Source organism: Gloeotrichia echinulata CP02 (assembly GCA_038087035.1).
GTDB classification, from domain to species: domain Bacteria; phylum Cyanobacteriota; class Cyanobacteriia; order Cyanobacteriales; family Nostocaceae; genus Gloeotrichia; species Gloeotrichia echinulata.
This window is the reverse complement of the sequence record CP051187.1, coordinates 2,290,343-2,348,013: the sequence shown is the minus strand read 5'-3', so window position 1 is coordinate 2,348,013 and position 57,671 is coordinate 2,290,343. Positions and strand designations below refer to the sequence as shown.

Genomic DNA, 57,671 nt, shown 5'->3' with positions numbered 1-57,671 from the left:
GCAGGGGAGGCAGGGGAGGCAGGGGAGGCAGGGGAAGCAGGGGAGGCAAAACTCTTCCCCTACCTCCATTTCTCCCCCTGCTCCAAGAGCTTGCCTCAACCAAGAAATTCCAAAACCTACGCAGTATTGCTACGCCCCCTGACGCTAACAGCACTCAGCACTAAGCATTCACAGCTGTTTTTGTCAATCTTCGATAAATCGTCCCCAAGGCTTCTGCATCGCCGACATTACCGGGAAACAACACCACTGGTAAATTGGGAAACAGGGGATGGTTCCAGGGAGTCAGAACCATCGAACAACCGGCTAAAATTTGACCCTGTAATCGGGCTGAAGTTAAGGAAAGACCAGTACTCAAGACATCGTTGGAAGTAATCCCACCCTTGCTGATTAAAAATCCGATATCAGATGGTAAACCCCGGACAATATCCATCAATAAACCTGATACCTTGGTGCCAAATTCCAACCGTGTGTTGACATCCTTAAAAGTCAGTTCCTGACGGCTGGTATAAACCACTGGTGTTTTACCAGCTGCGTATACTGCCCGGATATTTTCCAGGCTCTCGGTTAGCAGTGTAGCAGATGGATTTGCCGCTTCATCAAGTAATCGAGCAACATTGATTTCGATTCCCGCTGTTCCCTCGACTGTTAACAAGGCTTCTAACTGCTGGGTTGTCTTTTTCACATGGGAACCGACGATGACCGCGCCCGGTTTACCACCACGCACATACTCTGCCATATTTTCGGCGGCGATGGGTTGGGGCGGTAAGGCTGCTAAAGCTGTTAAAATACTGGCAGCAGAGCGAAACAAAAAGCGTTTACCAAGACTTGCGGCTGCTAGAACATCCACGGCAAAAGCGTTGAGGTCTGCTTGGGTTTCACCATCGACCACACCACAGTGATTTCCACTGAGTTTTAATAAGCGTTCCCGACTACCAGCGCGGATATCAGTCAGTAAAAACCTTTCTACCGCCTCGGCATTGATACGCCCTTTGGTCTTTTCTTCTACGTACTTGGGTAAATAACTATGATGGTAGGCGAAAACTGAATCAAGGGCAAATTCAGTTTCATGGACTGGGGTTGGTACACCATCAATAATCAAGTAATGAATGCTGTCACGAGTGATGCGTCCAGCCTCAAAAAAGGCGGGTATGAGAAAATGAGCATCAAAAGGCCCCAGTTCTGCAGCTATGACATCAGTTTCCACTGGGTAATGTCCCCGCAAAGTCGAATCAGAACGACTAACAACGAGAAAATCGTCAATGCCTGCAGATGCTAACGCCAATTTTAAATTCTGGCAAACTTCTTGAGTAACAGATGCAGCCGATTCTGGGGTGAGAGATCTGGTGTTAGTCAAGACAAAGACAATTGGGGAATCATCCTGTAACCCAGATTTTAAAGTATCCACATCCCAACGCATCAGCAGCAAACAGCTGTGGACTGTTTGCGAACCCGTAGGGTCATCATCGAGGACAATGATTTTTGGTTTTAGGGTCATTAAACTCAACGGGGCGACTGTAATTTGCTAATTTCTGCTTGCACATCGAGGGCAATCTGCAATGATTCATTAAGAAATTGAGCGTATTCGCCAGCCTGAATACTAAGTTGCAAGGCTTGCAGATTCGCTAAATTATTCACAAATAACTCTTGATTGTGAGCAAGCAATTTTTTATTATCCCGCAAAATCCGTTCAGTTTTCCCAGCGCGGACTAAATCTTCTCTCATCGAAATATTGGGTAGAAACCCCGTCCTATAAGGACGACTTGATCATCCCTTGCGGGATCTAGTTTTTGAGTGGAGATAATCCCAGGAACTAGAAAACCTGTTTAAGTCCCTTCGCCCAACGCAGCTAAGATGTCCTTTCTACAAGCAACCGAGCCAATCGGTTTTAAAGATAGTCCGAACTAGGGAAGTATTCGGAAGTTTGTACCAAGCTGAGTCTCAAAGGGCTATTCACTTCTTACGTTGGAATAATTGGCTATTCCAATCCCCGTTCTTTGAGGACGGGGTTAGTGAACAGATACTGCTTTGTGTGTTTCCAGATCTGGCTAGCTGATCATTATTCGGAGTAAGCCACGGCAAAGCTACAATAGTACCCTAAAGAGGGATTATGGCGACCTTATAATTATATGACTGCTGCTACAACTGTAAAAACTGACTACGAAGCGATTATTGGTCTAGAAACCCATTGTCAGCTCAATACCAACACCAAAATTTTCTCTACCAGCTCGACGGCATTTGGTGCTGACCCCAATACTAACATCGACCCGGTTTGTATGGGTTTACCTGGAGTATTACCTGTACTCAACCAAAAGGTGCTGGAGTACGCTGTCAAAGCAGGTTTGGCTCTGAATTGTCAAATCGCTCCATATAGCAAATTTGACCGCAAACAATATTTTTATCCTGATTTACCGAAAAATTACCAAATTTCTCAGTATGACTTGCCAATTGCTGAACATGGCTGGTTAGAAATTGAGTTGCTAGATGCAGAGGGGAACCCAGTTCGTAAGCGCATTGGTATCACCCGTCTACACATGGAAGAAGATGCCGGAAAATTAGTACATGCAGGAAGCGATCGCCTGTCCGGTTCTAGTTATTCTCTGGTAGACTATAATCGTGCGGGTGTGCCTTTGGTAGAAATTGTCTCAGAACCAGATCTGCGTTCTGGACAGGAAGCTGCTGAGTATGTCCAAGAATTACGCCGGATTGTCCGGTATTTGGGTGTTAGTGACGGCAATATGCAAGAAGGTTCTCTACGCTGCGATGTCAATATTTCTGTACGTCCACTGGGACAAAAGGAATTTGGCACTAAGGTAGAAATTAAAAACATGAACTCGTTCAACGCCATCCAACGGGCGATTGAATATGAGATTGAACGCCAAATCGCCGCGATAGAAGCAGGCGATCGCATTGTCCAAGAAACTCGCCTCTGGGAAGAAGGTTCTCAGCGTACAATTAGTATGCGGATTAAAGAAGGTTCTAGCGATTACCGTTACTTCCCTGAACCAGATTTAGCACCAATTGAAATTTCTCCGGAACAATTGGAAAATTGGCACAGCCAATTACCAGAATTACCGGCACAAAAACGCCATCGTTATGAAACTGAGTTGGGGCTTTCAGTTTATGATACGCGGGTCTTGACTGAAGATCTCACAGCGGCTGACTATTTTGAAGCGGCGATCGCCGCTGGCGCAAATCCCAAAGCCGCAGCTAACTGGATTACTCAAGATATTGCAGCATATCTCAATAAGCAAAAACTCAGCATCACCGAAATTGCTCTGACTCCTACCAATCTAGCTGATGTCATCACTCGCATTGAAAAGGGCACAATCAGCAACGCTCAAGCTAAACAAAAATTACCAGATTTGCTCACCGGTATTTCTCCTGAAAAAGCTTTTGCAGGTCAAGAACTGATCACCGATCCTAGTGTCCTAGAACCCATCGTTGATCAAGTCATAGCCGCAAACCCCAAAGAATTAGAAAAGTATCGCAACGGTAACACCAACCTCAAAGGCTTCTTTGTGGGACAAGTTCTCAAAAAGACCGATAAGCGTGCTGATCCCAAGTTGACTAATGAATTGGTGGAGAAAAAACTCAATACCTAGCTTTGATTTTGGCCTCATCAGAAAAATGGGTCCCAAACCCCGTCCTTCTAGGACGGCTTTACATGGTATAATCAGCACAGTCACTAGGACCTTAATTGGTGGGTGAAACTCCCAGTGGCGGGACGTTCTGGTTAAAAGGCTGTTACTCTACATGGGTAATTCGGTACTCTGTACTCCAGTCCCAGCCCCCACAAGCAAGGACAATTAAGTGAGTGAGTAACAAGCATACGATAAGTAGACCCAATGGGCAGTTTACGCACTGCTGGGAGGGAGTAGGCGCAATTGACACCGCGCATCGCACGACACCGGGATACGGGTAAACGGTTCTGGGAGTTGTGGTACGAGCAATGCCATTCCTGGTATCTCCTTTTAAAGAATCTCCTCGCCTAAAGGCAGGAGAGTGTCAATGTGAAGACAATAACTTCTGCCTAGTATTTTCCCGGTAGTTTCTTCACAAAAACTTTACAGAATAAACAAAGAGGGGTCTTACCCTTCAATCCAAAAGTGCTATACTGTGTTAAGTAGATGCACCCTGATGATCTGGAGATCTGCCCAAGTGGCTCTCCTTTTTTTTGTCTAAATTCAGATCTTGCAACTTTTCAATAAGGGTAGGCTAGGCAATTGTCGGGAAACACTATATTTTAATAATTTTTTATCTAAATTAGATTAGATGATGGGTATTGCTCCTCATGCGAAAAATGATATACTGTGTTAAGTAGATGCACCCTGATGATCTGGAGAGCAGCCCAAGCGGCTCTCCTTTTTTTTTTGGAAGGGAGAATTACGGAGATAAGTTTATAAATTTTCTGCTCAAATTGGATGAGGGGTATTGCACCCCATCCCAAAAGTGATATACTGTGTTAAGTAGATGCACCCTGATGATCTGGAGAGCAGCCCAAGCGGCTCTCCTTTTTTTTTGGAAGGGAGAATTACGGAGATAAGTTTATAAATTTTCTGCTCAAATTGGATGAGGGGTATTGCACCCCATCCCAAAAGTGATATACTGTGTTAAGTAGATGCACCCTGATGATCTGGAGAGCAGCCCAAGCGGCTCTCCTTTTTTTTTGGGAGGGAGAATTACGGAGATAAGTTTATAAATTTTCTGCTCAAATTGGATGAGGGGTATTGCACCCCATCCCAAAAATGATATACTGTGTTAAGTAGATGCACCCTGATGATCTGGAGAGCAGCCCAAGCGGCTCTCCTTTTTTTTTGGAAGGGAGAATTACGGAGATAAGTTTATAAATTTTCTGCTCAAATTAGATGAGGGGTATTGCACCCCATCACAAAAATGATATACTGTGTTAAGTAGATGCACCCTGATGATCTGGAGAGCAGCCCAAGCGGCTCTCCCTTTTTTTTTTGGGAGGGAGAATTACGGAGATAAGTTTATAAATTTTCTGCTCAAATTAGATGAGGGGTATTGCACCCCATCACAAAAATGATATACTGTGTTAAGTAGATGCACCCTGATGATCTGGAGAGCAGCCCAAGCGGCTCTCCCTTTTTTTTTGGGAGGGAGAATTACGGAGATAAGTTTATAAATTTTCTGCTCAAATTGGATGAGGGGTATTGCACCCCATCCCAAAAATGATATACTGTGTTAAGTAGATGCACCCTGATGATCTGGAGAGCAGCCCAAGCGGCTCTCCTTTTTTTTGTCCATTAGACAAGTAGTCATGAACAACTAACAACTTACCATTAAGTGGTGATCAAGACTTGATATAATCGCCAGTCGAGCCACTAATAAAGTTGTGGGGGAAAAAGAATGGTAGATTGGCAGGAAATTACTGGTGGAATCACGGCACCAAGGGGGTATCGTGCAGCTGGAATTACCGCAGGATTGAAACCTTCGGGATTGCCCGATTTAGCTTTGATATTGTCAGACGTAGAAGCGATCGCCGCAGGTGTGTTCACCAGCAGCCAAGTTAAAGCCGCCTGCGTAGACTATTGTCGTCAACGTTTGCAAGGCAAGCAGAGCGCTCGTGCTATACTTTGCAACGCTGGACAAGCAAACGCAGCCACAGGTAATCAGGGGGTGCGTGATGCCGAAGAAAGTGCTGAGTTATTAGCAAAAGAATTGAATATTGCGCCCGAATCGATTCTGCTGGCGTCTACTGGCGTGATTGGACAAAGAATCAAGATGGATGCCTTGCGTAATGGTATTCCTAAATTAGTAGCAGAACTATCAGAAACAGGCTCAGATGCAGCCGCAGGGGCAATTATCACCACAGACTTGGTGACAAAATCTATTGCCCTAGAGACAACTATAAACCAACGCCCAGTCAGAATTGGCGGTATTGCCAAAGGTTCCGGGATGATTCATCCCAACATGGCAACCATGCTAGCATTTGTCACCTGTGATGCAGCGGTTTCACCCACGCTTTGGCAACAAATGGTGAGTCGGGCGGCGGACAGAAGCTTTAATTCTATCACAGTTGATGGAGATACCAGCACCAACGACAGCTTAATCGCCCTCGCCAATGGACAATCCCGCACCCCAGCAATTATCGAACCAGGGACAGAAGCAGAAAAATTAGAGGCGATGTTAACAGCAGTATGCCAGCATTTAGCCAAGGCGATCGCTCGTGATGGGGAAGGTGCAACTTGTCTAATTGAAGTGCAAGTCACAGGTGCCCATGATGAAGACTCAGCGCGTCAAATTGCCAAAACCATTGCTGGTTCATCCTTAGTTAAGTCTGCAATCTTTGGGCGTGACCCCAACTGGGGACGCATCGCGGCCGCTGCTGGCCGTGCAGATGTACCCTTTGAGCAAGAAAATCTGCAAATTAAATTAGGGGATTTCTTACTCTTAGAAAATGGTCAACCGTTATCTTTTGATCGTGCAGCAGCGAGTGCTTATTTAAAACAAATTGCTGCTGAATCTTCTTTACCAAATAACACTCAACGGGTAGATAATCCTGTAATTATTGCGGTCAGCGTTGGTAACGGTCATGGTGCGGGTAAAGCTTGGGGTTGTGATTTGAGTTATGACTATGTGAAGATTAACGCCGAGTATACAACTTAAGAGGTTGTTTGAAAAGTTTTTGTAGTTTATGTAGTTTTTGTATGGTGGGCAATGCCCACCATAAGTATATTTGAAAAATCAAGGCGATAAGTTTCTAGGTAAAAATATTCTTAACTGAGCAATATTCAATTAGCGATCGCTGGGAATAAATTGCTGATACAACTTATCTTTTGGTGATTTAGGTATCTATCAAATGCGGTTCTTGCGTACTTAACGTGCTAAATTTTTAATTACAGTCGATAACTTTGTTTTAAAATCAAGGCTTACAGGCGCTTATAGCCAAAATTTTAATCATCAGACCTAAAAGGCAGTAAATAATGGCTGTCATCTTATCCCAGCAAGGATTTCAAGCTTATTTTTCAACATATTTAGCACGCTAAGTACGCAAGAACCACTTTGCGTTACCTCCGCGCCCCTCTGCGTTTAAACACACTCAAACCAAACTTTATTCTCTCAACCATTCTTCTCTAGAGACACCAGCTTGTCGCAGCAATCTTGATAACAAACCCACGCTAATATCACCCTCATGAGGATTAGGAATAATCACAGTCACATCCCCTCTTCGCATTTGCGGATGTCGCCCACCTGCATAAGGACCTTCAAAACCTAACTCATGCAAACGCTTGACTAAATCTTGCCAAGAAACAGGTGTTAATCTGGGCATTTTTATACAATCTGCATAATTTCATTTAAATTAATATCGTCAATCACGGGAATATGTAGCCCTAAATGCAAACGCAAGGCTAACCAATCGCTTAATGCTTCTCTTAACTCACGCCGACAGCCTTCTAATGTTTTATAATTTGCCCATACTCCCTGCAAACCAGGAATTTCACCCCAATAACTAGCCTCATCTTCGATAATTTCATAAACGGCTAATTCCATTGCTTTATCAATATAATTTGCCAGCATTTTCCTCATCATCTTTGCGTGTATTGATATAGCGGTTCTCAGTTGAGTGAGGTAAAAGAACCCCACCCCCCTCTTCGCTTGCGAGGAGCTTCCTCTGATATAGCTCACTAGACCGAGAAACGCTATATTGTAGAGTCTAGCGGCTGGTTTAATCAAAACCTTGTAGTTACAATAACAGAAAAACCTGAAGAAAATAAAGAGCGATCGCTTTAATTTCTCCGATTTATCCAATCTTCCCCACCAGCCAATTGCGCTAGATTATTATCCATAATCGCTGGTAATTCTTTTGGTGAATACGTATATGTTAAAGCCAGAAACCTGGTGGCTGTAATTACCAGATGCTGTCTATCTACCATTTCTGACAGTTGAGAGCGAGTATATTTTCCATTCAGAACTTCGAGACTTGCATCAGCTATAGCATCTTCAATCACTTCCTCTTCTATCAAAGTTTCCCATTCATCTTGATTGATGTAGTAAGATTTTTTATTGTCTTTGATATTCACTGCTTTAATTTCGCGGATAGCATTGCGAATAGAAGCCGCCCAAGAATTTGTTAATCGCTGTTCTATTTGGTTTTTAATTAAATGAATGAGCAGAATCCTTAAATAAGATTGAATATTCCGCAAATTCGCCTGTTTACTCATCCCTTCTAATTCATCTACAATCGCCAAAGCATCTGTATAACGTCCTTCCATGATGCTATTTCTCAGGTCGATTAATTCTTGTGTCATCTGTATTGCCTGCAAGACTTGAAGGTGCTAATCTAAATTTAACACTTGAAATCAGGACTAAAGAATGGTGCGTGACGCCACAAGACTTGTGACTACGTACAATATTTATCGAAGCATCACGCACCTTACGATTATTAAACGTTTTTCAACCCAACCTACGATTCTCGTTAACTGAAGCGTATTGGGTTATTGGGGATTAGCCAAGATATTTTCGATATCCGATAACTGCACCACACCAGATAAAATTTTACTGCTGATCACAAAGAAAGGTGTACCAGCAATACCTATTTTTGCAGCTAATTGGATATCTTTGCTAATAGCGGTATCAGCAAGATTGCGGTCGGTGTTAAATTTCTGCAAATCGAGATTTAAAGATTTTGCGGTAGCTATATACAAATCTTCACCCAGTTGTTTTTGATTGGTAAATAGCGCATCATGATATTGCCAAAATTTGCCTTGTAGATTTGCAGCCCAAGCAGCTTTGGCTGCTGGTAATGCTTCAGCATGAATTGAAACCAGGGGGAGATTTTTGTAGACCAATCTTAGCTGATTGGGATGCTTTGCTAGCAACTGCTTGAGAGTTGTATGTGCGTCAGCACAGTAGGGACATTGAAAATCGGAGAATTCCACTAGCAAAATTTTTGATTCAGCCGATCCGATACTAGGAGACTCACCAATCACCGCTTGAGGATTAGTTTTTAGATCTGCTAAAAAAGCCTGTCGTACTTGATTTAGTTTCTGTTGCTGTTTTTGTTGGTATCTCTGAACCGATTCGATAATAACTTCTGGGTGTTCGCGAAGAATTTGTAATACTTGGTGTTCTAGCTGAGGATTGATATCACTTGTAGCTTGTGCCGGGAATGACCAGCCTAAGACTAGACACAGTAAGCTGAATACTGCCAAGGATCGTAAATGCCGAAAGAATTGACGCATATCAAAATACTTGAAAAATCAACACTCTCTTAGATTACCTGAAACTGGTAATAGTAATATATACGACAAGCTGCTAGCCTACAGCTTTTGCTTTGTATAGCAGGGGACTGGGGACACAACGACCGCTCAGTGCATCGCTGGGGACTGGGTTACAAGTCTGATTGTGTCTAGGTTTTATCATCAGTTAATGTCCTAAGCACTTTGGCGGTTGCTATAGTACCCATTCCTTGATCTCAGTTCACCCTCATTTGAGCATAATTCCAACTTTGGACTTTCCGCTTATACGTCTTTAAACGTATCAGATTTTCTTTATAATAATTTATGTTTATCGTTTTAACATTTGAGATGTATTCGGTAAAATTACGCGGTTTAGTTTAGGAAAAGACGACAATTATTATATCTTTAATATTCAAATAAATTTAGGTATAAATGTTTATCAAATCACATTTTTTCGTAAACAATCAACTTAATCAAATCAATCAATAAGTAATTGCAACATACAAATTTTAAATATTTTGTTGGAGGCATAATACCAGTTTTATTTCTATCAGGACTTACGCACTTGGCTATTCGTGGAGATAGGCCTTGTGGGCATGGGGCGTTGGTTAATTTTTCGGTCCTGGCGCCTGTCGCCCCAATACTGCGTAGGTTTTGGAATTTCTTGGTTGAGGCAAGCTGTCTTGAGCAGGGGGAGAAATGGAGGCTGGCGTTGAGTTTTGCCTCCCCTGCTTCCCCTGCAAATCCTACGGAGTATTGCCTGTCGCCCCATGCCCAACCCAAACCCTTGATTTTTCATCACGAGTGCGTAACCCGGATTTCTCACCAGAATTCTCAAAGTCTGATAAAATCTAGATTCCGGTTTTTCACACAAATCAAAACATAATCTGTCAAAAGTGCCTGAAACATATCCTGGGCAAGGATTATGATGAGTGCGAGCCTGGGACTTGTGAGAAATGCGGGGTAAGTCTTATCCACGCGGAGCGTCCCGTAGGGCGGGAACAAAGAAATACAGATATCAGCGTGTGGTCTAAATACGTAAAAACTGCTGTAACTTGACACCAAGTGGGTAGGGGCGCAAGGCCTTGCGCCCCTACAGATTATCGATATGTTGACGGTGAGTGTGTTCAGGATAGCACAAGCAGGGGCGCAGGAACCGCGCCTCTACCTACAGCGGAGGTTTTGGATATGACGGTTAATTACCCAAATCTCACCTAAAATTCTCTCCAAAATGAAATTCAGGATTTTTTAATTTTTGCAATATTTTTGATGCTTACTGATTTCAAAATGAGGGATAATGATGATTGAAATACTTTTTTAGCCTTGATATTTTTAAATATCCCAAAAAAAGGGGGGATACCCCTCTTGGCGAAATAACCAGGAGGATATAGATATTCTCCTAATAACTAACAGCAATATATTAACTGTTGGTGTGGATATCATCGAGGCGATTTTTCAGGGGGCAATTATACCAAAGGAGGTTGAGATGAGTCGTCTTCTTTATGAAAGCTCAGTGTCATATCAAGGATATCTCATCATTCCATTTGTTTTTGGCAAAGCAGATAATTACGAAATATATTCGTATAAACTGCTGTCGGAAATTGGACATAAAAGCCAATTTCACAAAACCGAGAATCCAGCAAAAATCTATGGCAGTAGCATCAAGAATATCGTTGACATTGCCAAGGAACATATTGACCAACATTCAGAGTTGATCAATCAGGGAGATAGTTTTAAGTCTCGCTACATTTACCAGCATAATTTGATCATCATTTCTCAAGAGGATGGTAAATATTTTTATGACCATTATCCACCAGAATTATTGAATAATATTGCTGCGCCAAAATTATTCAACTCCGCATACGAATGCTTGAATTGGATCAAGCAGGGACTTGATGGACGACATACAAAGTCAAGAGTTAGATAAAAACCCCACCCCCAACCCCTAAGCGCAAGCGCTTAGGGGAGCAAAAACAGAGATGGGGTTGCAGTGTCAGCGCTTAAAATTGACGTGACCAACTACTAGGCCAGCGTTCAACTACAACTTTAGTTTGGGTAAAAAATTCGACTGCGTGATTGCTTTGACCGTGTAAATCACCAAAAAAGCTGTCTTTGGAGCCACTAAACGGAAAAAACGCCATCGGTGCAGCAACACCAATGTTAATACCAATATTACCAGCCTCCGCTTCATAGCGGAACTTACGCGCTGCAGCACCACTACTAGTAAATAAACAAGCCATATTACCATATTGACCTTGATTTACTAGAGCGATCGCCTGATCAATACTATCTAAATGTATTAAACTCAGCACTGGTCCAAAAATTTCCGTGCGGGCGATTTCACCTGCTGGATTAACATTTTGCAGAATCGTCGGGCGGATAAAATTCCCATTTTCATAACCAGTAATCTTTGGATTTCGTCCATCTACCAACAAATTTGCACCTTCATCTTTCCCTTGTTGAATTAACCCCTCAATTCGCGTTTTACTGCGAACATCAATCACGGGTCCCATTTCCACGCCTTGTTCTAAACCATTACCCACCACACGCTTTTTAGCAGTTGCGGCTATGGCTTCTGTAAAACTGTGTCTTGCTTCCCCCACCGTCACAGCGATAGACGCAGCTAAACAACGTTGTCCCGCACAACCAAAAGCACTATCAGCAGCAATTTTGGTAGTCATTTCTATATCTGCATCAGGTAAAACAATAATCGGATTTTTCGCGCCACCTTGACATTGTACCCGTTTACCATTTGCGGCTGCTCGACTATATATATATTTAGCTACTGGTGTAGAACCAACAAAGCTAATTGCGCGAATTTGGGGATGAGCTAAAATTGCATCGACAGATGTTTTTGCACCGTTTACTAGATTAATTACCCCTGGAGGTAAACCAGTTTTTTCTAACAACTGGAAAATTTTTTGCATCGTCAGCGGCACTTTTTCCGAGGGCTTGACAATATAAGTGTTACCGGTGGCGATCGCATAAGGCAAGAACCAAAAAGGAATCATCCCCGGAAAATTAAACGGACAAATTACCGCCGCTACACCCAGAGGTTGACGAATCATCATTTCATCAATACCCCTAGCAATATCTTCGAGATTAGTTCCCTGCATCATCATCGGAATACCACAGGAAACTTCCACATTTTCAATAGCGCGGCGCATTTCGCCTTGGGATTCAGCCAAAGTTTTGCCACATTCTAGGGTAATTGTCCGTGCTAAATCTTCGTAATTTTCTTCTAACAAATTCTTGAGTTTAAATAAATACTGCACTCTTTCAGGAGTTGGGGTGCGACGCCATGTCACAAAAGCTGCTGCGGCTGCGTCTACGGCTAAATTGACTTCTGATGCTGATGATAAAGGGACTTGGGCGAGTATTTCTGCTGTGGCTGGGTTGATCACATCTAAGTATTCTGTAGCGTTAGATGCATACCATTGACCATTGATATAGTTGGGGATTGTATTCATGAGGGAAATAATTATAGATGCAGCGATATGAATATATTATGCATTTGGGCGTGATGACCAATTTTTATTAGTTGCGATCGCCCACCTATCATACATGGACACCCATTCCCGGAGCGTCCTATCGGGAAGCGCAATAAATTTTTTTAATATAAACCGCTTTCAACTTGAGTTTTTTGTATTTTCTAATCTTTACTTACTGTTATATTCCGTTACATTTAAGTTAAGTTTTATCATAGTTGACTCTATTCTCAACTATTTGACGCAGTAATCGGCTCTTGATGGTGTAGTATGGAAAAGTCATGATATCGGGAGCGTTTGACCAAAAATAATTTTCCACGTAAAATCAAGCCTTGTGGGTGTAATGCCTGTAGTATAAAACTAATTTTTTCCCCAAAAATGGCAAATTTAACAATATTTAGCAAATCATCAATTTACAAAAATCAATAAATTGCTGGATGCTGATTGACAAAGACGACATCTTGTGAATATATATAGATCTCTTCGCTGCTGGTGAAATTCGTAGGGTGGGTCAGGAAATAAGATGCTTCAGCCGTCACATATTGGATCTGGTAAACTGAAGGGATTGATTGGGCTAAGTTGACCTATGACTCTTGCTATCGACCAACCAATACAACGGAAGCCACTTAGCTTTGAAGAGTTTATCGACCATTATGGTGGCGATAACCGCCATGAATTGATTGATGGAGAGGTATTCGACTTGGAAACAACAGGCTTGCATGAAGAAGTTGCAGCCTTCATCACCACAAAGATTTGTGTGCAGATCGACGGCACTGGCTTGCCTTGGTTTGTCCTTCAGCGAGGACTATTGCGCCCTTCTAACAAGGCTATGACAGCATTTCGACCTGATGTTGCAGTTGTCAATCGAGATGAACTTACCAAAGAACTGCTTTGGTCTGACCAGTCAATCTTGACTCTGGGTAGTTCGATTAAATTTGTGGCGGAAGTTGTGAGTAGCAACTGGCAGAATGATTATGCCCGTAAGGTTGAAGACTACGCGGCTTTAGGCATCCCCGAATATTGGATTGCAGACTACGCAGGACTGGGGGGTACTCGACACATCGGAAAACCCAAACAACCCACCCTTTCTATCTGTGTATTAGTGGATGGGGAGTATGAAATTCAGCAGTTTCGAGGCAGTCAAACCATCGTCTCTCCAACCTTCCCACAGTTGAAACTGACGGCTGAACAAGTTTTGAAGGCTGGTTGTTAGCGATGGCGTAGCCCAAATAGGCATCGCTCTTTGAGATTAAGTTGCTTGTTTTGTCGGTGAAGGATAGGAAGTAATTTCCTAGTTAGTAAGCACCTTTTGTAAAGCCAGCAATAATTCGTTGATGGTGTAGGGTTTAGACAAAAAGGTAGTGACACCAGCCTCAGCTACTGCCATCAACTTATTGTTGGACATGAGTCCACTAGTAGCGATGATTTTGATATTGGGGTTGATTTTTTTCAAAGTGCGGATGGCTGTTAAACCATCTAGGGAGGGTAACATCATATCCATGAGTACGACGCTAATTTTATCGATGTATTTAGCGTAGAGAGCGATCGCCTCAATCCCATCACCAGCTATCATAGTTTTGTAATTGTATGTTTCCAGGGAGTTTTTCGTAATATCCTGAATAGCGACTTCATCATCGACAATCAGAATCAGTTCTCCATGTCCGATTAGGGCTGTGGAATTTTCCGAAATTAGTGTTTCTATACCCCCTACCGCTGGTAAGTAAACTTGAAACCGGGTGCCAATTCCCACTTCGCTATAAACGTTGATAAAACCATCGTGACTTTTGATGATTCCCAGAACAGTGGAAAGTCCTAAACCGGTTCCTTGTTCGGCGAAGCCGTTGCCGAAGGCTAGATTTGAAGATTGCGAACATGGTCAAAAATCACCATTTGGCTAAATCGATTTCTGACGCTAGTTGGTATCAGTTCACTCAATGGCTAGACTACTACGGAAAAATCTGGGATAAGGTAGTGGTAGCAGTAACGCCCGCTTACACCTCCCAAGATTGCTCTAATTGTGGACATAGGGTGAAAAAGTCACTCAGCACCCGAACTCATTCATGTTATAACTGTGGAGTTGAAATATGCCGTGATACGAACGCGGCAATTAATATCCTCAAAAAAGGAATGAAGATATTAGGAGTTGAGTGGCAAAACAAGAGTACTCAAGGGCATTGGGAATCTGCATCGCCAGATGAAAAGCATGGGGAGAAGACCGCCAATACTATTGATGGGAAACTTAATATAGCAAGCGGATTTCTGTGAACCATGAATTAGAATCCCCGTGCGTTCACGCCGGGGAGTATGTCAATGCTATTGACCTGGGTTGTAACGATGCAATTGCTTGGACAAATGGACAAGAAAATGGTTTAGTTCCTGCCCCTAGGTTTTTTCGTAAAGCAGAGCAAAAAAATAAACAATTAAGCAAAAAAAAGCGTCGCAAACGCTCGCCTAATTTCAAAAAGAAGATCAACAGTTCGGCTTCGCTCACTGTTGACCCTGAGCGCAGTCGTTCGCGTAGCGTCTCGCAGAGAAGGGTCAAGGCTTCTAGAAGGTGGAAGAAAACACAAAAGTTGATTAGCAAGCTTTCGAGAAAAGTTGCTAATCAACGCCAGAATTTCGTTCACCAGGAAACTACACGGATAATCAGCGGTAATAGCACGGTAGTGTCCGAGAAACTAGAGGTCAAAAAAATGAGTGCCAAAGCCAAAAAGGGCAAACGTAAAAAACAAAAAACTGGTCTAAATAAATCAATTCTTGATGTGAGAATGGGAATGATAAAAGATGCTCTAAAAGCAAAATTATCAGATGTTGGTGGGTTATTTGTAGAAGTGCCTACACGTCAGGTAAAACCATCCCAAACTTGCCCTAAATGTGGGCATCAAGAAAAGAAAACTTTAGACCAGCGAGAACATATTTGCCGGAATTGTGGATACACCCAACAAAGGGATATAGCATCAGCAGAAGTGATGTTACTTTGGCATTCAAAGAATCTACAGGGGCTAGGAACTAACCTCAAAGACGTAGATGATTCTGGCTCTACTTCAGATACCAAAAAGCGAAAGCAGACTGGAAGTCTAAAGCAACTAGGTCAAAAGAAACGTCAAAAATCTTGCTCTACGGGTGGGGATGTAGAAACCCCGCCCTCAACGTTCGCGTAGCGTCACGAAGTGAAGTAGGGCGGGGTAGTTCATTTCCTCTTCCACCCGCTGGCGATCGCTTAACGCCCTTTGCTGTTCGGTAATCGCTTTCCGCCTTAGCTCTAGTTGGTTCATCACCAAGCGACTCAGCGCCTCCAAGGACTCCATTTGTTTTTGACTCAGTTCTCGAGGAATTGTGTCAATCACGCAGAGAGTTCCCAGCATATATCCTTGCGGGTTTTTCAGCGCTATACCCGCATAAAATCGCACATCAGGATAGCCAATGACTACAGAATTATCAGCTTTTGCTTCAACTAAGCTATCGGAAATTACTACAACTCCCTGTTGCTCTTGGCATAGGTAAGATGACTCAACATTACGCGGGATTTCCGATACCTCCAAACCGACCTTGGCTTTAAACCAGTGACGGTGTTCATCGATGAAATTGACGAAGGCGATAGGCGTGTCACAAATAAATGCCGCTAATTTTACTATATTGTCGTAAACTTCTTCTGGTTCAGTGTCGAGAATCTGATATTCACCCAAGGCTTCCAGTCGCGCTGCTTCATTATTGGTAGATATAGGATTCATAAATTTTGATGAAAAAACTCAAATTTGACTGATTCCAAGTAGCCGTTATTCCCCGACTACACCAGAACACATAAATCTTGCTGATGAATGTCTTTAGAAATTGGCATTTTACTAATTTACTGTGATCAGGCAAAGATAAGAAGAAGAACAATCACTCAAAAAAAGTAAATGTCCCTACGCTTTAACCCCACCCCCAACTCCAACCCTTGGAGGGAAGACGGAAAATTTAAAGTTCTCCTTGTAGGAGAGAGGTTTTCCAGATCCTGTGAAAAATGAGAATCGCTATAAATCAAAGCATAATTAGAAAATTTCTCCCGAAGTCTTGAATCTTGTTAACTGTTGAAAAAATTAAAAGCCATGTATAAGCCTGTAGAAGATACCTCAATTTCCATGTACGAAATTAATCGCGGACGCATCGTTCGCAGCTTGGAATTAATCCAAGATTTAATTGTAATTTCCCTGTGTATTGGTTTATTTAGCTTCATGGTGCTGCAGGTGAGAGATATGTTCCTCTCCCTGCTTCCTCCATTGGATTTTCATGCTGTTACCGCCGATATTCTCTTTCTACTGATCTTAGTTGAGTTATTTCGACTGCTGATTATTTACCTCCAAGAACAACGAATATCCATTGGGGTAGCTGTAGAAGTGGCGATTGTTTCGGTTTTACGCGAAGTTATTGTTAAAGGCATACTAGAAACCAATTGGAGTCAAGTTTTAGCCACTTGTGCTTTCTTATTAGTTTTGGGATTACTGCTGCTCATGCGAGTTTGGCTACCCCCGACCTTTGAAGGTATTGATCCAGAACAAGAAGTATCTAAACGCTATAAAAGTCGTATTAAACCGGAATTCATGTCAAACAACCGTCACTAACCACAAAATTTCCTATCGTTAGGGACTGCCAAAAAATAAATTATCCCAAATTATTTGTACATCTGTAGGGGCGCAGGGCCTTGCGCCACGCAGAAAGGATATTTTCGCAATTGGAAGTCAATCCTAGACAGAAGAGCGCACATCCTCGACCCATTTGTGCAAATTACCTGTATTGAGACGATAACTCAGGGGATGAGCAATCAAACGTGCTGTGCTTTCATACAAAGTAGTAATTTCAATCAAACCATTTTCTTGCAACGTCCGCCCAGTGGAAACCAAATCCACGATTGCTTCTGACATCCCCGTAATCGGTCCTAGTTCTACTGAACCATACAGGGGGACGATTTCCACAGGCAAATCCAGACTGTGGAAATATTCACGAGCGCAATTGACATATTTAGAAGCAATTCTACCATGAGCAGGCAAATCTAAAGGCGATTTGTAGGAACTAGATGCTTTTACGGCTACAGATAGGCGACAATGGCCAAATTGCAAATCAACCAATTGTGCAACCTGCGGCTTTTTCTCCCGCAGCACATCATAACCAATAATACCCAATTGTGCCTGACCATATTCTACATATACAGGCACATCTTGCCCACGTACAAGCAGTCCTTTAGCTTGTCCGCTAACGTCAGGAATCTGCAGTTGGCGATTTCCTGCATCTAAAAAAGCACTAAAATCCAATCCTACAGATTGTAACAGGCGGATGCTATTTTTCAGTAGTTCCCCTTTTGGCAATGCAACAGTCAACATTCTCGTTTTTGGTTCCCTTGGCGTCTTTGGCAGTTCATTATTATGAGAATATATCTATATGTTGACCATAAGGGACTGACAATTAAAGAAATCTCCAGTTTGTAGGGTCTCCCTTCCCGCTAGAAGATTAACGTTCCCTACGGGACGCTCCGCGTTCGCAAAGCTATGCCGCAGGCTTTACGTGACGCTTTGCGAACATCCTCCCCTCAGAATACCTACCATTAGAGTACATTGAATCCCCACACACAGGGAATAAACCGCCTTGCTATAAATGCAAAAACAATCACAGGCTAAACATGGACTTAACCGAAATCAACGCTTTACTTGACGCTGTTATCAGCTTCATCGTTAAGTCCAGGACATGCTAATGACCATTTTTGGATTTAAAATCCTCTTGCAATTCTTTTAATCAGAATGCAATTGGTTAAATTTATGATCAATCTTTTCGTTTAAACCACGAATGAGATAATCAACCCACTCCTTTCTCTCTTCATAAATCGCAGTCTGAATGCCAATCGCTTTCTCAATATCATTCATGCGCTCCCTAGCAGCATCACCATGAGAATCTATTGCCTCATAGATTTTTGCCTCACTCCTAGCAATACGATAAACCATAGCCAAAAGCGCAAGAGCAAAGCTAAAAAAGGCTATTAAAGTGTCATGGCTTGAGCTATGGGATTTGGGATTTATGGGTTTATTTTAACGCTGTCGTGATGAGGGCGGGGAGACCCCGCCCCTAGGATTCCCCATTCCCTATTTCTCTACTTTGCAGATTTTGGTTTTAAAGCCACTAACATCTCTAATTGAGTGGTGGATTTATCAGGACTAGTAGCGGTAACACCCAAACCACGAATCGAAGCCAAAATGGCATTAGCTTGAGGTGAGAGTGATTGACTTGCTATACGATTGACCAAGGATACTGTTTTGTCCATATCTAAGAAGAAATAGCCGCCGTTAGGTTTTTGCAAAGAACTAGTGGCGCTTTTGAAGGCGTCGCTATTTTCCAGAGATTGACCTTTGGGAGAGGCGATCGCCTCTGCAACCGGTCCACCAATGGCTATAAATAAGGTGTCTTGATCTAACCAACCATGAGATAATAAAGCTCCTTGTTGAGGAACTTGCCATTCAGTGACATCTTTACCGCCAACTTTGGTTTGGGCGACGTTGACTTGTTGTGTTTTGATCAGGGTATCGAGTTTGCTTAATGTCGCTTCTGCAGTTTGGCGATCGCTGGTGTCAAATACCAAAGCGCCACCAAAACCAACACTGGCTAACAAACCTTTATCTGATGGAATCGCCCCTAAAGCAAATTCTCCATCCATCCACCCAAAAATTTCCTTATCTAGGTCAATATTGACAAGTTTAAGTTGTGCGCGAGTTTGTTCAACTGCTTGTTTAAAATCAGGATAATCTTTAGACTGTTCTAATAGTGTTTGCCAGCTACGACTGATCCCCTGTCCGCTAACTAGGGCAAAGGTATCAGCAGGAAATTGCGCCACTATCTTCGCGGGAGTTGTTTGATACTGGAATTTGTTCAGATCTGGATCTAAGTTAGCGATCGCTTTCACCCGCAGGCCTGCATCATCAACACCCACACCCGCTACCATAGATTTCACCTGCTTCAATTGGTTCATGGTTTGCGTCGGTAACTGTGTTCCCTGGGGATTTGCGGCTACCAATTGTTGTACCATACCCGCATAGTCAGGTACATAAATTTGGGCGAGGGTGTTTTGCACATCCACACCTTTGCTGAGAATGTTGCTTGCGCCTTCTTTAGTCGCAAAGGAGGGCTGGCCTTTAAAGGTGTCAATCGCCTGTTCTATAGCTTGCTTTTCGGGAGCCAATACCAATTGGCTATTATTTAACAATACACTGTAGGTCGGTTTGCCTTTTTGGGTAGTTTCTGTAATCTTTTCGCCTTTGTAGTCAGTTTCTTGGATTTGGACGCCTTTTTGCTCCTTCAATTTCAGGCCAAAATTCAAGGCCGCTAATTTGTCCTTAATTCCCACCACCATCAGGATATTTGGTTCTGACTGTAACTTGGCGGGTTGATTCGGTTCAGCCGCAGGCGTCTTGAACTGTGCGGGTTTCACTGGATTTGGCGGTAACACAGCAATCATCACACCACCAACCCAAGGCTTTATATCTTTTTCATAAGAAATGTTACTTTCTTTGAGGTTTTCTTGATTAAAACTCTCCAAACCTTTGGTAACTAGCTGTTGTGCTTCTGGCGTCCCAAACTGCTGTAACTTCGTCCAAGCTTGGGGGTCAGTGTTAATATAGGTGGCCATTAATGCCGTGGAAGGTACGACTTTGGCACTGCCTAGAGCGCCGACACTATCTCCAGATGGAGTTTTAAAATACATATAGGCAGCTATACCTCCTGTCAGCACTACAGCTGCGCCAACAGTCGGGATTAAAAACTTTAATTTATTTTCAGGCATTGTCATTATCCTCTTTTGCTCTAATTGTCACCGAGGTTAGTACAAACGTCATTGTAGACTTTTTACAATTATTAATAAGCTTTACTAATTTATCGGTATTTACTGATAAAATTAGTAGTCCAACACACTATTGGATGGGAAAGACTCCAAAGATTACTTCAAAAGGGTCAGGAGAAAATCCGTAAACTGTCTATTGTTTATGAAAAAAAAATATCCTGCTTGAAAGCAGCAAGCTATCCTAATCTATAGGAATGCTTGGGAGCATTTGTACTCAAGATCGAGGCGCAAGAGACTCTTGACCCGATGACAATAGAGTACAAACTATTAGCTAACATCAGGGTAAACGGAAGGGATATGGGTAAGATGGATTCCAATACATCCAGCCCAGTAGGGAATCCTTCCAGATGAAAAAGTTCATTGGGAACAGCAGGTATCAATATGGTTCGGTAGCATTTTGATGTCTCTGTCACAAACCCCAACCCCCCTTTTTTAGGGTGGGCTATTTTCCCAACCCCCTTTTTTAGGGGGTAGATGGGGGCGATGGAATCTTATCCACGCCGGATTGCAGTCGATATCACTATTTTTCTTTACTACATCTAGCCAGAATTTTCAGGATAATAAGGTTACTAAGCATCAATGTCACAGTCTTATTTTGATACAGAAAATAACGGACACAAGCCTTTTGAGTTACCAGGGTCCAGACCACACTACAACCCTGATCGCCCAGGACAGGTAGAGCATATTTTTTTAGACCTGAGCCTGGATATCCCTCACCAAAGTTACCACGGCATCTGCAGTATTCGCCTGATGCCAATTCGCAATGGTATTGATCGTTTGACTTTGGATGCTGTTAACCTGAATATCAAATCTGTGCAGGTGGACAAAGTAGGGCAAAAATTTGACTACGATGGCGAAAAACTAGCTATCCAACTTTCGACTCCGACCGTGGTGGGTCAGCGGTTGTTGATTGCAATCTCCTATTCGGTGACAAAACCACAACGGGGGATTTACTTTATTCAACCAGATAAATATTACCCTAATAAGCCCACCCAAGTCTGGACTCAGGGAGAAGATGAAGACTCTCGTTTCTGGTTTCCCTGCTTCGACTACCCCGGACAACTTTCTACTTCCGAAATTCTTGTCCGCGTTCCCAAACCCCTGATTGCTATTTCTAACGGCGAACTAATTGATACACAAGAAGATGGTGAGGAAAAAATCTACCATTGGTCACAGCAGCAAATTCATCCTACCTATTTGATGACCTTGGCTGTAGGGGATTTTGCCGAAATTCGGGATGAGTGGAAGGGTAAACCTGTCACCTATTATGTAGATAAGGGACGGGAGGAAGATGCTAAACGCAGCATGGGCAAAACTCCCCGAATGATCGAATTTTTGACCGAAAAGTATGGTTATTCCTATCCTTTTCCCAAATACGCCCAAGTTTGCGTCGATGACTTTATCTTTGGTGGGATGGAAAATACCTCCACAACGCTGCTAACAGATAGATGTTTGCTTGATGAACGCGCCAGCTTAGATAACCTCAACACCGAAAGTTTAGTTGTTCATGAACTCGCACACCAATGGTTTGGCGATTTATTGGTGATTAAACATTGGTCTCATGCTTGGATTAAGGAAGGAATGGCTTCCTATTCTGAGGTGATGTGGACAGAACATGAATATGGAACACAAGCAGCAGCCTACTATCGATTACAGGAAGCCCGGAGTTATTTTAGCGAAGATAGTAGCCGCTACCGCCGACCAATGGTAACTCATGTTTACCGCGAAGCAATTGAACTTTATGATCGCCACATCTACGAAAAAGGATCTTGTGTTTATCACATGATTCGCGCAGAATTAGGTGAAGAATTGTTTTGGCAAGCTATCCAAACATTTGTCCAAGATCATGCCCATACAACAGTTGAAACAGTAGACTTATTAAGGGCGATAGAAAAAGCAACTGGGCGTAATCTTACATTTTTATTCGACCAATACGTTTATCGTGGTGGTCATCCTGATTTTAAAGTGGCTTACTCTTGGGATGGAGATAGTAATTTAGCGAAAATCACAGTTACCCAAACCCAAGCAACCACAGACAAGAATGAAACTAAAGATTTATTTGACTTAAAAATTCCCATTGGTTTTGGTTACTCTCACAAAGAAGGTGTTAGCAGTGAGGAGTTAGAAGTGAGGAGTGAATCACAACTCCTCACTCCTAAGTCTCAACTCATAACTTTTACTGTCCGGGTGAATGAACGTGAACAAAGCTTCTATTTTCCACTAGCAGAAAAACCCCAATTTATCAGCTTTGATGTGGGGAATAATTATCTGAAAACAGTATCTTTTGAATATCCAGTAGCGGAATTGAAAGCGCAATTAGAATTTGATCCCAACCCGATTTCGCGGATCTATGCTGCAGAAACTTTGGCGAAAAAAGGTGGATTAGAAGCAACTCTTGCACTGGCTGCGGCGTTAAAAAATGAGCCATTTTGGGGTGTGCGTGTCGAAGTGGCTAAACAACTGGCTCAAATCAAATTGGATCAAGCCTTTGATGGTTTAGTCCCTGGATTGAAAGATCAAAATCCTTTCGTGCGAAGATCTGTAGTTGAAGCACTGGCTCAAATCAAGACCTATGACAGTTATAAGGCTGTGAAAGAACTGCTACAAGATGGCGATCGCAGTTACTACGTCGAAGCTGCTGCTTGTCGTACCATTGGGGCGATCGCATCTGCTAGCTTGGAAGAGAAACCCAAGGAAGAAAAAGTTATCAAGCTGCTGAAATCTGTTTTGGAAGAAAAAGCAGGTTGGAATGAAGTCGTACGTAGTGGTGCGATCGCAGGTTTAGCCGCGCTGAAAACCTCAGAACCAGCTTTAAATCTGTTACTAGAATACACCAAATTGGGTGTACCACAACCATTACGACTAAATGCCATTCGCGCTTTAGGTAAAATTTCTGTTGGTCAAAATCCGGTAAATTTAGAACTGATTTTAGACCGATTAGCAGAACTAGCAAAAGAAACCTTCTTTTTAACCCAAATGGCCGTGGTGACAGCATTAGGACAGATGGAAACACCTAAGGCGATGGGGATTTTGCGATCGCTTGCTGACCAAACACCAGATGGCCGCGTACGCCGTTATGCTGATGAAGAAATTTCTCAAGTCCAAAATCATATCGGCCCGGAAAATGCGCTGCGTCAGTTGCGTGAGGAACTCGACCAACTCAAACAACAAAACCAGGAACTCAAAAGCCGCTTGGAAAACCTAGAAGCCAAATCTCACAAGACTGCTTCCTAAGTCTGGGGATTGTCATTGGTCATTTGTCATTGGTCATTGGTCATTGGTCATTGGTCATTGGTCATTTGTCATTGGTCATTGGTCATTGGTCATTTGTCATTTGTCATTTGTCATTTGTCATTTGTCATTGGTCATTTGTCATTGGTCATTGGTCATTGGTCATTGGTCATTGGTCATTGGTCATTGGTCATTGGTCATTACTCATTACTCATTACTCATTACTCATTACTCATTACTTATCCCCCCAGTCCCCAATCCCCAATCCCCAATCCCCAATCCCCAGCGATGCACTGAGCTTGCCGAAGTGTCCCCAATCCCCAGCGATGCACTGAGCTTGTCGAAGTGTCCCCAATCCCCTCAAAACCTGCGAGAGAAAGAAAGATAAGTTGTAGTTTTATAAAGTATAATTAAGGAAAAGATAGAAAAGTCTGGGCAGTACGGTAGGCTAATATCGCCGCGAAGACTACCCAGAATGGGGTGACATATAAATGTTTTTTTATAAAAACTACGCATATCCACCACCTGTAACTAGCTTGCGGGTTTGGAAATCAAGAAAAAAAGTGTAAGTTTCCCAGTTGAAGAGGCAAATAAAGGCGTGGGTCAGTATCAATCTGCACAGCTAAGGCGCTACAATGCAGACGAAATCGCTCGTTACTATCGTTACCGCCCCTGGCGTACCTGGGGGCGATTGCTGAGAATTATCTGGTCTTTTGCTGGATTTATTCTCAGTCTTAAGTGGGATGAATGGCAAAATCTAGTTGAGCAGAATAAGGGAAAACGCGCCTCCCAGTTACGAGAACTGCTCACTCGCCTAGGTCCTACTTTTATTAAAGTTGGTCAGGCCCTATCGACCAGACCCGATCTGATCCGCAAAGATTTTCTAGAAGAGCTGATCAAGCTGCAAGACCAGTTACCACCTTTTGATAATGCCCTAGCCTACCAGATTATCGAAGCCGAACTAAGTCGCCCAGTTGAGGACATATTTAGCGAGTTGTCACCAACGCCAGTTGCGGCGGCGAGTTTAGGTCAAGTTTACCGTGGTCGGTTGCTAAGTGGTGAAGAAGTAGCCGTGAAGGTACAACGCCCCAACTTACGCCCCGTACTCACACAGGACTTGTATTTGATGCGTTGGGGGGCGACTTGGCTTTCCCCGTGGTTACCGCTAAATCTCGGTCACGACCTCACCTTGATTGTGGACGAGTTTGGTACCAAATTATTTGAAGAAATTGATTATATCAATGAAGGTCGCAATGCGGAACAATTTGCTCATAATTTCCGCAACGACCCTAAGGTCAAAATTCCCAGTATTTATTGGCGTTATACCAATAGCCGGGTTTTGACTCTCGAATGGATTAATGGCTTTAAGCTGACAGATATCAAAAGTATCCGCGAAGCAGGTTTAGACCCAGAGGAAATCATCAAAATTGGTGTGACTTCAGGTTTACAACAGCTGTTAGAACACGGTTTCTTCCATGCTGACCCCCATCCTGGTAATTTGTTTGCTATGCCCGATGGTCGCATGGCTTACATAGACTTTGGGATGATGGATCAGTTGGAGAAAACGACTAAAGAAACCCTGGTAGATGCGTTAGTAGATTTGGTGAACAAAGACTATGGCGACTTAGCTACAGACTTTGTGAAATTGGGATTTTTGACTCCAGACACGAATATTTGCCCGATTATACCCGCATTAGAGGCGGTGCTGGGAAACGCGATTGGCAAAAATGTAGGGGATTTTAACTTCAAAACCATTACCGATGATTTCTCGGAATTGATGTATGAATATCCATTCCGAGTCCCGGCCAAATTTGCTTTGATTATTCGTTCCCTGGTGACACAAGAAGGTATTGCCCTGAGCCTCAACCCCAATTTTAAAATTGTTGAGGTAGGTTATCCATATATAGCACGGCGGTTGCTGATGGGAGAATCACCCCCATTACGGCGAAGATTGCTGAATGTGCTATTCAAAAATGGTAAATTCCAGTGGCAGAGGTTAGAGAATTTAATTGCGATCGCCCGCACTGATGGTAGCTTTGATGTATTACCCACAGCACAAATGGGGTTGCAATTTCTGCTGTCTGAAGAGGGGAAATTCCTCCGCAGACAGTTGGTACTTGCGCTGACCGAAGATGACCGGCTCCACACCGCAGAAGTTCAAAGCCTGTGGAATCTGGTTAAAGATGACTTACCACCGAATCGGTTGTTAAATGTCGCCTTCGGATTATTAACAGAGTTATCCAGAGAAGGCGTGGCCGCAATTATTCCCAAATCTACATCTTTTATCCCTTTTGGTGGCAACCAGCCACAGGGTGAGAAGTAAAAATACACAATTTTTGGCTTGTGCATTCTACCTTTTAATATCAACCAGGATTTTTCATGTACTATTACCCTTTAGAACCGCCATATTTTTTACTATTTGTGGGATTGCTGACATCTTTAACTTCTGGTGTAGCATTAACAGGCACTCTGAAATTAATTGTGCAAAAATGGCAACCTAATAAGACAGAAAAGCCGCAGTCTCGTTCGTTTTTAACACAATTATCTGTCCCATTTGTAGGCATCACTACCGGGATTTGTTTATTTGTCTGTTGTGGTTTAGAAATATTTGGTTTTCCACCCTTACTAGCTTTAGGAGTTGGTTTACCACTTAGTCTGCTTACTTGCTTACTAGTTTGGGTACAGTTAGGAAGTATGTTGGATTTTGCCAAACGCGAAGGAATGCAATCTCTAGATTTAGATTCTTAGCCTTAGTTATTATATTGAGGGTTATTGACAGTTGACCGTTAACAGTCAGCGGTCAACCCTCAACAATTTGAAGTTCTTGTTTTTATTTTTCTGGACTTTGTTTGTATAGCTTCGACATCCTCTCAAATTACTTTTCGAGCATATAAGCGTCTGGCAAGGATTAATATCCGACCAAAAAATAACTGTAAAAAGGCTATTTTACTATGCCAACCGCTATACTTACATAATAGATGCCATGTATCAGATGGGTTTAGCCATAAACCCCGACAACTTTCTAAGTGTTTGGCGAGTTCTACTCCGTTAAGCGGCGCCGCTAGGGTATTTATCAGATCAAGAGTATTTGGTAACTTGTTGAGACAGGCAGATGAATCACTATGTGCGTTTGCCCAAGAGGGTATGCCACCTTGATTATATGTTTTTGCCTGAGGATGTCCGAACCCGATGTTATTGACAAAGGATGCCATTGGTGTAATGTGTACGTATCCCTTGTGTAAACATGCCAGAGTGAGAGTGATAACCCAATCTTGCTTTTTTTCTTTTTCCAAGAAAAATTGATTAACAATCGTATATTTTGTTTGTATAGTTGCAGGGATATTGTAGAAATGACCAAAAGGGTTATAGCCCTGCTTGTAGTTAGCAAGATCTAAATTTTGCCAACGATCCCTCCAGGTTCCTAAACCTAAGGCAAATACTCGTTTTGATACCATAAAATCATATGATATCAATTGATTTAGCCCACTGGGGAAATTGGCATAGGCTGTGACTGAAAATACTTGAGGAAAGTCACGATAGGCTGCCAAAAGCCGACACATCCTATCGTAAAAATAAGGATTTGGCACAATGTCGTCTTCTAAGTAGATGACAGCAGGATAATGGGATAAAGCCTCAGTTAGCGCCGAAACTGCATTGACATCACAACCTAGATTATGCGATCGCTTGACAATTTCAACAGGAATAGTTTCCGAGAATTCTGTTAATAAATCAATGCATTCTGCAATCAAAAGTTTATCATCTGTATTGCGTGCCCCGTCGATAAAAGCCAGAATCTTCCTTGGGCGCAACGTTTGTACAGCTATAGCTGGAAGAACTTGCTTGAGAAGATCAGGACGGGTAAAAGCCAGTAGAACAATTGGCGGTAATTCCTCTGTTAGTAATATATCGTCTAAACTAACAGGGAGTGGTAAGTCTTGATTCATTGTATAAAGTGCATTAGTGTCTATACTATGCTGTACCATACTCAAAAAATTCTCAGTATGTTCTGGTAGTTTACGGTTATATAGCCACCTAATTTTATTTTTAACCAGACGAAGAAAATTTTTGATGTTTAGTATTTTTTCCCATCCGATACCCAACCCTGAAATTTGGATTTCTTTCATCGAATTTCTCCGCAAATATTAATTTATGAATTTTTTCAAAAAATTTAGCAATCTGGTTTGAGTCTCACCAGATAAACGAAAGCTCTAAATTATAAAAATCCGGGTTTTTATTCCAGTAATTTTTGAAAACGAAACGGAGATTTTTTGAGGAATCAAACCGGATTGCTATATAACTAAAATTTAGCAACAAATTCAGACAGCCAGTTGAATAAATTTAGTTTGTGCAGGACAATTTGTCTAGCTTCGGCGATCGCTTCTTTTGCCTCATACCAAGCATCGGTAGTAGCTGTAATTTCTCTAATGTAAGCTAATCCTTTTTCATCCAAGCTTGGTAATCTCAGAAAGCTACCAGGGGGTAACAATTTATCAGCCGCTGGTCCTCCATAATAAATTGGTAAACACCAGGATAGTAAAGCATCCCAAAGTTTCTCGGTTACATACCAAGAATTATCAGCATAGTTTTCGATAGTCAGATTGTAATAGTAAGGAGCCATCACATACCATTTATTACTAATAGGACCAACTCCTTTCGCCCAAGTTGGTAAGTCACGACCATATATATCTATATTTAATTCACTATTACATAGCATCTGCAAAAACCCTAACCGTTTGAGATGGTTAGCTGAACGACTAACACCAGATGTTACCCAACTACAGCTGCTAATTTTTTCTGGTTCTGGCATTTTATCTAACTCAGAAAATGAATTAGATAAGTACCAAATAGCAGGCATATAATCTGGTATTGGTGCATAATCATCTGGACCAGAAATATAGCCGCAGTAATCTTTAGCCTGTTGATAAGACTTCTTATTCGATTCTACAACTTCATCTAGAGGCGGTTCTCGTAATAGGAAAATTATCCGCTCTTTAGGAACACCTCGAATTTTATTTTGCAGTATTTGTTCTGCTGCTTGATAGCGTTTTTGTCTGATTGGTTTTTTCCACGACCACGGTTGATTGTCAGGATTTTGTGGAAAAGTCGTGAAGTTGTACATTAATAAAAAATCTGGCTTGGGTTCTGTAGAGCGAATTTGAATATTATCCCAGATACCAAAGGGATGAGGTGTTTGTTGCCACAGCCAATCAGGTCTTTGATCTACACCTGGATAGCTACTAATCATACCAATAATTTTTCTTGACATTTTCTTTCTTATTGTTTATTTCACAAAATTTAAATAAACGTGAAACCCTTACCAATGACAACCAAAACCAGTGAAATTTAATTTTGCCCACCTATTTTCGCACAGTAAATTCAAACATTTTGATAGCCTCAAGTAGCTGAATTGCAGAACTCAAAGCTTCCTTGAAGAATTCATTTTTATGGAGAGGCTGATCGACAAAATCATCGGCTATGCAGCGGAGAGAGCCAAGTATAGGATTGAGATGATTTCGGAACTCCAAGGACATGTGAGTAAACTTATGATACTGGGTAATTACAGTGCTATTGATTCCTGCGGCTGACACTAATTGTGTTCGTAACTGTAGGTTAATAACGTCTTCTAAAATATCAATAGTATTCAAAACTCTGAGGACTGATATATAGGCTTCCTCAATTAATTCGTATTTATCTTGGGAATTATCAAATGTATTATCAACTAATAGGCTCAAGAAACCAATCATGGAGTTAAGGCGTGTCCGCAGTTCATAGGAGATGCGAATAAAGCTGAGATTGCGTTTGTTAGCAGCTTCAGCACGTTCGGTAAATTGCATAGAATATAGGTGTGAGTAGTAAGAACCTTTTTTCAAAAGTTCATCATGGGTTCCTACCTCTACTACACATCCATGCTCTAATACAGCAATTTGATCAGCTTTTTGGACTGTGGAAAGTCGGTGAGCAATGACTAGGGTGGTGCGATCGCGACTCAGGTCATCAATTGCAGCTTGTACCAAACGTTCAGAAACCGTATCTAAAGCACTGGTAGCTTCATCGAGAATCAAAATTTCTGGATTTTGTAGCAGTGCGCGAGCGATGGCGATTCTTTGTCTTTGTCCACCAGATAACATGACGCCGCGATCGCCAATTAAAGTATCCACTCCTTGCGGTAATTTGCTGATAAACTCATGAGCATTTGCTCGTTTGGCTGCTGTTAAAACTTCCTCTTCTGTAGCATCTGGTTTCCCATAAGCGATGTTATTTCGTACCGAGTCATTGAAGAGAAACGTATCTTGACTCACAATTCCCATTGCTTTTCGCAGGGATTTTAGCTCGAATTCACGTAAATCTGTCCCATCAATGTTAATTGAGCCGGCAATAGGATCATAAAATCTGGGTAAGAGATCTGCTAAGGTTGATTTACCAGCGCCAGAACCACCTACTAAAGCCAGAGTCGTCCCACGTGGTAAATATAAATTTACATCCTTCAGTACTAATTTTTCATTCCCTGGATAAGCAAAAGATATTTGATTGAAATGCACTCCCTGTGCTAATTTTTTATAAGGTAATTTACCTTTGACCATGAAAGGCTTATTATCTACCTCTAAAAATTCAGAAATAATATCCACGCTAGCAGATGCATTAGCATAGTTACTGCGAAGAGAATTGAACTGTGAAATAAACGGCAGTAGTCGCAATAGCACTAATATATATGTCAGAATAACTGTGGATAAAGAGCTAACCTGGACTGCAAAAAAGGTTCGTGCTAAGAAGACAATCAACATTAAAGTTGTAATGCCCGTTACTTCACTAATTGGTCCAATTGCCTCTGAATGAACCTGGGCTTTAAAATCTGCTACCTCACGATCACGAATTAGCTTTCTAATTTTTTGATATTCTCTGTCTTCATTTCCTGTGGCTTTGACTAAGCGAATCCCGCTGAGTGTTTCTAGGACAGTAATGGAATATGATGTAGAGAAATCGGACAGTTGTTTACCAAAATCTCTGGCGCGGGAAATAGCATACTGATTGATGAACGTCAAACAAGACAGCAAAATTGTTGTTGCAATTGTTAACTGCCAAGAAATTGATAGCAACAAACCAACAAAAACTAAAATTGTAATCGCCAGAATAACTAACTTGACTGCACTACCTATAGCAGTAGCAGCACGGGCAGTTTCTCCTCCCAGGCGGTTGATTAAATCGCCTACTTTCATTTTAGAATAATAATCAATGTCAATCTCTAGTAATAGATTGACTCCAGATTCACGGATGTCAGCAGTCAATTTTCGCGTTAAAATACTCGAAGCTAAGGTGCTAGAGTAGCTAGCTAAATTTTTGAAAAAAATTGTGAGTATAATTGCCACAGCCATCACCACTATGCGGTAGTTAGCTGGAAGATTATCAAACGGAAAAATGACTGCTTTGAGAATATGCGGCGCACCCGTCAAATCCACTGGTTGTCCTACGATTTTTAAAATCACCGGCACAATCAGAGTTGTGCCAACCCCATTAAATAAAGCCCCAGAAAATCCCAACACTATCGTCAAGATAATCCAGCCAGGATAGGGTTTAGCAAATCTTAGTAGTAGTAGTTTACTGGTAGACATTGGTGATGTGCATCACGATTTACTCATTGTTAACACAATTCTTGAATTTAGGGAAAAATTAGCGGAAACATATCATAACTTATGCAAATGTCATATTTTTTCATATTAAGGGAGATCGACAATTAAATATAAAACCTTGCTTCCATTGCTCTCCCCCAATACTGCGTAGGATTTGCAGGGGAGGCAGGGGAAGCAGGGGAGCAAAACTCTTCCCCTCCCCTGCCTCCATTTCTCCCCCTGCTCCAAGAGCTTGCCTCAACCAAGAAATTCCAAAACCTACGCAGTATTGGGACGGGGGCTGGGGGTTAGGTTTATCTGATATTTTTTAACGCCCACCTATTTAACAAGTAACCGTATTTAAATTCACATATTCTTTAATTTACAACCGAGCAATTACTGAGTTTAAGGATATTGCCATTGCTTTGATGCTATATTTTTCTATACATCTTTCTCTAGCCTGTCTGCCTCGTTCATTTGCGGCTTCTAAATCCTGAAAAATCAATTTAATTTGTGCCGCGATTTGTTTGGGAGAATTAGGATCAACCAAATAACCAGTGTCACTGATAATTTCTGGAATGTCTCCTACTCGTGTTGCTAAAACAGGCTTGGCCATTGACATACCATCAGTCAGCTTGATGGGAAACTGTGCCCTAGCTACAGGTGTATCGCGTTGAGGAACTACCACAACATGAGACGCCGCAACGATTTGAGGCATCTTTTCTACTGGCATTTGCGGTAGCTTAATAATCCATTTTCCCCAGCGTTCGATTAGCTGGTCATCGTAGTTATCATAGGGATTACCACCCACAATCACCAATCTGAAATCAGCCTCATTTAGCTCGTCAAGTGCCATTAAAACATCTTCAAGACCCTTGTGGGGTCGCGGGGCACCAGGAAACATGAGAATGCGATATTCAGCTAAACCATAAAGTTCTCGGCTGATTTTGGCATCGAATTTTTGGGGGTCAAACAATGAAGTATCTTTGCCATTGGGTATATAAGTACCACCAAACCGGTTGAGCAAAAATTGTGTGTCTGCTGTCACGGCGTCAGCCCGATTTATCGCTGATTCCATCCACTTTAAGTACAGTGGATGCTCTGGATTTCTTAAAGCACCATCTTTTTTAATAACATCTCTAGCTAGTTGTTTCCAACTGGGACGGTACTGAAATGAGTCGCCTCCATGCCAACTTAACTCCCAATCATCAATATCTATAATCAGCGGTCTATGATTAAAAATCTTGTTGATTAAAGCCACCCCGTAGCTTGTGAGTTTTGGTTTGACAGCACACACAATGTCACCATCAATTTCTTGTAATAGCTGTCTTGTAGAAGCAAAGAATTTTGGATAATTGCAACCTGGTAGACAGTAAATAGGTAGGTCAGATGGTGGTTCAGGATAAATATTCTTTCCAAATAAGAACCCCAAAATTTCTACTTCATAATTCAAGGTTTTAAATACCTGACCGAGCAAATAGGCTCGGTCAACTCCACCTTTAGAAAAATTAGGTGTGAGGATTGAAACCTTTAATTGTTTTTTTTGCCGATTCATAAGCGAAATTAGGCATGAGTCAATCAAGAGGAAAGTTGTTGTTTTGAAGTTGCGAGAATTTCCTTGTAAAGGTCGAGCATCTCTAAAGCAACAGTGTCCATTGTGCGTACTGGTCTAATACCTTTCCGCAGTTTGGCTAATAAATCCGCATCCTTTGCAAGAATAGCGATCGCCTCAGTCCATGCTTGGATATCGTTGGCTGGAACTAACCAACCATCAACCCCGTGACGAACTAACTCAGCAATTCCTCCCAAATTGGAGCCAAGTACGGGCTTACCAACAGCTTGGGCTTCAAGAACCACTAGAGGTCCTGTTTCTAAGCATTGCGATGGTACGGCAAGTATATCAAAACTCGCCAATGCCTCTGGGACAGCTTGACGTGACAGTGGTTCCGCAATGCGAATCCGGCGATCGCCAGCCGCTAGTGCTAAAACTTTTTCTCGATTCGCCGCACCGTATTTTCCCGAATGGGTAGCATGAAGGATTAATTCTACCGGCACATCAGCAGGTAGACGAGTTACTGCTGCGACTAAGACTTGCACTCCTTTGGTTTCTTGCCAGCGTCCCAAAAAACCAATTTTCAAAGTAGTATTTTGTGGTTTAGTGGATGCTAGTTCCTGTTGAAACTTGCTAGCAACACCCTGTCTGCAGAGGATCATTTTTTCTTCAGGAACACCGTTCAAGCGAAAAGCCTGATATTGCCAATTGCTGGGGATCACAATTCGGTCAGCTAGGTTTGCTAGTTGCATTAGCTGACGCCGATGTTCAGTTACTAGACTAGGAATCCCCAAGGTTTTACCGAGTTGGCGGACTCTGATACTTTTCGAGGTAAGTAATTTTGTCTCGGCTGCTATGCTCACAGTCAGTGGTAGTTTACTTAGTTGAGCGATCGCCCAAGACGGCACTCGCTCTGGAACACCCAGGCATTTACCACAGTTGGTAGTGTCAATCAACCCATTACAGGGTTCTTCGCCATATCGCATCATCGTACCACGCAGACATACAGGCTCTGCCATATGGATGGTGACTACAGTTGCCATACCTAACTGGCGAGCAATAGCAAGATGACGTAAACCACAATCAAATCGCCAGGAATGTTGATGGTAGATATCTGCTGGATGGTTTTTTAGCCAATTAGTAAAATAGTCAAAGCCTCCGTGGGGCAATTGTTTGTGTACCTGTATCTTAGTCGAGTTGGGAAAGACAGGATAACGATAGACTGGAATATTGTTATATTCGTAGGTGTCTTCCTCAGTGTCTTGTCGGGGAGCAGCAACTATGGCTTCTACTTCATATGCTCGCAAACCCTGCAATAAGGCATCTATATATACCTCAACGCCGCCTGATGTGTCTGGAAAATACCAGGTAGTTGTGTGGATTGATTTCATTTATGAACCCGCAAAGGAGGAGAACTTGTTTGACAAGCAAAACTCCACAACAAACTTAACCCTACATCTACCGTTTCAACTATCGTATTTTTACTTATAAATTTAGTTAAATTTCATATGAAACATTTGTAATTGCGTGGATTTGCTGTAATTCAGTCCAATACACTCGTCAGGGCACTACCGTGCCCATTGGTGTCAACCTGATATCATGTCCGGTTATATGACCGTAATAAAATATTCTGTAGAGACGTTACATGTAACGTCTCTACATTGCGGGTATTATGGGTAAGCTCCCGGACATTATATGAGTACGAAATATCGTTAGCGTAGCCGATTACGCATTACGCATTACGCATTACGCATTACGCATCACGAATTAGTAATTGTTCTTGACAAATGCTACCAATCTACTAATTGTAGGCGTCCCGTTTGAATATGATCAAATATGCGATTAATTTGGCGCCTTCCTGCATCACTGCTCTTACCATCAGCAAATACGGTAGAGGTTAGCAAAGTATGGTCTTGACGACTCATGCGTCCTGAAGAGATAATGCGATCTACAATCTTGCTAACAGCGATTTCTGATTGGCTATTGACAGTTTTGTGTGTGGATGTTTGGTAATTCATATTTCTCCTAGTAGATGCAAATTAATGCCAATATTTGCCCAATTGTTAATGCATAAAAGCCAGCCATTTCCAATTCAAAATTGGATTGAATTTGGCTACAAAGAGCAAATATTTTTGATGGCAGATGCGGAAATTTATTGAGACCCTGGAAATAAAATAGACTAAAATCAATCTAACTTTGTATTTACACTTCCTCCCAGAGGGATTTTACTGATAAGTCCACTTTTTTTTGACTAGTCGCCTGAATGAGTTCAGTAAAAATATGGATTGACAGAGAATTTTACGTGATGCCTCATCGTGATCATTAAAAAAATATCAATCACAATATCAATCCTTCATGTAATAGTGGCGACTGACATATGAAAAATTTAAGTATAATGGCGTAATTGTATCTAGGATAGACCTAACCTCCAACCCCTTCCCTGATACCGAGTCGCGAATCGTAGGTTGAAAATCCTCTTTTTTTGGTGTCGTTGCGGGGCGCAAGGCCTTGCGCCCCTACCCCCTGTCGTCCGCACATAGCGGATAAAATGGGTGTTACAGATTGTTAAGAATGATTTAGGATGGCTATATGCCAACCATCTACTTGTGAGGGAGAGAGGTAATGCAGGTCTTTCGTCTTGAAGCACTCTCAGACAACTACATATTTTTGCTGTACGATCGCACACAAAATATTGCGGCTGTTGTCGATCCGGCTGAGGCTGAACCAGTTTTAAAGCACACAGAAAAACTTAAAACTGAGTTGGTAGCGATTTTTAACACACACCACCATAACGACCATGTAGGTGGAAATCTGCAGCTAATACAAAAATTCCCTTCTCTGACAGTGTATGGAGGCGCCGAGGATCAAGGGAGAATTCCGGGACAGCAGGTGTTTCTTCAACAAGGCGATCGCGTCCAGTTTGGCGATCGCCTTGCTGATGTGTTCTTCGTTCCCGGACATACCCGCGCTCATATCGCTTATTACTTCCCTCCCGAAAAAGCTGGTGAAACAGGGGATTTATTCTGTGGCGATACCCTGTTTGCTGGCGGTTGCGGTCGCTTATTTGAAGGGACACCGACCCAAATGGTGGACTCTTTGAGTAAACTTCGCTCCTTACCCGATAATACCCATGTCTGGTGCGCCCACGAATATACGTTAAATAATTTACGATTTGCTTTGACTGTAGATGGTGATAACACTGATTTACAAAATCGCTACGATCAAGTCAAACTAGCCCGTAGTCAAGGAGAAGCTACTATTCCCTCCCTGTTGGGAGTAGAAAAGCAGACAAATCCATTTTTACGCTGGGAGCAGCCGTCATTACAATTAGCTGTCAACAGTAGCGATCCAGTCCAAACTTTTGCCCGTATCCGGGGATTGAAGGATAAATATTAGTCCGTTGTCAATTGTCAGTTGTCATTTGTCAGTTGTCATTTGTCATTTGTCAGTTGTCATTTGTCAGTGGTATAACTTACGCATCAGTAACAAAAAACCAATGGTTTGCTTTGAGCATAGGCTATAGGGCAGGAAAAATTAACCAATGCCCAATGCCCAATGACCAAAAAGCGAGACGCAAGCCCCTGGCTTTAGACATGGGGATAAGTCGGGTGCGGCTTTAGCCGCATTGAAAAGATATATAGTAGGATGACTTTATATAATCTTTACTTTGTTATTTGGCCCGAATCGGTATAATTACACAATGAACCAAAAATATAAATCAAATAACAAAGAATGTCTAATTATGGTTGCCAACAAGTTTTAATTAGTCCAGACAAAGAATTGAGAGCCATCTTAGAGTTTATCTGCGAACAATCAAACAAACTTGCTAATTGCGGAATATATTATTCTCGCCAGTTATTCTTTAAAACTGGCAAGATACCGAGCCAGTCTGAGTTACATCGTCTATTGAAGTCTAACGTGCATTTTCAAGCTCTTTATTCCCATGTTGCACAACAAACTTTAACAACTGTGTTTGAGTCGTTTCGGTCGTTTATTGGATTGGTTAAAGGCTTTAAAAATGGAACTGTCGAACAACGCCCAAAGCTACCTACTTACAAGAAAAATGCTCTCAAGTTAGTTACTTTCCCTCGTGCGGATGTCAAGTTAAAAAACGGGCAATTGCGCTTGACTCTAGGCAGTAAAGTTAAGGCGTGGTTTGGCATAGATGCATTCTATTTACCGATGCCCTCAAATTTAAGATATTCACTATTAAGGGAGATTCACATTCTACCTCGCAACGGATGTTTTTATGCTGAGTTTGTTTATTCAGTTGAGGAAATAAAAGTAGAATTAGACTTTCAAAAAGTGCTAGGCATAGACCCAGGACTAAACAATTGGCGGGAGCAACGCGAAAATGTTAGATCATCGCTTTTTGGAGCAGGGGGAGCAGGGGGAGCAGGGGGAGCAGGGGGAGTAAAGAGAGGATTTAGTAACCTTTGCTACTATAAATATTTCAAAACACACTTAAGTTCTTTCTCCTCCCCTGCCTCAAGAGCCTCAAGAGCCTCCCCTGCTTGCCCACCTCACAAAATCGCATTGCTCCCACAATTGGCTAACTTGTGTAAGCAACGCAAATACTAGCTTTATTGTGGACGGATTGCATTTAAAATCACTGAACCAGTGGTACAACAAACGGGTATCAGTTCTCAAAGAGAATCAACCACAGGGATTCTGGAGTAAACAGTTAGCTAGCATCACCGAGAAGCGCAATAGGCAAGTTAGGGATGCAGTAAACAAAGCCGCAAGAATTGTTATTAATCATTGCATAGAATTCCAGATTGGTAATGTAGTGTTTGGTTGGAACAAAGCACAGAAACAAGAGATTAATCTGGGTTCAAAAACTAATCAGAAGTTTGTCCAGATACCAACTGCAAGATTGAAAAACCGTATTGCCCAATTGTGTGAACAATACGGCATCAAATTTGTAGAAACAGAAGAATCCTATACTTACTCGGCTTCTTTTATTGATGGCGATTTTCTGCCTGTATTTGGTGACAAACCAGAAGGGTGGAAAGAGTCCGGTAAAAGAGTTTGTCGTGGTTTGTATCAGGCTTCTAGCGGCTTAAAAATTAATGCCGATGCTAATGGGGCTGCAAATATTTTAAGAAAAGTAGCGGTAAAGCTGGGATTTAATCTCAGTGGAATCAGTAGCGGCGCTTTGATATCGCCTTTGAAGATCCGTTTGTGGACTCTTCAAGAATCCCCCGGCTTATAGCCGTGGGGAGTATCAACGATAAATAGCCTCGCCGCGTAAGTTCTGAGTGGAACCAACGTCTACTGATATATTTGTGTTGCCTTAAGCATGTGGTAGGTAATGATCAACTGAGTCAGAGCGAGGGGGTAACTCTGGAGTGTCTCTCCCGTTGTGCCGGCGATTTTGCCTAATTCTGGGTTACTTTCGCGATCGCAGAAACTCTGTAAATGCGGCAAATCAGAACAGATAATATGCTCTAACTTGTTCACCTGCTCTAAGGTAGCATGACCATCCACTTCCAAGACATCTACGGGTTTACTCATATCCCGGTCTAGTCCGAGACGGATTGCTGACTGAGAATCGCCATTGGTAGATTTGATAATCGGCGTAAAATCTGGATGGGGAATTGTGGGACGCAGTACCAAACGGACATTTAAGTGTCCATTAGTTTCCTCTGACTCCCCTTCGGGAGGATAGAAACTCACAACCATATCTGACCATTGTCGCTGCGGTCTAATAAACTGCTCTGAGTCTGGTTCACGCTTTTCTAGTTCTGCCAGTACTTGTTCTGGCGTATAACCCCGTTTTAGTGTATCCCGTTTCACTTTCCACTGAGATCGTAGTGATTCAGGGGGTGCAAGATAAACTTTAACATCGTAGGCATCACGAACAGCGCGGGTAGAATAACCGAGTAATCCCTCAATAATTACGAATTTATTTGGTTTAATGTACTGCGGCGGCTCGAATGTGCCAGTTTTGTGGCTATAAACTGGCTTGAGAATTGACTGTCCTGTGCGTAGCAGCGAGAGGTGCTGCTGCATAATATCTAAATAATTGCAATCTGGGTGAAGGGCAGTAATCCCAATTTCCGCACGTTGTTGGCGATCGTAACGGTGGTAATCATCTGTACAGATCAGCGTGACATTCTCTGGTCCGAGTACCTGAGCAATCCCGCGAGTTAGTGTTGTTTTTCCAGCGGCACTGTCGCCGACAATACCCAGAATTATTGGACGGCTCATCCTATATACCCCCAATCAGAGTCAGTCTACTGATAAATGATCATCTTGATCATTTATTTTAGAAGAGAAGTTCACACAGAACTCAAGTAAGTAGTTTGTATGCAATATCTGCTATATAAAACCTAGACAAAGCTAGACTTTACTTTCTACTTCAACGGGAGCATGGGAGCGGTTATCCCTCAGTAGACTTACACGCTGTAGCCCAACGCGATCTTTCTAATGCTTAAGATTTTCCAAAAGACTATCACTATCAAAGCTTGGTTTTCGCGTCGGCAATAGTCTTATCCAATACTTAATATCTTGATACTATATATCAAGTATTTGATTTTTTCCAATAATAATTAATTATCTTGATTTTTCTCAATATTTGTCAACATAAGTATAACTTTGTCTATAAAATTGTCAGCTTAGGACTAGCTCTACACATATGCCGATGTTGCCTAAAATCGCTTCACTTCGGTTTTCCAGTTCAACGAAGAGGCTCTTTGCAGGGGGATCTTAGCGGGAGGAAATGACCCCTGACTCCTGCGGTTTGCGGAGCGGAACATGGGTCACAGTCCCCCACTTCTATTAAGTGGTTCTCGTACCCTGCGGGATTGGGCGCAACAGTTGGGGTCGAATCCCTTTCTGTTCCTTCTCCCGATCTTCGAGATCCCTGCTCCCTTGCCTTTTGTTCAATAGGATCTACTCTGGGGGCATATTAATAATCCTAGGGTGCGTGAGGCTGCGATAAGTATTGATTGTCCGCAGCTTACACCAGCAGTGGCATCACGCACCATTCTTTCAAAAATCAAACCGGATTCCTATATTAAGCTAATAAATAGAAAGTTAAAATTCTACTACCGGAAATTACCACTGGCTCACTACCTGTAACTAAATTATGTTTGATGCTTTATCTGACCGTTTAGAAGGCGCCTGGAAAAAACTGCGGGGACAGGATAAAATTTCCCAATCCAACATCCAAGATGCTTTGCGGGAAGTACGTCGTGCTTTGTTGGAAGCTGATGTCAATCTCCAGGTAGTCAAAGATTTTATTAGCGGCGTCGAAACTAAGGCACAGGGAGCCGAAGTCCTCTCTGGTGTGCGACCTGACCAACAGTTTATCAAAATTGTTTACGATGAACTAGTGCAGGTAATGGGGGAAGAAAATGTTCCCCTAAAAGAAGTGGCTGGACAAACCACTGTTGTGCTGATGGCGGGGTTGCAGGGTACCGGTAAAACTACAGCTAGCGCTAAATTAGCTCTACATCTGCGGAAATTAAACCGCAGCTGTTTGTTGGTAGCCACAGACGTATATCGCCCAGCAGCTATTGATCAGCTGATAACACTAGGTAAGCAAATTGACGTACCTGTCTTTGAGCTAGGAAGCGACGCTAACCCCGTAGAAATCGCCCGGCAAGGTGTAGAACGGGCTAAGGCTGAGGGTGTTAATACAGTAATTATTGATACTGCTGGTCGGCTACAAATTGACGAAGACATGATGGCGGAACTCGCCCGCATCAAAGAAACAATTCAACCCCACGAAACTCTGTTAGTCGTGGACTCGATGACTGGTCAAGAGGCGGCAAATCTGACGCGCACCTTCCACGACCAAATTGGGATTACAGGGGCAATTCTGACGAAAATGGATGGTGATAGCCGTGGTGGGGCGGCGCTATCGGTACGCCAAATTTCTGGCGCACCAATTAAGTTTGTCGGGGTCGGCGAGAAAGTCGAAGCACTACAACCGTTTTATCCTGACCGGATGGCGTCGCGAATTCTCGGTATGGGCGATGTCTTGACCTTGGTAGAAAAAGCCCAGGAAGAGTTTGACCTCGCAGACGCTGAGAAAATGCAGGAGAAAATCCTGTCAGCAAAGTTTGATTTTACAGATTTTGTCAAACAGCTGCGCCTATTGAAAAACATGGGTTCTCTGGGCGGGATTATCAAAATGATCCCAGGGATGAACAAGCTCTCAGATGACCAACTCAAGCAGGGAGAAACCCAGCTTAAGCGCTGTGAAGCGATGATTAATTCCATGACCGTCCAGGAACGGCGCGATCCAGATTTGTTAGCCAGTTCTCCCAGTCGGCGACGGCGGATAGCTGCGGGAGCTGGCTATAAAGAGCCAGATGTCAGTAAACTAGTAGCTGATTTCCAAAAAATGCGATCGCTCATGCAGCAAATGGGTCAAGGTCGTATGCCAGCAGGTATGCCAGGAATGTTTGGCGGTGGTATGAGCAACCCCTTTGCAGGCGCTGGTAATCGTCCCCCAGCCCCAGGATGGCGAGGTTACACAGGCGGCGCCGGCACACAAAAGAAAAAGAAGGATAAAAAGAAAAAAGGGTTTGGAAATCTTTAGTCAAGGGTCAAGGGTCAAGGGTCAAGGGTCAAGGGTCAACCAACAGCCTTTTTATCAACTCTGGACATTGGACATTTGACTCTGGACATTGGACATTTGACTCTTGACATTGGACATTTGACTCTTGACATTGGACATTTGACTCTTGACATTGGACAACTGACTCATGGCAGTTAATGCTATGCAAGTGCTAAAATTAGCATTTCAGTCCCACAAGAGAATGATTCCTTAACCATGATCAAACTGCGCTTGAAGCGATACGGTAAAAAGCGGGAAGCAAGTTATCGCATTATTGCTATAAATAGCCTATCTCGCCGTGACGGTCGTCCCCTAGAAGAGCTTGGATTCTACAACCCTAGAACTGATGAAGTGCGATTGGATGTTCCTGGAATCGTTAAGCGACTGCAACAAGGCGCTCAACCCACTGACACCGTACGTCGCATCCTAGTAAAAGCCAATGTTTTTGAACAGGTCAGTGCAACAGCCGCATCATAATAGTCTCAGCACAAAATCTTCTACAGCCAATCCCAACTACGATGGGTTGGTCAGGTTTTTGGTGCAGCCGTTTTTAGAATCTCCCCAGTCTTTAAGTGTCGATTGTGAAATTTCACAGACCCTCCAGCGGGCTTGGATTCGCATAGCCTTTGACAGCACAGATAAAGGCAAAGTGTTTGGTCGGGGAGGACGCAATATTCAGGCGATTCGGACGGTAATTGCCGCAGCTGCAGAGGCTGCTGGACAATCGGTATACCTGGACATTTATGGTAGTACTACCCCTGGTCGGGAAGGTATGTCTTTAGATGAAGACCAGGAAGAGCGATTACCGCCACCAAAATCAAGAGAAAGAAGTGGAAACGGACCTCGACCTATTGCTAAACCCCGCTCTCGCTCGGTTTAAACTCAAAAGCAAGTCTGAGCGGAGGTAACTCCAACCGCTCAGATATTTTGGTATATTGACATACTCTCACCCCTGGAAGGATACTGAGTCGCGAATGGTGGGTTTAACCCCTCATAGTACGGGAAAATTAGGGTTTTTGGCGTTGTCCGATGATCTTCTGGAGCGCAAGGCCTTGCGCCCCTATCCACAATCGTCCTCACATAGGCCATATAATGGGTCTTACCCCCTATTCGCTAGCGGTATCATCAAGGAGTGGGGTTTTACGCTCGCATAATAAAGAAATAATATGGTAGATGCCTGGAAAATTCAGCTGCCGAATATTACCAGTGCGATCGCTCTAGCTGGAGATGGGGAAGAAAATCTGAAAATCTTATCCCAGCAAACAGGAGCTACCTTGGTGCTACGCGGTCAGGAATTACACATTTATGGTAGCGACAATCAAGTTGAAATAGCGTCGCGATTAGTGCGATCGCTAGAAGACATCTGGATTAAAGGTAATACTATTTCCAGTGCCGACATTTTAACAGCTCGTCAAGCCTTAGATACCCATCGAGAGGGGGAACTCCAAGAGTTACAGCGAGATGTTTTGGCTAGAACTCGTCGGGGTGAGGAAATTCGCGCCAAAACTTTTCGCCAGCGACAGTACATCGATGCACTCCGCAGGCGTGATCTCACTTTCTGTACTGGACCTGCTGGGACTGGTAAGACTTTCCTCGCTGTGGTCGTCGCTGTTCAAGCACTGTTAGCTAACCAGTTTGAAAAACTGATTTTAACCCGTCCGGCTGTGGAAGCAGGGGAAAAACTTGGCTTTTTACCAGGAGACTTACAGCAAAAAGTTAATCCTTATCTCCGTCCTCTTTACGATGCGATCAATGAATTTATCGACCCTGAAAAAGTTCCTAATTTGATAGAACGCGGTGTAATAGAAGTTGCACCCCTGGCTTATATGCGGGGACGCACCCTGAATAATGCTTTTGTTATTGTTGATGAAGCTCAAAATACTACACCAGCTCAAATCAAAATGGTTTTGACTCGTTTAGGCTTCCGTTCGCGGATGGTGATTACGGGTGACATGACACAAACAGATCTCCCAGTAAATCAACAATCAGGTTTAGGTGTGGCTTTACAAATCTTAAAAAATGTTGAAGGTATTGCTTTTTGTGAATTTTCTCAAAAAGATGTCGTGCGTCATCCTTTAGTTCAGCGCATTGTCGCTGCTTACGAAAAATACGAAAGCTAGAACCAGACTGTCCAAGAGAAATTCATGTTTGGTTGTGGGATTTTCCCGTCATGGACTGACTTGAAAATAAGACCCACCCCTAACCCCTCCACCAAGAGATGGAGGGGAATAAGAAGTTTTTTTCATGTGTCCTAGTGTACGCCGGGAATGACGGCTACTTAGGGGAATGACATATCACCAGACATCGCCGAAAACTTTACAGGACAATTTCTTCACGTTGACAATCAAAAATCACCTCGAAAGAAGTGTTCGGTATCTCTTGGCGCAGATGACGCAAATAACCATCCGCATCAGAACGACTGCGGAAACGAGCGACAATCTCCCTTTCCGCATTGGGAAGGGAGCGGGTGATGGCCCAACCATTAAGACGCTTTTTGTAAGCGGCTGTTTGAATTGGTGCGGTGGGATTAGACTCAATATTTTGTGGCATGATCTAGGTTATCCATAGGGAGTTGAGTAAAGAGCTTTAGCAAGTCTTTTGGTGGGGATGCACTAACGCCTCTTCTACCTTGATGCAACCTTATTAATACATTATTTTGATATTGTCAATACTTAGTCTTAAGTTGTAGCTTTAGTTCATTTGTTATCTTCAGTAAACTATGAGCCTGGGAGACTTGACAAAAGGTATAGGATTGACAATTTAGCACGTAGCACTTGAATATATATTGTGCCCTTTTTCTTAATTGACAAGTACAAAAATGTACCATAACACTAAACCTGGAGCGATTGCAAATATTGCCCCTATGCGATTAGTCTTGACCTACTGAAGTAGATTTAGTATAAGTGGTGAATAAATTGATACTGTTCTATTTGTAAACAAGCTAAAATCTTTAAGTTTAAAACTATACTTGAGCCAAATGAAGACACCATTTCTCATATCAATCATTGAAAAAGTCGCAGCACAAATCGGAGCGGTGGTTGTAGTTGATCCGGAATGTAAATCTGTGGGATATATCTCTTTTAAAAATGGCAACCATAGTTTTTTTAGTTTTACTAAATTTAATATTAATGGCTTCGGTTCTGCAGGTATAGCCAAAGATAAAGCTTGTTCTAGCTTTTTTCTCAAGAAATTTGGATATAAAGTTCCTGATGGAAAAACATTTTTTAATGATAAATTATGCCGAAAAATCCAGACATTAAGAAATATAGATGAGGGATTTTTATATGCTAAAGAACTCGGATTTCCTGTAATTGTCAAACCATTGAATCTCAGTCAAGGCAAATTAGTTGCCAAGGTTTACAATAGGCAAGAATACTACCAAGTTGCCAAGAAAATCTTGCGAATCAACTTAGGATTTATCGTCGAAAGATTCCATATTGGCAACGATTATCGGGTTTTGGTGCTAGATCAAGAAGTCATAGCAGCCTATCAAAGGATACCCTTGTTTATCGTGGGGGATGATCAATCTACTATTTTAGAACTTTTGCACCAGAAACAAAGAACCATGATCAAAAACGGTCGAAAAATGTTCGATATTGAAGATTTTAGAATTAAAAAAAAATTGCAAAGACAGAAGCTTACGTTTGATAGTGTTATTCCCCAAGATAATATTGTCTATCTTTTAGATAATGCCAATTTATCGAGTGGAGGCGAAGCTATAGATGTTAGCGAAACTATCCATCCTGATTTCCAAAAATTAGCAATTCAGATTACCAAAGATATGGGGCTAAGATTAGCTGGTGTAGATATTATTACCAGTGATATAACAAAGCCAATGATCAACTATACTATCATTGAAGTAAATAGCGCTCCTGGTTTATCTAACTACGCCGCAATTGGTGAACTTCAAACTCAAAGAGTAGAAAATATATATCTGAAACTTCTCCAAGCGCTGGAAAATCAGCAAGATGGGAAATTGTACTGAGATCATGTAATTTAGTGTTGGTTTATACGATTTTATTGTTGTATAATGGTTATACTCGTTTTTAGGTTCTACCTGGGAATTACGAAGTGGCTTTGCCACTTCTTTTTGTGAGTATGGTAATTCATCACAGCAGAACTCAAAATTGACACTCTCAGGTCTGATGATCTTTCGGGGCGCAAGGCCTTGCGCCCCTACCCACAATGGTCCTCAGATAGCGAAGATTTAAATTTAAAAGCTTTATCTAAGAGAAATAAAGCCAAGCAAGACGAAAACGGTAAATATTTACCCAACGGACAATCAGCCAAAACAGGATTAAATAAATCCTGGAACGATGCGGCGTTTGGACAATTTTTCACAATCCTAGAATACATAGCTGAAAAAGCACCGGATGTGGACAATAGCGGTAAAACCTGCATATACATCTCAATTGCTTGCGTATCGTGATGAATTTATCTTCACTGATTGCAACATTCGTAATTACTGGGACGAAAAAGAATCGCTTTTGGTTGATAGGGATATTAATGCAGCTATCAATATAAAGCGCGTTGGGCTGGGACTGTTCCCAACAATAAAACGCCGTAAAGGGAATCCGGTAGTGGATGGTTCTACTACTAATAGTACCTCGCAGGAAGTTCTGGCAAAAGAGCGAAATGTACCAGAAGCCTACACCGTATTTGGTACTCCAAATCGGTGTAGGTAGTTCACTTAGTCATTCAGCACATCTTGCCATTTATCTATTCGATTCTCCTTGATTTCTGTGTCACGCGATCGCGGTTGTTGCCAAGTCCTCCAACACACGGCTGTCTGTCTTTCCAAATGGTTGATAAACTGCATAATTGCTTGATCTGCCTTGATGGGAGTTTTCAAATCAAACTGAATCGTCTGCAAAATCTTTGTATCACCCTTGAAAAAATATTTACCTGCGATATGAGCCAGTTTGAGCAAAATTCGATTGTATAACCCACCAAAAATACCTTTACGTTTCTTAATAATCAACAGAATTTGACCTTCTGTTTTTCCTCCTTCGAGGAGACGTAGGGTCAACATAATGTGTAAATGCAAGAAATCAGGGCCAATTGTCACCGTCCCAGTACTACCGTACCAATAGCAAACACTATAGGTTACAGGCTTTTTGTAGAAGCGACGGAAGAGTTTAACGAAAAATAAACCTTCATTACTCCGTGTAGTGTTGCTGAAGATAATAGCATTCTGATTAATTTCCTCTTTTTCAAATAAAAATTCTAATGGTAGTTTGTGAACTGTATTGAAGTGTTGAACATCAATCGGATTAATCATGACCACATTAGGGTGACAATTCACCACAAAATCGGATACCAAAGCATAATCACATTCCTGTTTTTCTAATTCGGGAACAAATGGGAGGGGTTGTAGTGGATATTCCCCAGTCCAGACCCAAATTATTCCATACTTTTCAGCAGTAGGCCAAGTGTTTAGTTTCATGGGAAGCGGCTCATCCAAACAGGGGATATTCACGCAGAAACCGTCGCCATCAAATTTCCATTTGTGGAAAAAACAGCGTAGTCCATTACCCTCAACCTGACCTTCTGCAAGGTGAGCGCCCATATGTGGACAGTAGGCGTCAAAAGTGACTAATCTACGGTCTTGCGCGCGATAAATAACTAATTCTCTCCCCAATAAAGTGACAGGTTTTACTTCACCAACTTGTAGAGAATGAGAAGGTATTGCCCAATACCAACCCTCAATAAAACGCTCTAGGTTATTGAAGGTTTTCGGCTTACGGTTTGAGTTAGCAGTCTGTGAGTTAACATTCATTTTTGTGGTTTAAATTGCAGTCAACAGCCTGTATGTGAGATTTCACAAATCATATAGGACTGATATATATATAGTTCCTATTTACCAGGCATAAAAATGTAATGACAGTTACTCTATCTATTTCCTAACACCAGGAATTTGCAACCTGCATTCACTTTTTTTCATGGTCATCCCATTTTCGATACCATAATTTGTAATTGGGAATTATGAAATCCTTGCTTTCAAGGTGTTTGAGAAAGTTATGCGTAGAAATTTAAAATAACGGGTGTCAGTTTTGCTGCACAAATTTCGGTAAAATATATTTTAGGTTTGGTAAAGAAAAAGGAACTACCTCTTACCTCTTGCCTGCCTTCACGATTAATTTGACAACTTATTTAGTAGGATGGCGATAGTTGACTGTTTTCTCGCCGGATCATTTTACCGTTGTCAAAGTAAAGTCTTCTGAAAAAAAATCATGATTTAGCAAAAATAACAAATTTGTTGCAAATGTTTACATGATTTCCAATTTTATATTGCAGTTTGTAAATATTTTGTGTAAGCCGTAGGAATATTCCTTTAGACTGAATCTCAATTGGAAAAGATCGGGATAAACGCAAATGCATTCGCTAAATATTTTTTGTCACGGGTTTGTAGTTGCTGTTTCCTTTGTCGCTTGTATCGTCGGTCTGTTGTTACTGTGGGACTGCAAAGAGCAAGCAGAAGATAGAGAAGAAACAGAGCGGATTCTGTTGAGAATGAGCTTTTCTTACTGGCTAGTTTACTGCGTTGCATATGGAATGGAGAAAATAGCGTTACCCAACTGGGAACCGCTACTAATGACTTTAAAAATAACTACTGCTTTGTCATATTTTTTAACTTTTTCTTGCATTCTGAGTCTTCCACTACACAGATTCGCCGTACACCATGTAGAGGAATAGTTAAACGATTAACAGTTAACAATTAACAGATAACAGTTAACTGTTATCAGTTTGGTTACTTGGTAAAACACCAGACTAAAATGATTAAGTTCTCATGGCGATCGCAATTGCATCTGTGAGTTGTTCCTGTTCCAAAATGGTCACGATAAACACTTCTTGCACTGTCTTACCATGTCGGGCGATGACTTTATAACCCCCCAGAATGGGTACAGACACACGCAGTTGCATTTTGGGACAATGACCTTTAGCCCGTCCAATCACCCCTGGTGTAACGGTTTGAATGCCATGCTGCTGACAGAGACGCTCTAAAATTGGGATGAGACCGGAAATGTGGGTTGAGTGATTCCAAACTAGCCTACCATCCGTGGGTTTACCCATGATAATTAAGCCGCCTCTAAAGGAGCCATTGTCAACCCAGCTCGACGCAGTTGCTGGTGATATAGTTCCGCTGTTTCTTGGGGACCCACCCAGACGATCGCTTGACCTTCATAGTGTATCTGATTGGTCAGATCCCAAGCGCGATCGCTTGTCATCCCCGGAATATACTTCATTAAACACTCAGCCACATGTTGAAATGTATTAAAATCATCATTCAAAACAATCACTTTGTAATTTGGATAAGGCGTGCGAGTAACCTGATTAGACAGTGTAGGAGCAACAGTTGGTGCTGTGGCCATCCCGTAAACAGCTGCTAAAAATTTCGTAACCATAAAACAGTTAGCCAACAGGGTTTTACAACACTACAAATAACTAGTTTAGTCTATAGTCTAAACTCAGGAGTCCGGCTTTGGGTTTTTTAATTTTGCAAATTTTATTGACAAAAATGTAAATTTGTGGATTAAATAGGAATTACGCATGAGTTACGAAAAATCAAGGGTTTGGATTGGGTATGGGGCATAGAGACCGAAAAATTAACCAATGCCCAATGCCCAATGCTCGATATCCACGAATAGCCTCGCCGCGTAAGTCCTGTTAGAGTCAACAGTTAAGGGTTGGTTAATATTTTGACTTTGGACTCTTGAACTTTGACTTTTGACTATGTAGCAGTAATTTCATAAAACCGGCGCCGATACATAATCCCGCAGCGTGGGACCAGTAGGCTATGCTGGGTTGATTTACACCCACAGGGGGAATGTTTAAACTGCCAATACCATAAAATAATTGTTGTATAAACCACCACAAGAGATAGAAAGAAGCTGGTAATTCCATAGGGATATACACTAACACTAAGGGTAAAACTGAATAAATTTTGGCTTGGGGAAATTTGACGATGTATGCGCCTAAAATAGATGCGATCGCCCCGTTTGCTCCAATTAACGGTACGGGTAAACTCGGTTCTGCTAGAATTTGGACTATCTCTGTCAGCACCCCAGTAGCCAAGTAAAATCCTAAATAGCGTTTATATCCGAGGACATTTTCTAAGGTCTTACCAAAAACCCACAAAAATATCATATTCCCTAATATTTGACTAAAACTACCGTGTAGAAACATCCCAAAAACTAGTGAAAGCGAACGCCAAAACACAACTATCCAAGCTGCTGGGTTGAAGAAGATTGCATTTGTAATTGCTGCACTAATTTGTGCTGGAATCACACCCCAATCATTGACAAAATAGCCCAATTTATCACTAAGTTCTAGTTGGATTTGCCATAAGAAAATAGCAAGATTAATACCAATAAGCCAATTAGTAATTATTGGTTGATTGCGAATACGCATTTTATCACTAATAGGAATCATAAGCAGGGTAAATGCATCTATTTTTGTATTTAAAACACAGATTATTTGACTAAGATATGTATGAGTTAGGACTTACACAGCGGAGTAGGATGAGTAAGGAGTAATGAGTAATGAGTAATAAGTAATAAGTAATAAGTAATAAGTAATGAGTAATGAGTAATGAGTAATAAGTAATAAGTAATGAGTAATGAGTAATGAGTAATAAGTAATAAGTAATAAGTAATAAGTAATAAGTAATAAGTAATAAGTAATAAGTAATAAGTAATGAGTGGATTATTTTTTATTTTTCTTTCAACTTGTTGATTGAAGTTGTTAATATCCTAATAATTCTTTCATGACTCCTTACTCCTTACTCCTTACTCATTACTCCTTACTCATTACTCATTACTCCTTACTCATTACTCATTACTCATGACTCCTTACTCCTTACTCCTTACTCCTTACTCCTTACTCCTTACTCCTTACTCCTTACTCCTTACTCATTACTCCTTACTCATTACTCATTACTCCTTACTCCTTACTCCTTACTCATTACTCATTACTCCTTACATTCAAACCCAGCATAACACCAAGAATTTTGATTTCGCGTCCATCTGTGTATACTGCTGCGTTCCTGTGCGTTAAATTCTTCTGACTCCCAAGCTATTCCAAACCTCCTCATCTACCTGCTTACCCTCACCCTGGTCAATATTTTGAAATAACACCGTGAACCCACCAGCACCTAACCTATCTTGGGGAAATAGGCGATAACAAGGAATATTTGTTAAATGGGACTGATATTCCTGTAAATGACTAATTTGCACCGCTTGAAAATAGGGAAAGCGTGCCAAAAACCATTCACAAACCTGCTCATTCTCTTCTGGTGAATAGGCGCAAGTCATATAGGCAAGATAGCCTTGTGGTGCAACAATTTGCGCCGAATTAGCAATAATTCGTTTTTGGCGATTGGCACATTTATTAATATTGGTTGGGTGAAAACATCCAGGTGCTTTTTCGCTCTTAGCGAGCAAAGATTGCCCAGTACAAGGAGCATCTACTATAACTAAATTACAAGACAACGGAAGCATTTCGGCAAAAATACTAGAATCTTTATTAACTACAAAACTAGGACGAATCCCACAACGTTTTAAATTAGAAAATAACATCCCTAAACGTTTACCAATTACCTCATTACTGATAATTAACTCAGGTTGTAAAGCTGTCCAAGCAAAAATACTCTTTCCTCCTGGTGCGCCACACATATCAAAAACTAAGCGCATCGATTCAGGAATTGTTAACAAAGTAGACGCCGCAAATACCGAAGAAAAATCTAAACAATAGAAATATCCCTGTTCATGTAAAGGATGTTTACCTGGTTTTTCTCCCAGGTATAAACGGTCTACAAATTTTGGTTGCCAAGAAATTGGTATTTCTACTGGAAATGGTGAAATATCAGGCTTTGGTTGACACCAAAGAATACAAGGATTAAAAGGACGGGGATTAATTAACGCCTCGATAAATTGTTGTTGATTATCAGGGTTTTCAAACAAACGGCGTGAGAGTTTAACTAATAAGTTTGAAGGTGCTTCCATATGAATAGTAAAACTGTTATAGAGGAACAATGCAGTGCCAGGATTTGGCTTCATACTGAAAACATAATGACCGCCATTCTAATTGCGATCGCTATATCCCACTGCACTGGAGATGGTCATGTTCTTAGATAATTTTCCGCGAAAAATACGCAAAGAAGCACAACTTTGGCGAGATGAAGGACTAATCAGTTCTTCCCAGTATCAACAACTAGCAGACCGTTATCAATTTAATAACCTGGAAGCGGCTGCACGGGAACGCTTTGTGATGCTTGTGATTGCTGTAGGTGGTATACTATTATGTCTAGGCGTCATTACCTTTGTTGCCGCCAACTGGCAAACCTGGTCAAGGGAAGTCAAGTTTATCTTGATGATCAGTTTGTTTCTTTCCACTACCATCACTGGTTTTTATACCTGGAGAGAACCGACACTCAGCAAAGCCGAAGGTAAAAAACCCCAGCGCAGTAAACGCCTACTAGGAGAAGCATTGCTGATTTTAGGCGCTTTAATTTTAGGCGTCAATATATTGCTCATGTCCCAAATCTTCAATATTGGCGGTTCAACTACCGAACTGTTTCTGGCTTGGGGATTTGGTGTTTTAATTATGGCTTATAGTCTATCCTTAACTTCCTTGGGAATTTTGGCGATAGTCCTCATCCAGATTGGCTATTGGACAGGATTAGGAGACTGGTGGTACACTCCTAATGAATGGTCTTGGGCACGGTTAGTAGTGCGACATATGCCCTTACTATCATGGTTACTGTTTGTACCTTTAGCCTATTTTTGTCGTTCGCGTTGGATTTTTGGACTAGCAGCTTTCGCCTTTGCTACCTCCTTACAATTCAACCTCAATCCCCTCCAAGTCCTAACTTACGCTGATATCGCACCGTGGGTAGCCTCTTTTGCCTTTGCACTCCCACCTGCATTATTGTGGAGTTATGATGACCTGCTATTTCCCACAATCAATTATCGGTTGTTTCAACCCCTCGCTCGGAGTTTAGCCCTGGTGTGTTTCGGCTTTGTCTTTTATATCTTATCCTTCCGTTGGCAATGGCAATATCCAGATTATGGCTATTTTCCACCAACAACCCAAAGCAATATCCTCAGAACAATTCCCATCATCGATTTGGGGATTCTCAGCGGCTTGGCTGTGCTACAATGGTTATTTCTACTGCGTCAAAGAAACAATCCTCCCCGTCGGGAAGTAGTTTTCACGATTGTGCTAATTTCCAGCTTCATTAGCATTACCGCCTTAGTTCTATTCTGGCATCAAGGTATTAGCCGCATTGGTGAACTGGGAATTTTCGTGTTCAATGTTCTGTTAGCCACCTTAGCTGGAGGACTAATTCAAGAAGGACTGAAGTTAAACGATCGCCGCTGCTTTTGGGGGGGTATGCTATTATTAACACTGCAAATTATCAGTCGCGTGCTAGAGTACAACACTGAATTGCTGTTCAAGTCCCTAGTATTTGTCATGTGTGGTGCTACCTTAATTAGCGCTGGTCTGTGGTTTGAACGCCGTCTAACTCCAGCATCTAATTCTGGGAACAAAAAATAAAACGGAGTTGCTGATATTGAATCCGAAATGCAAAAATTAAGTATTGCAACCTCTTACCCTCTGCGACTCTGCGCCTCTGCGTGAAACAAAAAGCATTGTGTCTCTCTGCGTTAGTCCTATTTCCGACCTCCCCAATTCTCTCACCTAGGACTACGCTCATGGAAAGTAATTCTTCTGAACCGAATAAATCCAATAAAACCCTGTCTCCCGAAGCAGAATTCTCTAAAACCCTAACTTTTCGAGATTACCTAATTGCCACTGAACAAAAGGCAAATCAACCCCTACCTTTGTGGCGTCTAGTGGTTCCCCTGTTAATTCAAACAGCAATCATTATGGGGATACCAACGCAAGCTATGTATACAGACATCGCAGGTAAGACAGTCATTTTGCAAAGTGCAGCTGTAGACCCTGACGATGTGGTGCAAAATTACTCGCTCAATCTTGATTATAACATATCCCGTCCCGAAAGACTAAAAAAACTTCCTGGTTGGGAGCGATTACTAGAGCAAAATCGTGGGAGAAACAGACAATTGGCACAAGGAACCAATTTGTATGTGGTTTTGCAAGAACAACAAACCTTTAGCCGTGGCGTACCAAAAGCTTGGCGCCCGGTGCGAGTGAGTAGCGATCGCCCCACAAACCTACCTAACAATCAGGTAGCCTTAAAAGGTGTGTATCGGGATGGCTTCATCGCCTATGGCGTCGAAACATATTATATCCCAGAACAGCAACGCGAGCGGATTAGTCAAGATATCTCCCGTGATTTAGAAAGCCGCAACGGAGAAAGACAACCGATAGTAGTCAAAGTCAAAGTTGATCCTCAAGGTAATGCTGTACCTATTAGTTTATGGGTACGCGATCGCAATTATCGGTTTTAGACGAAGACCGCACCCCTAGGGCGTGTTTTAAAAGTCTTATACAATACCACTAAAACGCTGACACATGTGGATTTCGCGTAGGGGCACGGCAATGCCGTGCCCCTACAGCTGGTATCATATCGTGTGGATTTAGGGGTATCTAAAAATTTATCCGGCTAAACAAATAGTTTGAAATCGCGGGACTAGCCCCTCCACCACGAGATGGAGGGGAATCAGAGGTTTTTCATATATCCTGGTGTGCGCCGGTAATCACGGCTATTTAGAAAAAATTCTCAATTGACAGCCAGAAACTTGACCGGGAGGGTGATGATAAATTCAGAACCTTGACCAAGGGCGGAGTCTACCTCCAGTGAAGCATTGTGTTTTTCTACCACAATTTGATGGGCGATCGCTAATCCCAAACCTGTGCCTTTACCGACTCCTTTTGTTGTGAACAAAGCGTCAAAAATCTTCGCTTTCACGTCCTCCGACATTCCTATACCGTTATCTTTTAAGCGAATCACCACGCACTGTTGATCATGCGAGAGTCCAGTAGTTATCGTAATTTGTCGGGGATTTTTTTTGGTCTCCTCAAAACTTAGCCCCTCACAAGAATCATCCAAAGCATCAATCGCATTTGCCAAAATGTTCATAAACACCTGGTTCATTTGTCCAGCATAGCATTCAACCGGGGGAATGTCGCCATAATTGGTAATAATGTCAATGGCAGAGCGTTTTTCATTTGCCCTGAGTCGATGCTGGAGAATTAAAATCGTACTATCTAAGCCCTGATGAAGATTGAAGGGAACGGGACGAGCATTATCAGCACGGGAGAAGGTGCGAAGACTAGTGCTAATCGCTTTAATCCGATTAACTCCTTCATTCATGGAATAGATTAACTTGGGTAAATCTTGGCGCAGAAATTCTAAATCTATAGTTTCGATTTCATTTTGAATGACGACATTATTCTGAGGATATTGTTTCTGATATAGATCAACTAATCCGAGCAAGTCTTTTATATAATCTATTGCAGGTTGAATATTCCCCTCTAGAAATCCTACGGGATTGTTAATCTCATGGGCAACACCTGCTATCAAATTACCCAATGCGGACATTTTTTCACCTTGGATCATTTGGGCTTGAGTTCTTCCCAATTCTTGCAATGTTTGTTCAAGCCAGTGGTTATTTTCAGCCAATTCTTGACTATGTTTTGCTAAAGCCGTGTTAGAAACCTGTAATTCGCTAAATGCTTTCTTTAATTGTAATTCCGCTTGCATTCGTTCTGATAAAACGGCGACCAAAATTAGAGATGTAAACACAACCACCGCAATGAAGGATTGCAACGCTATTAATGATTGATTCAGGTCGGCTTTGGTAAAAGTACCCAATCCGCGCACAGTTCCTAAAATAGCGATCGCCGAAATCAGAAACATGGTCAGGGTTGTTCCCGGTTGACCAAAGCGAAATGCTGACCAAACTAATAAGGGAATCAGCATATACGCTAAAGGGTAATTGTTCCAAAATGATGCCTTACCAATTAAGAAGATAAAGCCAATTAAAACTAAAGCCTCTATCCCCTTGATATTCCACACCATCAGCCATCTGACGATGTGAGAAAAATTGAAGTATTTAGGATTGAAACTGAATTTTTGGGATTGAATCCAGTCGCTCCAACTGAGAATAACAGGAGTCAGAATCAAGATACCCGCAACATTGGAAATCCACCAGATAGGCCAAATACTGTGATAGGCGGACTGGGGAACTTTTTGGGCAAAAACCAATATTGACACGCCTATAGTTGCATTCACAATCGGACTGATTAACCCAGCATAAATCAGAAATTTAATACTGTCAGCAACCCGATTAAATGGGTAGCGTTGTCGAGTGGCTCGACGTAATAAAGATGTGCCAAGCCAGGTTCCCAGAGTCGTTCCTGCGGCGATTCCCAAAACAGCCAAGACTGAAATCAGCAAAGTCACCCAACTATTTAGGTTCCAAAATGCCGCAATATTTGCTAAAAAAGACCCTAAAAATACACCAGGTAGCATCCCATTACCATAAAGTAATGTGACGCCGACGGCTAGTCCATCAGAAGGCCAAACAGGGGTAACAGCATTGGCAGTAGAAGCAAGATGCCGCGAAAGTTCAGCTAAACTAGAGTACATCAAGGCAATTATCAGATTTGCCCCTAAACAAGACCCAAAGCCAGGTAGGCCAAACGCTTTGTGCGTACCCATATTTGGTGATATATGAAACAGTTATATCTAAAAGGTTGCCCATTTTTCTATCATAATCAACAATGACTACGGAAATCGCGCTAAAATAAACCAAAAAAAACATATCAAGCAGATATCTTGTTAGAATCCTCTGGGCTTCTGCGGTGTAAAAGTAATTTATTTACAGGAAGATACTGTAATTTAGAACTTACGCACTTTACAAATTAGCTATTATGTGCATCACAATTGGTTAAGAAAACAAGTACCTAGGTTAAGAAAACAAGCACCTAGGTTAAGAAAACAAGTACTTTCGTTACCAAGACAACTACTTTCGTTACCAAGACAACTACTTTCGTTACCAAGACAAGTACTTTCGTTACCAAGACAAGTACTTTCGTTACCAAGACAAGTACTTTCGTTACCAAGACAACTACTTTCGTTACCAAGACAAGTACTTTCGTTACCAAGACAACTACTTTCGTTACCAAGACAACTACTTTCGTTACCAAGACAAGTACTTTCGTTACCAAGACAACTACTTTCGTTACCAACAAAAGTTCGTAGCGATATTTCTCTCACTGCATTATTTATCTAATTTGTCAATGCTAGGACTTACGCATTGACAAAAAACACAAAATATGAGATTCAGAAAACCGGAGATGTCGTAGGGGTTTAGCATTGCTAAACCCTTAGCATTGCTAAACCCCGAAAACGCGGGTCTGTTTACCATCAAAGTAATATAGCGGTTCTCGGTTGAGTCCAATACACTCGTAAGGGCACGGCAGTGCCGTGCCCCTACACGCGACAATATAATTTTGTATTGCATTCAATTGAGAACCGCTATAATTAATCAAAGCCTGAAACAACGTATTTTGGTGAAAGCATACCATGCCAAATTTGTACAGTGCGTAAGTCCTAAAAAACCAGGACTTACGCAAGCGTCACAATTGGTGGTTGGTGCGTGACGCTACAAGTCTCATTACTACGTTCAAATATTTTCCCAGCGTCACACACCCTACAGAAAAAATATGCCAGTTGCGTAAGTCCTAAAAACAACAAAATATGCCGTTTTCAACCCGGATTTTTCGTTTGATGAAATGTATAAAGAATAACTATATTTTTTAACCTACCAATAATAAAATCCTCAGTAGATGAGATATAGGGGTTCTCGGTTGAGTCCAATACACTCGTAAGGGCACGGCAGTGCCGTGCCCCTACACGCGACAATATAATTTTGTATTGCATTCAATTGAGAACCGCTATATTTTTTATTTGTCAGTCCCTGAGTGCTTAATGCCTCAGTAAGGAAAAATGCAAACAGCTAATTGGCCTAATCTTATTTGGTGTTTGTTGCAATTAAGTTTATTTGTCTTAACTATAAATATCAAAAGTGTTTCAGCAAATCCCACTCATAAAAAATCATTTTTTATTTTCCAACCAGCTACTAAAACTCTAGCATTTGCTCCGCTGCAATTGGCAGAACCAATATCTGTGCCTTCCTCCCTAGTAAGAGATTTGAGTGAGGGCTTAA

General features: G+C 41.9%; 48 protein-coding genes and 5 pseudogenes (1 of these 53 cut by a window edge). 26 read left to right on the top strand and 27 right to left on the bottom strand.

What is annotated here, in order from left to right; genetic code table 11:
• Positions 1-160 precede the first annotated feature (160 nt).
• Together HEQ19_10240 and HEQ19_10235 are read right to left on the bottom strand one after the other, a co-directional pair.
• Positions 161-1,495: a four-carbon acid sugar kinase family protein gene (locus HEQ19_10240; protein WYL99839.1), complete on the bottom strand. Its 1,335-nt coding sequence runs from the start codon at positions 1,493-1,495 to the stop codon at positions 161-163.
• Positions 1,496-1,500: 5 nt separating this feature from the next.
• A pseudogene (locus HEQ19_10235) lies at positions 1,501-1,719 on the bottom strand (hypothetical protein).
• A gap of 407 nt (positions 1,720-2,126) precedes the next feature.
• Between HEQ19_10235 and gatB the strand changes: the two are divergent.
• Positions 2,127-3,602, top strand: coding sequence for an Asp-tRNA(Asn)/Glu-tRNA(Gln) amidotransferase subunit GatB (gatB, locus tag HEQ19_10230; GenBank protein ID WYL99838.1), 1,476 nt, complete (start codon positions 2,127-2,129; stop codon positions 3,600-3,602).
• A 1,768-nt stretch (positions 3,603-5,370) separates the two neighbouring features.
• Positions 5,371-6,630 carry a bifunctional ornithine acetyltransferase/N-acetylglutamate synthase gene (gene argJ, locus HEQ19_10225; GenBank protein WYL99837.1) on the top strand — a complete coding sequence of 420 codons (1,260 nt, stop codon included), beginning with the start codon at positions 5,371-5,373 and terminating at the stop codon, positions 6,628-6,630.
• A gap of 445 nt (positions 6,631-7,075) precedes the next feature.
• Here the strand turns inward: argJ and HEQ19_10220 are convergent, their stop codons facing one another.
• From HEQ19_10220 to HEQ19_10205, 4 genes are all read right to left on the bottom strand, one after another.
• Complete coding sequence (locus HEQ19_10220) at positions 7,076-7,294, bottom strand: type II toxin-antitoxin system HicA family toxin (GenBank protein ID WYL99836.1); 219 nt, start codon at positions 7,292-7,294, stop codon at positions 7,076-7,078.
• A 2-nt stretch (positions 7,295-7,296) separates the two neighbouring features.
• A complete protein-coding gene (locus HEQ19_10215) occupies positions 7,297-7,542 on the bottom strand; it encodes a type II toxin-antitoxin system HicB family antitoxin (GenBank protein WYL99835.1) in 246 nt (81 codons plus the stop codon).
• A 209-nt stretch (positions 7,543-7,751) separates the two neighbouring features.
• Entirely contained in the window at positions 7,752-8,273 is a 522-nt protein-coding gene (locus tag HEQ19_10210) for a DUF29 family protein (GenBank protein WYL99834.1), read from the bottom strand.
• Positions 8,274-8,459: 186 nt separating this feature from the next.
• The gene (locus HEQ19_10205; protein ID WYL99833.1) at positions 8,460-9,206 is read right to left on the bottom strand and encodes a thioredoxin domain-containing protein; all 747 of its coding nucleotides are present in this window, start codon (positions 9,204-9,206) and stop codon (positions 8,460-8,462) included.
• Between the two features lie 1,483 nt (positions 9,207-10,689).
• Between HEQ19_10205 and HEQ19_10200 the strand changes: the two genes are divergently transcribed.
• Positions 10,690-11,130, top strand: coding sequence for a hypothetical protein (locus tag HEQ19_10200; protein ID WYL99832.1), 441 nt, complete (start codon positions 10,690-10,692; stop codon positions 11,128-11,130).
• A 73-nt stretch (positions 11,131-11,203) separates the two neighbouring features.
• Here the strand turns inward: HEQ19_10200 and HEQ19_10195 are convergent, their stop codons facing one another.
• Positions 11,204-12,682, bottom strand: a complete 1,479-nt coding sequence (locus HEQ19_10195; GenBank protein ID WYM03342.1) for a CoA-acylating methylmalonate-semialdehyde dehydrogenase — start codon at positions 12,680-12,682, stop codon at positions 11,204-11,206.
• A 595-nt stretch (positions 12,683-13,277) separates the two neighbouring features.
• On the opposite strand from HEQ19_10195, the gene HEQ19_10190 reads away from it, so the two are divergent.
• Positions 13,278-13,904, top strand: coding sequence for a Uma2 family endonuclease (locus tag HEQ19_10190; GenBank protein WYL99831.1), 627 nt, complete (start codon positions 13,278-13,280; stop codon positions 13,902-13,904).
• A 78-nt stretch (positions 13,905-13,982) separates the two neighbouring features.
• Here HEQ19_10190 and HEQ19_10185 read toward each other — a convergent pair.
• Positions 13,983-14,519: pseudogene (locus HEQ19_10185) on the bottom strand (response regulator).
• Positions 14,520-14,545: 26 nt separating this feature from the next.
• Between HEQ19_10185 and HEQ19_10180 the strand changes: the two are divergent.
• Positions 14,546-14,956: pseudogene (locus tag HEQ19_10180) on the top strand (transposase).
• A 47-nt stretch (positions 14,957-15,003) separates the two neighbouring features.
• Positions 15,004-15,852: pseudogene (locus HEQ19_10175) on the top strand (transposase).
• Here HEQ19_10175 and HEQ19_10170 read toward each other — a convergent pair.
• The gene (locus HEQ19_10170; GenBank protein ID WYL99830.1) at positions 15,838-16,422 is read right to left on the bottom strand and encodes a GAF domain-containing protein; all 585 of its coding nucleotides are present in this window, start codon (positions 16,420-16,422) and stop codon (positions 15,838-15,840) included. The pseudogene HEQ19_10175 and the gene HEQ19_10170 sit on opposite strands and share 15 nt — an antisense overlap.
• Before the next feature lie 357 nt (positions 16,423-16,779).
• On the opposite strand from HEQ19_10170, the gene HEQ19_10165 reads away from it, so the two are divergent.
• Positions 16,780-17,292 (top strand): phosphate-starvation-inducible PsiE family protein, encoded by a 513-nt coding sequence (locus tag HEQ19_10165; protein ID WYL99829.1) that lies wholly within the window; start codon positions 16,780-16,782, stop codon positions 17,290-17,292.
• A gap of 123 nt (positions 17,293-17,415) precedes the next feature.
• On the opposite strand, the gene hisG is transcribed toward HEQ19_10165, so the two are convergent.
• From hisG to HEQ19_10150, 3 genes are all read right to left on the bottom strand, one after another.
• On the bottom strand, positions 17,416-18,048 hold the full coding sequence (gene hisG, locus HEQ19_10160; protein WYL99828.1) for an ATP phosphoribosyltransferase: 633 nt from the start codon (positions 18,046-18,048) through the stop codon (positions 17,416-17,418).
• A gap of 405 nt (positions 18,049-18,453) precedes the next feature.
• A complete protein-coding gene (locus HEQ19_10155) occupies positions 18,454-18,663 on the bottom strand; it encodes a hypothetical protein (protein ID WYL99827.1) in 210 nt (69 codons plus the stop codon).
• 146 nt (positions 18,664-18,809) lie between these two features.
• Complete coding sequence (locus tag HEQ19_10150) at positions 18,810-20,492, bottom strand: DUF3352 domain-containing protein (GenBank protein ID WYL99826.1); 1,683 nt, start codon at positions 20,490-20,492, stop codon at positions 18,810-18,812.
• A 636-nt stretch (positions 20,493-21,128) separates the two neighbouring features.
• Between HEQ19_10150 and HEQ19_10145 the strand changes: the two genes are divergently transcribed.
• The 4 genes from HEQ19_10145 (at position 21,129) to HEQ19_10130 (ending at position 26,528) form a co-directional block, all read left to right on the top strand.
• Entirely contained in the window at positions 21,129-23,783 is a 2,655-nt protein-coding gene (locus HEQ19_10145; protein WYL99825.1) for a M1 family metallopeptidase, read from the top strand.
• Between the two features lie 9 nt (positions 23,784-23,792).
• Positions 23,793-24,077, top strand: a complete 285-nt coding sequence (locus tag HEQ19_10140; protein ID WYM03340.2) for a hypothetical protein — start codon at positions 23,793-23,795, stop codon at positions 24,075-24,077.
• Positions 24,078-24,378: 301 nt separating this feature from the next.
• Positions 24,379-26,103: an AarF/ABC1/UbiB kinase family protein gene (locus HEQ19_10135; GenBank protein WYM03339.1), complete on the top strand. Its 1,725-nt coding sequence runs from the start codon at positions 24,379-24,381 to the stop codon at positions 26,101-26,103.
• Positions 26,104-26,159: 56 nt separating this feature from the next.
• On the top strand, positions 26,160-26,528 hold the full coding sequence (locus HEQ19_10130; protein ID WYL99824.1) for a hypothetical protein: 369 nt from the start codon (positions 26,160-26,162) through the stop codon (positions 26,526-26,528).
• Between the two features lie 122 nt (positions 26,529-26,650).
• Here the strand turns inward: HEQ19_10130 and HEQ19_10125 are convergent, their stop codons facing one another.
• The 6 genes from HEQ19_10125 to HEQ19_10100 all read right to left on the bottom strand — a co-directional run bounded on the left by HEQ19_10125 (position 26,651) and on the right by HEQ19_10100 (position 34,954).
• Positions 26,651-27,904 carry a sugar transferase gene (locus HEQ19_10125; GenBank protein WYM03338.2) on the bottom strand — a complete coding sequence of 418 codons (1,254 nt, stop codon included), beginning with the start codon at positions 27,902-27,904 and terminating at the stop codon, positions 26,651-26,653.
• Positions 27,905-28,077: 173 nt separating this feature from the next.
• Positions 28,078-29,046 (bottom strand): glycosyltransferase family 10, encoded by a 969-nt coding sequence (locus HEQ19_10120; GenBank protein WYL99823.1) that lies wholly within the window; start codon positions 29,044-29,046, stop codon positions 28,078-28,080.
• Positions 29,047-29,137: 91 nt separating this feature from the next.
• On the bottom strand, positions 29,138-31,387 hold the full coding sequence (locus HEQ19_10115; protein WYL99822.1) for an ABC transporter ATP-binding protein: 2,250 nt from the start codon (positions 31,385-31,387) through the stop codon (positions 29,138-29,140).
• A gap of 379 nt (positions 31,388-31,766) precedes the next feature.
• Complete coding sequence (locus HEQ19_10110) at positions 31,767-32,939, bottom strand: glycosyltransferase family 4 protein (GenBank protein WYL99821.1); 1,173 nt, start codon at positions 32,937-32,939, stop codon at positions 31,767-31,769.
• Between the two features lie 23 nt (positions 32,940-32,962).
• Positions 32,963-34,327: a glycosyltransferase gene (locus tag HEQ19_10105; GenBank protein ID WYL99820.1), complete on the bottom strand. Its 1,365-nt coding sequence runs from the start codon at positions 34,325-34,327 to the stop codon at positions 32,963-32,965.
• 399 nt (positions 34,328-34,726) lie between these two features.
• Positions 34,727-34,954, bottom strand: a complete 228-nt coding sequence (locus HEQ19_10100) for a hypothetical protein (protein ID WYL99819.1) — start codon at positions 34,952-34,954, stop codon at positions 34,727-34,729.
• A 604-nt stretch (positions 34,955-35,558) separates the two neighbouring features.
• Between HEQ19_10100 and gloB the strand changes: the two genes are divergently transcribed.
• The 4 genes and pseudogenes from gloB (at position 35,559) to HEQ19_10080 (ending at position 38,151) form a co-directional block, all read left to right on the top strand.
• Entirely contained in the window at positions 35,559-36,332 is a 774-nt protein-coding gene (gene gloB / locus HEQ19_10095) for a hydroxyacylglutathione hydrolase (protein WYL99818.1), read from the top strand.
• 11 nt (positions 36,333-36,343) lie between these two features.
• Positions 36,344-36,556, top strand: a complete 213-nt coding sequence (locus tag HEQ19_10090; GenBank protein ID WYL99817.1) for a hypothetical protein — start codon at positions 36,344-36,346, stop codon at positions 36,554-36,556.
• Positions 36,557-36,854: 298 nt separating this feature from the next.
• Positions 36,855-37,517 (top strand): hypothetical protein, encoded by a 663-nt coding sequence (locus tag HEQ19_30840; protein WZI67165.1) that lies wholly within the window; start codon positions 36,855-36,857, stop codon positions 37,515-37,517.
• Positions 37,480-38,151 (top strand): annotated as a pseudogene (locus HEQ19_10080) (transposase). Before HEQ19_30840 ends, HEQ19_10080 begins: the two are co-directional and overlap by 38 nt.
• A gap of 59 nt (positions 38,152-38,210) precedes the next feature.
• On the opposite strand, the gene HEQ19_10075 reads toward HEQ19_10080, so the two are convergent.
• Positions 38,211-39,149, bottom strand: coding sequence for a phosphoribulokinase (locus HEQ19_10075; protein ID WYL99816.1), 939 nt, complete (start codon positions 39,147-39,149; stop codon positions 38,211-38,213).
• An 880-nt stretch (positions 39,150-40,029) separates the two neighbouring features.
• Between HEQ19_10075 and ffh the strand changes: the two genes are divergently transcribed.
• From ffh to HEQ19_10055, 4 genes are all read left to right on the top strand, one after another.
• Positions 40,030-41,490, top strand: a complete 1,461-nt coding sequence (gene ffh, locus HEQ19_10070; protein WYL99815.1) for a signal recognition particle protein — start codon at positions 40,030-40,032, stop codon at positions 41,488-41,490.
• Positions 41,491-41,724: 234 nt separating this feature from the next.
• A complete protein-coding gene (gene rpsP / locus HEQ19_10065; GenBank protein WYL99814.1) occupies positions 41,725-41,985 on the top strand; it encodes a 30S ribosomal protein S16 in 261 nt (86 codons plus the stop codon).
• Complete coding sequence (locus HEQ19_10060; GenBank protein WYL99813.1) at positions 41,948-42,388, top strand: KH domain-containing protein; 441 nt, start codon at positions 41,948-41,950, stop codon at positions 42,386-42,388. The genes rpsP and HEQ19_10060 overlap by 38 nt, the downstream gene beginning before the upstream one ends.
• Before the next feature lie 286 nt (positions 42,389-42,674).
• Positions 42,675-43,628, top strand: a complete 954-nt coding sequence (locus tag HEQ19_10055) for a PhoH family protein (GenBank protein ID WYL99812.1) — start codon at positions 42,675-42,677, stop codon at positions 43,626-43,628.
• 196 nt (positions 43,629-43,824) lie between these two features.
• Here HEQ19_10055 and HEQ19_10050 read toward each other — a convergent pair whose 3' ends face one another.
• Entirely contained in the window at positions 43,825-44,058 is a 234-nt protein-coding gene (locus HEQ19_10050; GenBank protein ID WYL99811.1) for a hypothetical protein, read from the bottom strand.
• Positions 44,059-44,485: 427 nt separating this feature from the next.
• Between HEQ19_10050 and HEQ19_10045 the strand changes: the two genes are divergently transcribed.
• From HEQ19_10045 to HEQ19_30830, 3 genes are all read left to right on the top strand, one after another.
• Positions 44,486-45,493 carry a cyanophycin synthetase gene (locus HEQ19_10045; protein ID WYL99810.1) on the top strand — a complete coding sequence of 336 codons (1,008 nt, stop codon included), beginning with the start codon at positions 44,486-44,488 and terminating at the stop codon, positions 45,491-45,493.
• Between the two features lie 183 nt (positions 45,494-45,676).
• Positions 45,677-45,937: a hypothetical protein gene (locus tag HEQ19_30835; protein ID WZI67164.1), complete on the top strand. Its 261-nt coding sequence runs from the start codon at positions 45,677-45,679 to the stop codon at positions 45,935-45,937.
• Positions 45,882-46,193, top strand: coding sequence for a hypothetical protein (locus HEQ19_30830; GenBank protein WZI67163.1), 312 nt, complete (start codon positions 45,882-45,884; stop codon positions 46,191-46,193). Before HEQ19_30835 ends, HEQ19_30830 begins: the two co-directional genes overlap by 56 nt.
• Positions 46,194-46,198: 5 nt before the next feature.
• Here HEQ19_30830 and HEQ19_10035 read toward each other — a convergent pair whose 3' ends face one another.
• A complete protein-coding gene (locus HEQ19_10035) occupies positions 46,199-47,287 on the bottom strand; it encodes an aromatic ring-hydroxylating dioxygenase subunit alpha (GenBank protein WYL99809.1) in 1,089 nt (362 codons plus the stop codon).
• A gap of 596 nt (positions 47,288-47,883) precedes the next feature.
• On the opposite strand from HEQ19_10035, the gene HEQ19_10030 reads away from it, so the two are divergent.
• On the top strand, positions 47,884-48,204 hold the full coding sequence (locus HEQ19_10030; GenBank protein ID WYL99808.1) for a hypothetical protein: 321 nt from the start codon (positions 47,884-47,886) through the stop codon (positions 48,202-48,204).
• Positions 48,205-48,288: 84 nt separating this feature from the next.
• Here the strand turns inward: HEQ19_10030 and HEQ19_10025 are convergent, their stop codons facing one another.
• The 4 genes from HEQ19_10025 to HEQ19_10010 form a co-directional block, all read right to left on the bottom strand.
• Positions 48,289-48,582, bottom strand: a complete 294-nt coding sequence (locus tag HEQ19_10025) for a DUF2103 domain-containing protein (GenBank protein ID WYL99807.1) — start codon at positions 48,580-48,582, stop codon at positions 48,289-48,291.
• A gap of 5 nt (positions 48,583-48,587) precedes the next feature.
• A complete protein-coding gene (gene clpS / locus HEQ19_10020) occupies positions 48,588-48,914 on the bottom strand; it encodes an ATP-dependent Clp protease adapter ClpS (protein WYL99806.1) in 327 nt (108 codons plus the stop codon).
• 286 nt (positions 48,915-49,200) lie between these two features.
• Complete coding sequence (locus HEQ19_10015; GenBank protein WYL99805.1) at positions 49,201-49,941, bottom strand: rhomboid family intramembrane serine protease; 741 nt, start codon at positions 49,939-49,941, stop codon at positions 49,201-49,203.
• Positions 49,942-50,561: 620 nt separating this feature from the next.
• On the bottom strand, positions 50,562-51,512 hold the full coding sequence (locus tag HEQ19_10010) for an RsmB/NOP family class I SAM-dependent RNA methyltransferase (GenBank protein ID WYM03337.1): 951 nt from the start codon (positions 51,510-51,512) through the stop codon (positions 50,562-50,564).
• Between the two features lie 118 nt (positions 51,513-51,630).
• Between HEQ19_10010 and HEQ19_10005 the strand changes: the two genes are divergently transcribed.
• A complete protein-coding gene (locus HEQ19_10005; protein WYL99804.1) occupies positions 51,631-53,067 on the top strand; it encodes a DUF2157 domain-containing protein in 1,437 nt (478 codons plus the stop codon).
• 158 nt (positions 53,068-53,225) lie between these two features.
• Positions 53,226-53,945: a GDYXXLXY domain-containing protein gene (locus HEQ19_10000; protein WYL99803.1), complete on the top strand. Its 720-nt coding sequence runs from the start codon at positions 53,226-53,228 to the stop codon at positions 53,943-53,945.
• Positions 53,946-54,217: 272 nt separating this feature from the next.
• Here HEQ19_10000 and HEQ19_09995 read toward each other — a convergent pair whose 3' ends face one another.
• Together HEQ19_09995 and HEQ19_09990 are read right to left on the bottom strand one after the other, a co-directional pair.
• On the bottom strand, positions 54,218-56,089 hold the full coding sequence (locus HEQ19_09995) for an MASE1 domain-containing protein (protein ID WYL99802.2): 1,872 nt from the start codon (positions 56,087-56,089) through the stop codon (positions 54,218-54,220).
• A gap of 338 nt (positions 56,090-56,427) precedes the next feature.
• Positions 56,428-56,694 carry a hypothetical protein gene (locus HEQ19_09990; GenBank protein ID WYL99801.1) on the bottom strand — a complete coding sequence of 89 codons (267 nt, stop codon included), beginning with the start codon at positions 56,692-56,694 and terminating at the stop codon, positions 56,428-56,430.
• Positions 56,695-57,451: 757 nt separating this feature from the next.
• On the opposite strand from HEQ19_09990, the gene HEQ19_09985 reads away from it, so the two are divergent.
• Positions 57,452-57,671 carry the 5' portion of a ShlB/FhaC/HecB family hemolysin secretion/activation protein gene (locus tag HEQ19_09985; protein ID WYL99800.1) on the top strand. 1,910 nt of this gene lie beyond the right edge of the window, so 220 of the gene's 2,130 nt are visible here — the first part of the coding sequence; it begins with the start codon at positions 57,452-57,454; its stop codon lies beyond the right edge, outside the window.

Bases quoted from the DNA above. Each gene is read 5' to 3' on its own strand.
- HEQ19_10050 (WYL99811.1), bottom strand. From the start codon at position 44,058: ATGCCACAAAATATTGAGTCTAATCCCACCGCACCAATTCAAACAGCC.
- HEQ19_10220 (WYL99836.1), bottom strand. From the start codon at position 7,294: ATGCCCAGATTAACACCTGTTTCTTGGCAAGATTTAGTCAAGCGTTTG.
- HEQ19_10155 (WYL99827.1), bottom strand. From the start codon at position 18,663: ATGGTTTATCGTATTGCTAGGAGTGAGGCAAAAATCTATGAGGCAATA.
- argJ (WYL99837.1), top strand. From the start codon at position 5,371: ATGGTAGATTGGCAGGAAATTACTGGTGGAATCACGGCACCAAGGGGG.
- gloB (WYL99818.1), top strand. From the start codon at position 35,559: ATGCAGGTCTTTCGTCTTGAAGCACTCTCAGACAACTACATATTTTTG.
- HEQ19_30830 (WZI67163.1), top strand. From the start codon at position 45,882: ATGTGGACAATAGCGGTAAAACCTGCATATACATCTCAATTGCTTGCG.
- ffh (WYL99815.1), top strand. From the start codon at position 40,030: ATGTTTGATGCTTTATCTGACCGTTTAGAAGGCGCCTGGAAAAAACTG.
- HEQ19_10030 (WYL99808.1), top strand. From the start codon at position 47,884: ATGCATTCGCTAAATATTTTTTGTCACGGGTTTGTAGTTGCTGTTTCC.
- HEQ19_10150 (WYL99826.1), bottom strand. From the start codon at position 20,492: ATGCCTGAAAATAAATTAAAGTTTTTAATCCCGACTGTTGGCGCAGCT.
- HEQ19_10015 (WYL99805.1), bottom strand. From the start codon at position 49,941: ATGATTCCTATTAGTGATAAAATGCGTATTCGCAATCAACCAATAATT.
- HEQ19_10190 (WYL99831.1), top strand. From the start codon at position 13,278: ATGACTCTTGCTATCGACCAACCAATACAACGGAAGCCACTTAGCTTT.
- HEQ19_10110 (WYL99821.1), bottom strand. From the start codon at position 32,939: ATGAATCGGCAAAAAAAACAATTAAAGGTTTCAATCCTCACACCTAAT.
- HEQ19_10240 (WYL99839.1), bottom strand. From the start codon at position 1,495: ATGACCCTAAAACCAAAAATCATTGTCCTCGATGATGACCCTACGGGT.
- rpsP (WYL99814.1), top strand. From the start codon at position 41,725: ATGATCAAACTGCGCTTGAAGCGATACGGTAAAAAGCGGGAAGCAAGT.
- HEQ19_10045 (WYL99810.1), top strand. From the start codon at position 44,486: ATGAAGACACCATTTCTCATATCAATCATTGAAAAAGTCGCAGCACAA.
- HEQ19_10035 (WYL99809.1), bottom strand. From the start codon at position 47,287: ATGAATGTTAACTCACAGACTGCTAACTCAAACCGTAAGCCGAAAACC.
- HEQ19_10200 (WYL99832.1), top strand. From the start codon at position 10,690: ATGAGTCGTCTTCTTTATGAAAGCTCAGTGTCATATCAAGGATATCTC.
- HEQ19_10105 (WYL99820.1), bottom strand. From the start codon at position 34,327: ATGAAATCAATCCACACAACTACCTGGTATTTTCCAGACACATCAGGC.
- HEQ19_10055 (WYL99812.1), top strand. From the start codon at position 42,675: ATGGTAGATGCCTGGAAAATTCAGCTGCCGAATATTACCAGTGCGATC.
- clpS (WYL99806.1), bottom strand. From the start codon at position 48,914: ATGGTTACGAAATTTTTAGCAGCTGTTTACGGGATGGCCACAGCACCA.
- HEQ19_10145 (WYL99825.1), top strand. From the start codon at position 21,129: ATGTCACAGTCTTATTTTGATACAGAAAATAACGGACACAAGCCTTTT.
- HEQ19_10115 (WYL99822.1), bottom strand. From the start codon at position 31,387: ATGTCTACCAGTAAACTACTACTACTAAGATTTGCTAAACCCTATCCT.
- HEQ19_10075 (WYL99816.1), bottom strand. From the start codon at position 39,149: ATGAGCCGTCCAATAATTCTGGGTATTGTCGGCGACAGTGCCGCTGGA.
- HEQ19_10120 (WYL99823.1), bottom strand. From the start codon at position 29,046: ATGTCAAGAAAAATTATTGGTATGATTAGTAGCTATCCAGGTGTAGAT.
- HEQ19_10025 (WYL99807.1), bottom strand. From the start codon at position 48,582: ATGGGTAAACCCACGGATGGTAGGCTAGTTTGGAATCACTCAACCCAC.
- HEQ19_10170 (WYL99830.1), bottom strand. From the start codon at position 16,422: ATGAATCCTATATCTACCAATAATGAAGCAGCGCGACTGGAAGCCTTG.
- hisG (WYL99828.1), bottom strand. From the start codon at position 18,048: ATGTTGACTGTTGCATTGCCAAAAGGGGAACTACTGAAAAATAGCATC.
- gatB (WYL99838.1), top strand. From the start codon at position 2,127: ATGACTGCTGCTACAACTGTAAAAACTGACTACGAAGCGATTATTGGT.
- HEQ19_10010 (WYM03337.1), bottom strand. From the start codon at position 51,512: ATGGAAGCACCTTCAAACTTATTAGTTAAACTCTCACGCCGTTTGTTT.
- HEQ19_10205 (WYL99833.1), bottom strand. From the start codon at position 9,206: ATGCGTCAATTCTTTCGGCATTTACGATCCTTGGCAGTATTCAGCTTA.
- HEQ19_10125 (WYM03338.2), bottom strand. From the start codon at position 27,904: ATGAAAGAAATCCAAATTTCAGGGTTGGGTATCGGATGGGAAAAAATA.
- HEQ19_09995 (WYL99802.2), bottom strand. From the start codon at position 56,089: ATGTACTCTAGTTTAGCTGAACTTTCGCGGCATCTTGCTTCTACTGCC.
- HEQ19_10000 (WYL99803.1), top strand. From the start codon at position 53,226: ATGGAAAGTAATTCTTCTGAACCGAATAAATCCAATAAAACCCTGTCT.
- HEQ19_10060 (WYL99813.1), top strand. From the start codon at position 41,948: ATGTTTTTGAACAGGTCAGTGCAACAGCCGCATCATAATAGTCTCAGC.
- HEQ19_10005 (WYL99804.1), top strand. From the start codon at position 51,631: ATGTTCTTAGATAATTTTCCGCGAAAAATACGCAAAGAAGCACAACTT.
- HEQ19_10210 (WYL99834.1), bottom strand. From the start codon at position 8,273: ATGACACAAGAATTAATCGACCTGAGAAATAGCATCATGGAAGGACGT.
- HEQ19_10130 (WYL99824.1), top strand. From the start codon at position 26,160: ATGTACTATTACCCTTTAGAACCGCCATATTTTTTACTATTTGTGGGA.
- HEQ19_10100 (WYL99819.1), bottom strand. From the start codon at position 34,954: ATGAATTACCAAACATCCACACACAAAACTGTCAATAGCCAATCAGAA.
- HEQ19_10215 (WYL99835.1), bottom strand. From the start codon at position 7,542: ATGCTGGCAAATTATATTGATAAAGCAATGGAATTAGCCGTTTATGAA.
- HEQ19_10165 (WYL99829.1), top strand. From the start codon at position 16,780: ATGTATAAGCCTGTAGAAGATACCTCAATTTCCATGTACGAAATTAAT.